47 protein-coding genes and 1 other annotated feature (2 of these 48 only partly in view) are annotated in these 57,671 nt (G+C 36.2%); of the genes, 9 read left to right on the forward strand and 38 right to left on the reverse strand.

Annotated elements, in window-relative coordinates; genetic code table 11:
- The 8 genes from JDW14_05255 to JDW14_05290 all read right to left on the reverse strand — a co-directional run.
- Window positions 1–678, reverse strand: partial view of a recombinase RecT gene (locus tag JDW14_05255; GenBank protein QQD64747.1) — the 5' portion only. 258 nt of this gene lie to the left of the window's left edge; the window shows 678 of its 936 coding nt (coding positions 1–678); the start codon lies at window positions 676–678; its stop codon lies off the left edge, out of view.
- Window positions 678–1,613, reverse strand: coding sequence for a YqaJ viral recombinase family protein (locus JDW14_05260; protein ID QQD64748.1), 936 nt, complete (start codon window positions 1,611–1,613; stop codon window positions 678–680). Before JDW14_05260 ends, JDW14_05255 begins: the two co-directional genes overlap by 1 nt.
- Entirely contained in the window at window positions 1,610–1,804 is a 195-nt protein-coding gene (locus JDW14_05265; protein ID QQD64749.1) for a hypothetical protein, read from the reverse strand. The genes JDW14_05260 and JDW14_05265 overlap by 4 nt, the downstream gene beginning before the upstream one ends.
- 413 nt (window positions 1,805–2,217) lie before the next feature.
- Window positions 2,218–2,481: a DNA-binding protein gene (locus tag JDW14_05270; GenBank protein QQD64750.1), complete on the reverse strand. Its 264-nt coding sequence runs from the start codon at window positions 2,479–2,481 to the stop codon at window positions 2,218–2,220.
- A 6-nt stretch (window positions 2,482–2,487) separates the two neighbouring features.
- Window positions 2,488–2,682 carry a helix-turn-helix transcriptional regulator gene (locus JDW14_05275; GenBank protein QQD64751.1) on the reverse strand — a complete coding sequence of 65 codons (195 nt, stop codon included), beginning with the start codon at window positions 2,680–2,682 and terminating at the stop codon, window positions 2,488–2,490.
- 372 nt (window positions 2,683–3,054) lie between these two features.
- Window positions 3,055–3,240 (reverse strand): hypothetical protein, encoded by a 186-nt coding sequence (locus tag JDW14_05280; GenBank protein ID QQD64752.1) that lies wholly within the window; start codon window positions 3,238–3,240, stop codon window positions 3,055–3,057.
- Between the two features lie 15 nt (window positions 3,241–3,255).
- Complete coding sequence (locus tag JDW14_05285; protein QQD64753.1) at window positions 3,256–3,393, reverse strand: hypothetical protein; 138 nt, start codon at window positions 3,391–3,393, stop codon at window positions 3,256–3,258.
- A gap of 132 nt (window positions 3,394–3,525) precedes the next feature.
- The gene (locus JDW14_05290; GenBank protein ID QQD64754.1) at window positions 3,526–3,750 is read right to left on the reverse strand and encodes a helix-turn-helix transcriptional regulator; all 225 of its coding nucleotides are present in this window, start codon (window positions 3,748–3,750) and stop codon (window positions 3,526–3,528) included.
- Window positions 3,751–4,339: 589 nt separating this feature from the next.
- Between JDW14_05290 and JDW14_05295 the strand changes: the two genes are divergently transcribed.
- The 4 genes from JDW14_05295 to JDW14_05310 all read left to right on the forward strand — a co-directional run bounded on the left by JDW14_05295 (window position 4,340) and on the right by JDW14_05310 (window position 7,920).
- Window positions 4,340–5,068, forward strand: coding sequence for a LexA family transcriptional regulator (locus tag JDW14_05295; GenBank protein QQD66507.1), 729 nt, complete (start codon window positions 4,340–4,342; stop codon window positions 5,066–5,068).
- A gap of 66 nt (window positions 5,069–5,134) precedes the next feature.
- Complete coding sequence (locus tag JDW14_05300) at window positions 5,135–5,485, forward strand: hypothetical protein (protein QQD64755.1); 351 nt, start codon at window positions 5,135–5,137, stop codon at window positions 5,483–5,485.
- 50 nt (window positions 5,486–5,535) lie between these two features.
- A complete protein-coding gene (locus JDW14_05305) occupies window positions 5,536–6,288 on the forward strand; it encodes a type II toxin-antitoxin system PemK/MazF family toxin (GenBank protein ID QQD64756.1) in 753 nt (250 codons plus the stop codon).
- Between the two features lie 498 nt (window positions 6,289–6,786).
- Entirely contained in the window at window positions 6,787–7,920 is a 1,134-nt protein-coding gene (locus tag JDW14_05310; protein ID QQD64757.1) for a site-specific integrase, read from the forward strand.
- Between the two features lie 87 nt (window positions 7,921–8,007).
- Here the strand turns inward: JDW14_05310 and rplS are convergent, their stop codons facing one another.
- Window positions 8,008–8,355 (reverse strand): 50S ribosomal protein L19, encoded by a 348-nt coding sequence (rplS, locus tag JDW14_05315; protein QQD64758.1) that lies wholly within the window; start codon window positions 8,353–8,355, stop codon window positions 8,008–8,010.
- Window positions 8,356–8,611: 256 nt separating this feature from the next.
- Here rplS and JDW14_05320 point away from each other — a divergent pair, with 256 nt between their 5' ends.
- Window positions 8,612–9,679: an undecaprenyldiphospho-muramoylpentapeptide beta-N-acetylglucosaminyltransferase gene (locus JDW14_05320; GenBank protein ID QQD64759.1), complete on the forward strand. Its 1,068-nt coding sequence runs from the start codon at window positions 8,612–8,614 to the stop codon at window positions 9,677–9,679.
- 65 nt (window positions 9,680–9,744) lie between these two features.
- Here the strand turns inward: JDW14_05320 and queA are convergent, their stop codons facing one another.
- The 7 genes from queA to JDW14_05355 all read right to left on the reverse strand — a co-directional run bounded on the left by queA (window position 9,745) and on the right by JDW14_05355 (window position 18,250).
- Window positions 9,745–10,779 (reverse strand): tRNA preQ1(34) S-adenosylmethionine ribosyltransferase-isomerase QueA, encoded by a 1,035-nt coding sequence (queA, locus tag JDW14_05325; protein ID QQD64760.1) that lies wholly within the window; start codon window positions 10,777–10,779, stop codon window positions 9,745–9,747.
- A gap of 1 nt (window position 10,780) precedes the next feature.
- Window positions 10,781–11,794, reverse strand: a complete 1,014-nt coding sequence (gene ruvB / locus JDW14_05330; protein QQD64761.1) for a Holliday junction branch migration DNA helicase RuvB — start codon at window positions 11,792–11,794, stop codon at window positions 10,781–10,783.
- Window positions 11,795–11,818: 24 nt separating this feature from the next.
- The gene (ruvA, locus tag JDW14_05335; GenBank protein ID QQD64762.1) at window positions 11,819–12,421 is read right to left on the reverse strand and encodes a Holliday junction branch migration protein RuvA; all 603 of its coding nucleotides are present in this window, start codon (window positions 12,419–12,421) and stop codon (window positions 11,819–11,821) included.
- A gap of 4 nt (window positions 12,422–12,425) precedes the next feature.
- Window positions 12,426–12,863: a peptide-methionine (R)-S-oxide reductase MsrB gene (gene msrB / locus JDW14_05340; protein QQD64763.1), complete on the reverse strand. Its 438-nt coding sequence runs from the start codon at window positions 12,861–12,863 to the stop codon at window positions 12,426–12,428.
- Between the two features lie 34 nt (window positions 12,864–12,897).
- Window positions 12,898–14,775, reverse strand: coding sequence for a DNA mismatch repair endonuclease MutL (gene mutL, locus JDW14_05345; GenBank protein ID QQD64764.1), 1,878 nt, complete (start codon window positions 14,773–14,775; stop codon window positions 12,898–12,900).
- Window positions 14,776–14,866: 91 nt separating this feature from the next.
- Entirely contained in the window at window positions 14,867–17,425 is a 2,559-nt protein-coding gene (gene mutS / locus JDW14_05350; protein QQD64765.1) for a DNA mismatch repair protein MutS, read from the reverse strand.
- Between the two features lie 15 nt (window positions 17,426–17,440).
- Window positions 17,441–18,250, reverse strand: a complete 810-nt coding sequence (locus JDW14_05355) for a TIGR00282 family metallophosphoesterase (protein QQD64766.1) — start codon at window positions 18,248–18,250, stop codon at window positions 17,441–17,443.
- Between the two features lie 190 nt (window positions 18,251–18,440).
- Between JDW14_05355 and JDW14_05360 the strand changes: the two genes are divergently transcribed.
- The gene (locus JDW14_05360; protein ID QQD64767.1) at window positions 18,441–19,418 is read left to right on the forward strand and encodes a Gfo/Idh/MocA family oxidoreductase; all 978 of its coding nucleotides are present in this window, start codon (window positions 18,441–18,443) and stop codon (window positions 19,416–19,418) included.
- A gap of 2 nt (window positions 19,419–19,420) precedes the next feature.
- Complete coding sequence (gene nth / locus JDW14_05365; protein QQD64768.1) at window positions 19,421–20,038, forward strand: endonuclease III; 618 nt, start codon at window positions 19,421–19,423, stop codon at window positions 20,036–20,038.
- Window positions 20,039–20,085: 47 nt separating this feature from the next.
- Here nth and JDW14_05370 read toward each other — a convergent pair whose 3' ends face one another.
- The 4 genes from JDW14_05370 to lspA are packed head-to-tail and all read right to left on the reverse strand — an operon-like array spanning window position 20,086 to window position 22,801.
- Window positions 20,086–20,691: a class I SAM-dependent methyltransferase gene (locus tag JDW14_05370; GenBank protein QQD64769.1), complete on the reverse strand. Its 606-nt coding sequence runs from the start codon at window positions 20,689–20,691 to the stop codon at window positions 20,086–20,088.
- The gene (locus JDW14_05375) at window positions 20,678–21,397 is read right to left on the reverse strand and encodes a DUF2786 domain-containing protein (GenBank protein ID QQD64770.1); all 720 of its coding nucleotides are present in this window, start codon (window positions 21,395–21,397) and stop codon (window positions 20,678–20,680) included. The genes JDW14_05370 and JDW14_05375 overlap by 14 nt, the downstream gene beginning before the upstream one ends.
- Before the next feature lie 11 nt (window positions 21,398–21,408).
- Window positions 21,409–22,353, reverse strand: coding sequence for an RluA family pseudouridine synthase (locus JDW14_05380; protein ID QQD64771.1), 945 nt, complete (start codon window positions 22,351–22,353; stop codon window positions 21,409–21,411).
- Window positions 22,340–22,801: a signal peptidase II gene (lspA, locus tag JDW14_05385; GenBank protein QQD64772.1), complete on the reverse strand. Its 462-nt coding sequence runs from the start codon at window positions 22,799–22,801 to the stop codon at window positions 22,340–22,342. Before lspA ends, JDW14_05380 begins: the two co-directional genes overlap by 14 nt.
- 148 nt (window positions 22,802–22,949) lie before the next feature.
- On the opposite strand from lspA, the gene JDW14_05390 reads away from it, so the two are divergent.
- A complete protein-coding gene (locus JDW14_05390; protein QQD64773.1) occupies window positions 22,950–23,591 on the forward strand; it encodes a YkyA family protein in 642 nt (213 codons plus the stop codon).
- Window positions 23,592–23,600: 9 nt separating this feature from the next.
- Complete coding sequence (locus JDW14_05395; GenBank protein QQD64774.1) at window positions 23,601–24,926, forward strand: putative glycoside hydrolase; 1,326 nt, start codon at window positions 23,601–23,603, stop codon at window positions 24,924–24,926.
- Between the two features lie 127 nt (window positions 24,927–25,053).
- Here the strand turns inward: JDW14_05395 and ftsY are convergent, their stop codons facing one another.
- From ftsY to accB, 18 genes are all read right to left on the reverse strand, one after another.
- Window positions 25,054–26,079: a signal recognition particle-docking protein FtsY gene (gene ftsY, locus JDW14_05400; GenBank protein ID QQD64775.1), complete on the reverse strand. Its 1,026-nt coding sequence runs from the start codon at window positions 26,077–26,079 to the stop codon at window positions 25,054–25,056.
- Window positions 26,080–26,330: 251 nt separating this feature from the next.
- A complete protein-coding gene (locus JDW14_05405) occupies window positions 26,331–27,140 on the reverse strand; it encodes an HAD family phosphatase (GenBank protein QQD64776.1) in 810 nt (269 codons plus the stop codon).
- Window positions 27,141–27,732: 592 nt separating this feature from the next.
- Window positions 27,733–28,230, reverse strand: coding sequence for a hypothetical protein (locus JDW14_05410; GenBank protein QQD64777.1), 498 nt, complete (start codon window positions 28,228–28,230; stop codon window positions 27,733–27,735).
- Window positions 28,231–28,432: 202 nt separating this feature from the next.
- On the reverse strand, window positions 28,433–28,723 hold the full coding sequence (gene rpmA, locus JDW14_05415; protein QQD64778.1) for a 50S ribosomal protein L27: 291 nt from the start codon (window positions 28,721–28,723) through the stop codon (window positions 28,433–28,435).
- Window positions 28,724–28,749: 26 nt separating this feature from the next.
- Window positions 28,750–29,085 (reverse strand): ribosomal-processing cysteine protease Prp, encoded by a 336-nt coding sequence (locus JDW14_05420; GenBank protein ID QQD64779.1) that lies wholly within the window; start codon window positions 29,083–29,085, stop codon window positions 28,750–28,752.
- Between the two features lie 2 nt (window positions 29,086–29,087).
- Window positions 29,088–29,396: a 50S ribosomal protein L21 gene (rplU, locus tag JDW14_05425; GenBank protein QQD64780.1), complete on the reverse strand. Its 309-nt coding sequence runs from the start codon at window positions 29,394–29,396 to the stop codon at window positions 29,088–29,090.
- A 35-nt stretch (window positions 29,397–29,431) separates the two neighbouring features.
- Window positions 29,432–29,502, reverse strand: a sequence feature (ribosomal protein L21 leader region).
- 140 nt (window positions 29,503–29,642) lie between these two features.
- Window positions 29,643–30,584: a mannose-6-phosphate isomerase, class I gene (gene manA / locus JDW14_05430; GenBank protein QQD64781.1), complete on the reverse strand. Its 942-nt coding sequence runs from the start codon at window positions 30,582–30,584 to the stop codon at window positions 29,643–29,645.
- 72 nt (window positions 30,585–30,656) lie between these two features.
- The gene (locus JDW14_05435; GenBank protein ID QQD64782.1) at window positions 30,657–31,721 is read right to left on the reverse strand and encodes a LysM peptidoglycan-binding domain-containing protein; all 1,065 of its coding nucleotides are present in this window, start codon (window positions 31,719–31,721) and stop codon (window positions 30,657–30,659) included.
- Window positions 31,722–31,860: 139 nt separating this feature from the next.
- Window positions 31,861–32,706: an HAD-IIB family hydrolase gene (locus JDW14_05440; protein ID QQD64783.1), complete on the reverse strand. Its 846-nt coding sequence runs from the start codon at window positions 32,704–32,706 to the stop codon at window positions 31,861–31,863.
- A 193-nt stretch (window positions 32,707–32,899) separates the two neighbouring features.
- Window positions 32,900–34,696 carry an ABC transporter ATP-binding protein gene (locus JDW14_05445; protein ID QQD64784.1) on the reverse strand — a complete coding sequence of 599 codons (1,797 nt, stop codon included), beginning with the start codon at window positions 34,694–34,696 and terminating at the stop codon, window positions 32,900–32,902.
- On the reverse strand, window positions 34,693–36,447 hold the full coding sequence (locus tag JDW14_05450) for an ATP-binding cassette domain-containing protein (protein ID QQD64785.1): 1,755 nt from the start codon (window positions 36,445–36,447) through the stop codon (window positions 34,693–34,695). Before JDW14_05450 ends, JDW14_05445 begins: the two co-directional genes overlap by 4 nt.
- A gap of 311 nt (window positions 36,448–36,758) precedes the next feature.
- Entirely contained in the window at window positions 36,759–45,893 is a 9,135-nt protein-coding gene (locus tag JDW14_05455; GenBank protein ID QQD64786.1) for a DUF4091 domain-containing protein, read from the reverse strand.
- A gap of 263 nt (window positions 45,894–46,156) precedes the next feature.
- Window positions 46,157–53,281: an Ig-like domain-containing protein gene (locus JDW14_05460; protein ID QQD64787.1), complete on the reverse strand. Its 7,125-nt coding sequence runs from the start codon at window positions 53,279–53,281 to the stop codon at window positions 46,157–46,159.
- 271 nt (window positions 53,282–53,552) lie between these two features.
- Window positions 53,553–54,335: an acetyl-CoA carboxylase carboxyl transferase subunit alpha gene (locus JDW14_05465; GenBank protein ID QQD64788.1), complete on the reverse strand. Its 783-nt coding sequence runs from the start codon at window positions 54,333–54,335 to the stop codon at window positions 53,553–53,555.
- A gap of 1 nt (window position 54,336) precedes the next feature.
- Window positions 54,337–55,134 carry an acetyl-CoA carboxylase carboxyl transferase subunit beta gene (locus JDW14_05470; GenBank protein QQD66508.1) on the reverse strand — a complete coding sequence of 266 codons (798 nt, stop codon included), beginning with the start codon at window positions 55,132–55,134 and terminating at the stop codon, window positions 54,337–54,339.
- A 66-nt stretch (window positions 55,135–55,200) separates the two neighbouring features.
- Entirely contained in the window at window positions 55,201–56,571 is a 1,371-nt protein-coding gene (gene accC / locus JDW14_05475) for an acetyl-CoA carboxylase biotin carboxylase subunit (GenBank protein QQD64789.1), read from the reverse strand.
- Window positions 56,572–56,639: 68 nt separating this feature from the next.
- Window positions 56,640–57,074: a 3-hydroxyacyl-ACP dehydratase FabZ gene (gene fabZ, locus JDW14_05480; protein ID QQD64790.1), complete on the reverse strand. Its 435-nt coding sequence runs from the start codon at window positions 57,072–57,074 to the stop codon at window positions 56,640–56,642.
- A 133-nt stretch (window positions 57,075–57,207) separates the two neighbouring features.
- Window positions 57,208–57,671, reverse strand: partial view of an acetyl-CoA carboxylase biotin carboxyl carrier protein gene (accB, locus tag JDW14_05485; protein QQD64791.1) — the 3' portion only. It continues 7 nt past the right edge of the window; the window shows 464 of its 471 coding nt (coding positions 8–471); its start codon lies off the right edge, out of view; the stop codon is at window positions 57,208–57,210.

Here is a 57,671-nt window from a genome sequence, read left to right on the forward strand (position 1 = left end):
CATATTTCTAAGCACCGTTTTTTGAGCCATAGCATCATAATCCGATGCCCACACATTTGTTAATTTCGCCTTATCTTTTGCTTTATTGTTGCGAATACGGTGCCGTTCCATTTGTTCTTTCGTCCAGTAAACAGATTTTTTGAACCCGTTTAACAGTTCAAAATACCCAAAGTACCCAATTGCAACTTCTGATTCTTGAGCTTCAAAATCAAGCACCAGTTCTTCTGTTAATGGATTCCAGGACTTTAATTGCCCTTCATACACCGTCCCCACATTAATATGCTTATATTGCCCACTACGTTGTGCCAATTGCACATAGCCTTTATACCCTAATACAAATTGCGCTTTTTTAACCCATTGCCCTGTAACTTTATCTTTTTCATTGAATGGCACTAAATAAGCAAAGCCAAATTGCTTTTCAAGTGGCAAATCTAACTGTGCCGCTTGCATCGCTCCAGCAATAATTGACATCGGCTGACTATCTGCTAAATAGGCATCATTATTCACTAACGTGAGTAACGAACTCGTAAATTGCGCCGATTTATCTTTTAGTATTTCCTTGAACTTATTTTGAATTACTGGATTGTCTAACAATCCTTTCACTGAGTTATTCTTTGCTGCTACCATGCCTGATTTCTTTTCTGCTAAGGCATTCTTAATCGAATCTGTTGTTGCCATTATTTAAGCTCCTTTACTGTAAATCTCTTGCTTGTTGATGTTTTACTATACTTATCATAGATTTCAGGCATTTCTTTTTTTAACGCCTTAGAATCAATGGATGTTCGATTATATTCTTTCCATGTGACGATAAATTTACTTGATTCTAGCCCTTCTGCTTCTTGTTCCACCATGTAGCCTTTAATCTTGTTTTCTAGCTCTGTCTGCAAGGTAGAAAGTTCTTCAATTTGCGATTTAATCACCGTTATTTGTTCCAACTGTTCTTCCTGTGCTTTAAACATAGGCAATGTATTAACTGGCTCATACTCCACAAGATTTAACGCACTCTTAGTAACCGACAAACCGTCAATCTCAGGCGCTGCATTTTTTAACACATGCTCATTCCAAAACGTTTCTGCCTCTTTGGTATACATATCAATTAGCTCTTGGTCTCGCTCGATTTCTTTCCAAATAAAGTCATGGTTACCAATGATAACCGCAATATAGGCTTTATCATAATCCAGAACATTCAAATAATGTTGCACCTGCATAATATAACTAGCGGGAATTTCATCATCTTCCCACTGCGCTTTATTAAAAGCCGATGTGGTTTTACATTCTAATAATGCTTTCTGACCGATAATTTTACGGTCAATGTTCGCTAACAAAAATGGATAATCTTTATGAAAATATGTTTTATTATCCTTTTGAACTTGTAACCCCGTCTCTTGCATAAAAAGCCTTGCGACAAGATTCTCTAATTCATTCCCAATTTGAACCGCAACATTACTGCCAATATCTGGTGCTTCTAATTGTCCTGTTTTCTCAAGCCACAGCTGATACTTAGACTTAAAAGGATTCAAACCTAATAATGTTCCAACGTCAGAACCACCAATACCCTTACTTCGGATAGTCAACCATTCAGCATGATTACTAGCTATTTGATAACTTTTCATACATAATCACCCGCTACATAAATTGACGAAAATATGTATTCTTTAGCGTAATATGCCATGTCATCTAACAAGATTTTTTCTCCGTCATATTCGACATACTCGTCGCCTTCATAAATAGGCTCGCCGCTGAAATCATAGTGTATAATTTTAGGTTCATCTGGAAAAAACTGCATTTCATTTTTGTCGTACATATGTTATACTCTCCTTGAAAGTGTTTTTTATAGTCCGCATTGCCGTGCGGACTTTTTCTTTTGCCCACTCTACTATTTCTATCATTACGGCATCTCGCCGTGTATATGCCAATATATTCCAACTGTCAACGATATGTTGAAAGTTGCCAGTTTTGTTATACAAGTCCATACACTTGTGTAATTCATGTTTCTGCCATTGTTTCATTCGCATTCCTCGTCACTGTATAATAGTTTGCACATTCGTATGTCCATTGTGTTTTTACGATATTCATGCCAAAATCGTTCCTGTTCTGCTTGTCTGTGGTTTTCGATGACCGCACCGATTGCGCACCCAAGCAATAACCCACAGATTATCGTTAGCACATATTTTAGTAATTCTTTCATCGTTATCATCCCTTCACGCTGGCAGGCGTTTATACTTTTATTAAATCGATAACTGCTTCAATATCTCTACGGTCATACATCCAACGAGTTCCATGACGGAACTTCTTCAATCCCGCTTCTTCCCAACGTTTAAGAAGTACACTACTGCATTCATATTCGTCATAAACTTCTTTCTGCATTAGATAGCGTTTCTCTTTTTGTTGCATCCGTTTTTCAACTTCTCGTTCAACCAAGTCAGCCAGTTTATCTACCAATTGTTGACTGGCTTCTTCGGATAGTAATGTTAGCTCCATTAGTTATCACTCCCTTTCTCTAAAAACATTCACATCTACTTCTAGTGCGTCTGCTAATTTAAATGCATTTTTTAAACTTAAATTCTCTGCCCTGCCATCTCGCAAAGCATAGATACCTTGCCGTCTTACTCCAGCTTTTTTCGCTAACTCATAGACCGTCATATTTTTTTCTTTCAAATACTTTTGAATAATATCCCACATGATAATTCACCTCTTCCTAAACACAATATATTGTTTTCCAACCATGCGTTATGCACTATATATAGTATTATTTATTGACTATATAAAAACTAATTGTTATAATTTTCTTTGAATAAGAACCCTCGACCTTTCTTATTCAGAACCTACACTGAAAGAAGGTGAAAAGTATGGACTTCGAAAATATTAAAGAGTATGAAGACCGCGTTGATAAAATTGTAAGTGACACTATTCATAATTTTTTGTCGCCAGACAAATTTGCAGCAGTTTTTGCATTAGTCGCCGAAGACTTAGATAAATATAATCCGCATAATATATCTCAACACGATTTTGAAAAAATCTGCACAGTCACATCAGGTTTGATTCAAGGTATGTCTAAGAATATTGTTTACGCAACTTTAGAATCGCTGTATCTGATAAATCAATTGACTTCAGCCGATTAATATCGATTAAGATTGGTTGGATACCATAGCTATATTTCTTCTTCCCCACTCGCTTTATCACTACACCGACTACCAATCCTGTAGTGACTAAGGCGAGTGCTTTTAATGTTTTATTCATTTTCGTCACTCCTTTCTACGATGTATGTTTTTGATTAAAATACTTACTGATAATCATTCTTACCAAGTCCGTTACCGATATTTTCAACTGTTCCGCTTCTTTTTTTAATTGGTCATGTTGTTCCTTATCAGTCCGAATGTGTAACATCTTCATGGCTTGCGCCTCCTTTCATTAGGTTACTTGTTGATGAATGTCAACAAGTATTGTATCTGTATGATACAATCGCAAATTTGCAGCTCATTTTCGGTAGGTTTGTTCTGTAATCTCAATTTGAGATATTTTGTTTTAAAAAAATAATTCTGTTTCTGACATACCAAATTCTTTAGCTAAAATCTGCATTTCATAATCGTGAAAAGGATATTCTCCAGCTTCTTTTTTCTCATACTGTCTTCTTTCTAAACCGATTAAATTAGCAACATAAGCTGTACTCAGCTCATTTTTTCTTCTTTCTGCTCTCAATCTACTTTTGGGTTTAAGTATTTTTTTTCTTAGCTTTTGCTTACTTGTCATTTATACTTTCACTCTCCTTAATCTCATAATGAGATATTTTATTTTTAAAGTTATGCTGCTGAAAAGCAGCATATAGACCTCTTAGAATATTCTTGTTATAAGCCAAACAATACCTACAACAAATGCTATCGGCAATAACCCGATGTAAATACTAACTTTGATTTTTTTATTATCATTATCATTGTTATTGAAATAATACCAATCTCCTAACAGAATCTTTTTCCAGTTCATTTTTTTCACCTCCCAATGCACGCTTGAAAGGAGTACTCTAAAATGGTAAAATTTGTATAAGGTTACACCCCCTTTCGGGGAGGGCTTTCGCCCTCGTGACCTTAGCGATTGAAACTAAATTCAATTTCAATTCCTATTCCAAGAACCTTGATTTTGAATTTAAAGGAGAAGCTTTTCAAAGGCTTCTTCTTTTTTTCGTTCGTTTTTACCATTTCATTTCCTCCTTTCTTAATTTCTATATTCATTATATCTCAATTTGAGATAAAAGTCAACACTTTTTATATCTCTTTTTGAGATATTTTTATTGTTTTTTATTTCCCTTTATTTTATACTTATACTATCAATAAGAAAGGAAACGATTATTATGAATATATTAGGTAGTGTAATTAGAGAAATAAGAAAATCTAAAAGAATGACACAAGCTGATTTAGCGAAAAAAACTGGATTTAAACAAAACACTATTTCAAATCACGAAAATGGTAATCGTTCATTAGATGAACTAGATATAGCAAAATATGCTGAGGCTTTAGATTTAACACCTCAAGCCTTATTTGATTATGGCACTAAATCCCCCACCTCCACCCTAACCCTCATCAACGACACCGCAAGCCAATTAAACGAAGATAGGCAAGTGAATGTTTTAGAGTATGCAGAAGACCAACTGGAAGAACAGAATAAAATAATTCATCTTGATGAGATAAGAGAACTTTACGCAGATTATCAAACACAGTATGAAGATGTAGATTTATACGGTGGAGCAAGTGCTGGTACAGGTGTCGAACTTTTCGATGAAGTCATTGAAACAATCAAATATCCTGCACCAGTACCAGTACACGATATTGCTTTGAAAGTATTAGGTGATAGTATGACACCATTATTCCAAGACGGCGAAGTGATTTTTATAAAAAAGAAACAAGACATCAACAACGGACAAATCGGTGTGTTCATCGTCAACGGACAAGGCTATGTCAAAAAGCTTTATAAAGGACCAAATGAAGTAAAATTAATATCACTCAATTCTCACTACAAAGACATTGTACTAACAGAACATGACGATATTCATATTGTTGGTTTAGTGGTTATGTAAAATAGTTTTACGCTGGTACATTAATTTAGTCATCAATACATTTATTTTAGAATGGAGAGAAAAAATATGAATACAGAAACAAATCAAATTTCAGTCCCTGAAGATGTACAAGGATTTAAAACAGGAAAATTTGCAAAAAGATTATTAAAAATTTATTGCGTACTTCACTTAATCGGAACAATCATTGGAGCATCAATACTTTCTTATGACCCCTCTAGATATAATTCATCTGAGATTAATTGGGCAATATGTATAACTTACATGTTCGTAGGAATTGGAACATTAGTCATTATCTATACGATTGCAAATTTATTAATTCAACAATACAACAACACAGTTGCTACTCGTGAAGCGTTATATTTCTATATCAATCATCAGTTGGAAAAAGAAAAACAAGATATAACAGAAAATAATTAATGAGTTTTATGCTGGTGGTGTAGCGGATTGAATAGAAAGGAGATGATGAGATGGAAGAAAAAAACAGATTAATAAATGAAGCATGTAAAATCTTTAAACAAGAAGCTCATTCGAATTTTAAAAAATTTAAGTTTTTAGCAGAATGGGTCAATTCCGAAGCGAAATATTTCAATGACGATAGAATTAACTTTAATAGAAATCATAAAGTATATCAACGGGGGGCTTTGGTAATGGTTGATTTTGGTGTAAATGTAGGAAATGAATTGAGTGGCAACCATTTCGCTGTTGTCTTAAATAAAAATGATTCACCTAAAAACGGTGTATTAACAGTAGCACCTATTACATCAAAAGGAAATAAATTTACAGTACAAATAGATGGATTAATATCTGATAAATCACACAAAATACTTGAATCCGAATTTCATGAATCTGCAGTAAATCATTATTTCATGCAAAAAAGAATTGTTAAAGACGGCTTAACTGATGAAGAAAAAGCATTCATTGAAGAGGAGTATAATACGGAAGGAAGATTGATAGCCCAATATTCAAAATATATTACACCTGAAGAATATATAATTTTTTATGAGAAAAACATCTTTAAACTAAAATGTTTGTTGGAATTATTGGAGCATTACATGAAATATAATAAGATTTCACACGCAAAAATACTTGATATTAAAACTATTAGCAAAAAAAGGATTAAGTTTCTAAATGAATATGACCCTTGTGGGAGAATTAAAGTTTCAAATGAAACATTGGATAAAATAGATGACGGTATCAAAAAGAATTTTCTTAACTCTTGACACTGAAATACTTATATGCAATAATATAGTTACTGAGGGATTTACTCCCACCCATAAAAACTGAGTGCATTACGCACACAAGTCCATGAAAAGTAGCTGTATCATTAAGATATGGCTACTTTTTTATTTATTAGCATTAAAAGTGATTATTTCCAAAATGGAAATAGTGCAAAGACCCAGTAAATTTTGTTAGTAACTTAAAAAAAGTATAAAAAAATAAGGTAACCCCAGGCACATGTGAATTCTCGTCCATTGACTTACTCCCATTCGAGAACACAGCGTTTATCCTTCTCAAGTTATCCTTACAACTACATTATAATAAATATATTTTCGAAAAACAAGAGCCAAATAAAAAATCCCACACCCTCCCCGACCAAAGCGAAGGTGTGAGATACATACACAAATAAGGTATATTTGCTATACCTAATTCTAGCACATCAAAGGAGATGATGCCACACCTTTTTACGCTGGCAGGCAAAACGGAAAGGAAGAATAAACATGATAAAAGAATATACGAAAAAAGACGGCTCTAAGGCTTATATGTTCGTTGCCTACTTAGGAGTCGACCCAATCACTGGAAAGCAAAAACGAACAACTAGACGTGGATTTAAAACGAAACGAGAAGCAAAGATTGCCGAAGCAAAGCTGCAAGCTGAGGTTGAAGAAAATGGATTCAACATTAAGGAGAAAGTTAAATTTCAAGAAGTATATGAATCGTGGTTAGTAGAACATAAAGCTACCGTCAAACCAGCATCATTTAGAGCAACTATGAACTACGCAAGGTTACACATATTGCCTATATTCGGTCACATACACATTGATAAAATCGATATATTTTTCTGCCAAAAAGTTGTACATAAATGGGCAGAAAAATATGAAAGTACCAGTCACATGAAAATTGTTGTTCAACAAGTCTTGGATTATGCGATTAAAATTCGACTAATAAAAGATAATCCGATGAGATTAGTCAAATTACCTAAGATTCATCGCAGAGAAAAGAACAACCGATTCTATACCAAGGAAGAATTAAAAACTTTTCTAGACTGTGCGAAAGTCTATAATGACGGTCAATACCTTCCCTTTTTCAGATTATTAAGTTTCACCGGTATGCGTAAAGGTGAAGCACTTGCTTTAACGTGGGATGATATAAACCTTAAAGAACAAACCATTTCTATCAACAAAGGTTTGTCTTTAGATGAAACAGGACGCCCTATGATATCCACTACCAAAACAAAAGCTTCAGTCAGAACAATAAGTATCGATACAGAAACATTAAAGATACTCAGCGAATGGAAAATCAAACAGCGAAAACAATTGCTATATTTAGGTTATAATGCTATGAGTAAAACACAACTCGTTTTTTCAAACAATAATAATCAACTTTACTATCCAATGGTTGCTAATGAATGGCTAAACAAGATTATTAAATGTTACAACTTAAAACGAATAACCGTGCACGGTTTTAGGCATACTCATTGTTCTCTTTTGTTTGATATTGATACCCCACTTCAAATTGTACAAGAACGACTGGGACATTCTGATATTAAAATAACCATGAATATTTACACGCACGTAACCGAACGCAAACGTGATGAATATGCAGATAAATTCGCAAGCTACATCAATTTTTAACAGAACGTATTCAAAACGTATTCAAATAAAAAAACACAAGCTACAAACCCTATTAAATCAAGGTTTGTAGCCTGTATAAGTAGCTGATTATCTACCACGTTCTTTGATACGTGCAGCTTTACCAGATAATTTACGGATATAGTAAAGTTTAGCACGACGTACACGACCTTTACGTACTACTTCTAATTTAGCAACACGTGGAGTATGTACTGGGAAAGTACGCTCTACACCAACACCGTTTGAAATTTTACGAACAGTGTAAGTCTCGCTGATGCCTGCACCACGACGTTTAATTACTAAACCTTCGAAAATTTGCACACGTTCACGTTCACCCTCAACGATTAAGGCATGAACACGCACTGTATCTCCAGGGCGGAACTCAGGAACATCGCTACGTAATTGTGATGAAGTAATTTTTTCGATTAATTTACTCATACTTTTTTCTCCTCTTCTGACAAACATTCTTAAATAAATTAACTTATTCAGCGGAATATCGTGATTTGGGGTCAATGACCACTTTTATTATTATACCGTAAAATCAACAGATGTAAAGTATCGATTGAAAAAAAGTTGAAAAATTCTACCGAAATGATGCCCCTTGCTTATGATACACAATTACACTTAACTAGACATCAGCAAAAATCATCGCTATAATTACTTATACACTATCCATTAGCAAGGAGAAACTTGAATGAAACGTATAGCATTTACTGGTGGTGGCTCAATCGGTCATGTTGCCGTCAATGTCGCACTAATTCCTTATTTTCAACAAAAAGGTTATGAAACTTTCTACATCGGTTCAAAAAATGGGATTGAAAAAGAAATGATTAGCGAACTCGATAATGTGCCCTACTATGCGATAAGTAGTGGTAAGCTGCGTCGTTATTTTGATTTAAAAAACTTTTCAGACCCTTTTAAAGTGATGAAAGGAATTGCTGACGCTGTTCACATCTTAAAGCGTGAGAAACCAGACTTTGTCTTTTCTAAAGGTGGTTTTGTCAGTGTACCGGTTGCTATCGCTGCAAAATTATTAAAAATCCCAATTGTGTTACACGAATCTGATGTCACACCTGGTTTGGCAAACAAAATTAGTATTCGTTTTGCAAATCATATTTTTACAACCTTTGAGCAAACGGCAGAGCATTTACCAGCTAATCAAGCAACACCGATTGGAGCAATTATTCGTGATAATTTATTTAGTGGTGATAAGGATAAAGGATTACAATGGAGTGGCTTTTCAACTGAAAAACCGATATTACTCGTAATGGGTGGCTCACTTGGTTCCAAAGCAATTAATGATGCGATTCGCTCTAATTTAGATGAATTGCTATTGAAATATCAAATTATTCATTTAACTGGCAAAGGATTACTGGATACTCACTATCAACGTGCTGGCTACCAACAATATGAATTTATCACTAATGAATTGAATGATATTTTAGCCATGACAGATTTTGTCGTATCACGAGCTGGTTCAAATTCAATTTTTGAATTTTTAGCCTTGAAAATTCCAATGTTATTAATTCCATTATCCAACCAAGCAAGTCGTGGTGACCAAATACTAAATGCTGCTTATTTTGAAAAACAAGGCTATGCACTGGTACTAAATGAAGAAGATGTTACATCTCAAACATTAATGGAACAATTATCAAACCTTGAACAACAAGCACCAACCATTAAAGAAACAATGGCTACCTATAAAATGCAAACATCATTGGAAGATTTTTATCAACTTATTTTACAACATACAAATAACTAAAAAAATCCGAGAGTTAGTAGGAATGCTAACTCTCGGTTATTTATTATTTTATGGCACCACTATCTTTACTTTATTAACATAGCATCGCCAAAGCTAAAGAATCGGTATTCTTCTTTAACGGCATGTTCATAAGCTGCTAAAATATGTTCACGGTCATAAAAAGCACTGACTAACATCACTAATGTTGATTGTGGCAAATGGAAATTAGTAATCAACTGGTCGACAACTTTAAATTCAAATCCCGGTGAAATAAAAATATCTGTCCAACCAGATGAAGCAACAACTTTTCCGTCATTATCTCGGGCAATGGTTTCCAATGTCCGAACACTCGTTGTACCCACTGCCGTTATTTTACCACCTTTTGCTTTTACTACATTAATGCGTTCAGCAGATTCTTCAGACAAATGATAATATTCTGCATGCATTTCATGGTCTTCTAAACGCTCAACCGATACTGGTCGAAATGTCCCTAATCCGACATGGAGTGTCAGTGGAATAATGTCAATTCCCTTTGCTTTAGCTGCCTCAAGTAAGGCTGGTGTAAAATGAAGCCCAGCCGTTGGAGCTGCTGCTGAGCCATTTTCTTTGGCATAGACCGTTTGATAACGTTCAGCATCTTCCAATCGTTCCTTAATATACGGTGGCAATGGCATTTGTCCTAATGATTCTAAAATTTCTAAAAAGACACCGTCATAATGAAACTCAATAATCCGTCCACCATGGTTTAATTCTTCTTTGACAACTGCTTTTAAACGAGCATCTTCACCAAAATGAATTTCAGTTCCTACTTTTGCACGACGAGCTGGTTTAATTAAGCATTCCCACTCATTATCATGGGTATTCGTCAATAACAAGACTTCTAAATGCCCACCTGTATCTGGTTTCACACCAAAAATTCTAGCTGGAATCACTCGTGTTTCATTGACAACTATGGCATCACCAGCATTCAATTCATCTAAGATTGTATGAAAATGTGTATCCGTTAGTTGATGTGTTTGTCGGTCTACGACTAATAATTTTGATGCACTACGATCCTTTAATGGTGTCTGTGCAATCAAGTTTTCTGGTAAATGGTAATCAAAATCTTTTGTCGTTAACATTTTATTCCTCAATTTCTGATTGTATATAGGGGTAGCCTAAATGTAAATAGGCAAGTTCGGTCGCAACACGTCCTCTCGGTGTCCGTCTGATAAAACCATTTTGCAATAGAAAAGGTTCATACATATCTTCTACTGTATCACTATCTTCACTAATATTAATGGCTAAAGTTCCAATACCAACAGGGCCACCATTGTATTCTTCAATTAATGTTCGCAATAATTTACGGTCAATCGCATCTAAACCACGTTCATCAATCGCAAGCACCTTTAAGGCTCGTTGAGTTAGGCTACGAGTAATGTGACCATTGCCCTCAACTTGAGCAAAATCTCGTACACGTTTTAAAATACGGTTCGCAATACGTGGCGTGCCTCGACTTCTTAGTGCAATTTCTAATGAGCCGTCCGATTCAATGCCAGTTTGAAATAACTCGGCATTGCGTCGCACAATTAAATCTAATTCTTCGGTTTCATAATACTTCATATGTGAAATAATACCAAAACGGTCACGCAATGGTTGTGTCAGCATTCCGGCACGAGTTGTCGCACCAATTAATGTAAATGGTGGTAATTCAAAATGAACTGGATGTGCAGTTGTTCCTTGCCCAATTATTATATCAACATAGTAATCTTCCATAGCAGAATATAAAACTTCTTCGACTAGACGTGGCATACGATGAATTTCATCAATAAAAAGGACATCACCAGGGCTTAATTCATTTAACAATGCCAACAAATCACCGGGACGTTCAATTGCTGGGCCACTTGTCGTTTTTATGCCAACATTTAACTCATTTGCGATAACCATTGCCATAGTCGTTTTACCTAACCCTGGTGGTCCATACAATAACACATGGTCCAAGGCTTCTTGACGTTGTTTAGCCGCTTGAATATAGATTGATAATTCTTCCTTTAAAGCTGATTGTCCGATATATTCACGTAAATACTGTGGTCGCAAACTAAGATTACTTACATCTTCTTCTAATTCTTCACTTGAAATAAATCGTTTATCTGTCATCATCTGCTCCTTTCAGTACTCATGTTATTTATTCAATAATAATTTAAAGGCTAAACTCAACGCATCTTGAGTCGAAGTAAGTTGTGCATCTTTCAAAGGTTTTTCGATACGTTTAATCTCTCTAGCAGAATAGCCTAATCCCATTAATGCCTCAAATACCTCTGGTAATAAATCCATTTTCGCAGTATTAGCAGTTGAAACGGCAGTAGTTTCAGTTCCCATAAAATCACCTAACTCGCCTTTTAAGTCTAAAACCATTTGTTGAGCCGTTTTTTTACCGACACCAGGAAACTTAGTCAAATATTGACTATCACCTGATTCAATCGCTTGAACGAGCCCTTCATGGTCATCAGCTGCCAAAATCGACAAAGCACTCTTAGGACCAATGCCAGATACTTTATTTAAGGTTAAAAATAAGCCTTTTTCTTCTAATGTTTTAAATCCATACAAAGTTTGACTATCTTCACGTACCACTTGCTCGACATATAATTTTATCGCAGTTTGGTGCATTAATTCTTGAAAACGAAATGGATTCGGCACTAATACACGATAACCAATTTGATTGACTTCTATGACTAAATAAGTCGGTGCAATATGCGTGACTTGTCCAATTAAATATTCAAACATTTAACTACTCCACGTATTGAATGTAATCTTCATAGCCAAGAGCAGCCATTTCTTCTAATGGAATGAATTTTAATGCTGCTGAGTTAATGCAGTAACGCAATCCACCTAATTCAGCCGGACCGTCTTCAAATACGTGACCTAAATGTGAATCAGCTTGACTACTTCTTACTTCCGTACGAGTTCGTGCCAATGAATTATCAACATGCTCTGTAATGGTTTCTGCTTGAATTGGTTTAGAAAACGCAGGCCAGCCACATCCAGCATCGTATTTTGCAGCACTTGAAAATAATGGTTCGCCACTCACGATGTCTACATAAATTCCTTTTTCATAGAAATCATCATATTCCCCTGTAAATGGACGTTCCGTCGCATTTTCTTGTGTTACTTTGTATTGTAATTCTGTTAATTCAGATAAACGTTCATTAAATTGTTCTTTTGCCATAATAGTATTCTCCTTTTTCTAGCTCAGATTAGCTTTATACTTGATGCCCACCTTGGTGAGAATCTTGAATTCGTTTAAATAATTTTTCCAATGTTTTTTGATTAAACTCCACAAACACAGGTCGTCCGTGTGGGCAATGATACGGGTCGTCCAAAAGTGCCATATCTTGTATGAGTGCCTTAGCTTGTACATCACTCAAATAGTGATTGGCTTTTATCGCTCCACGACAACTTTGCATAATAATCGACTTTTCTCGTAATTCATTGACCGTTAAATTCGGATTGTCCTGTAATAATTCTAACAAGTCATAGACTGTTTTTTCAACCTCATTGCTCTCTAACCAATTTGGATAACTATCCATTTGATAGGTGCAAGGTCCGAAACTACTTAACTCTAATCCTAATTGATGAAATTTCGGCATTAATTCTTCCATTTGTGCTGCATCACTCGCTGAAAAGGTAAAGACAAATGGCATTAACACATGTTGTTGGTCATAAGTCATTACTTCAGCTTTCATTAAATTTTCATAACGAATACGTTCTTGTGCTGCATGCTGGTCAATTAAATAAAATCCTTGTTCACTTTCAGCAATCAAATACGTTCCATGAATTTGTCCGACATAACGTAAATCATAAAATGGCACTTTGTTTTCATCAATGTGAATCACTTGAGCACGCGTTTGATTTGGCGGTGTTTCGACCAAAGTTTCTTCGTTTTGCTCGAACACCATTTCCGTCTCATCATCTAATGGTTCGTGCTCAATTGGCACTACTACTTCTTGAATAACAGGTATCTCTTTTGGCGGTTCAACAAATCGCTCCTGTTTCGGTGCAGCCGATAAATCGAGTGGAATCGGCTCACTAACTACTGGTTCATTAGAAAATGAAAGACCTAAATCACTCGGCTCGAAACTCGGAACAGGATTAACCACTCCTAATGCTTGTTGAACAGCCTCAAATAATAATGTATTTAATTCTGTTTCTTTACTCAACCTTACTGTCTGCTTAGTTGGGTGCACATTCACATCTACTAATTGTGGGTCTAATGTAATATCAATAATCGCAATCGGATAGCGTCCAATCATCAATTGCCGTCCATACGCTTTTAAAAGCATTTGTGTTAACACAAAACTTTGTACAACTCGTCCATTGATTAACCAATGAATATAGTGCTTAGACGTTCGTGTCAATTGTGGTGGCGAAATAAAGCCTTTCAATTGGAAATCATTATCGCTCGCCTCAATTGCAATCAACTGTCTTGCTAATCCTGCTTGATATACATTCGCAATTGTTTGTCTCAAGTCTCCTGTTCCATAAGACGAAAATAGCATGGACTGGTCATTAACTAATGTAAAGCGAATATGGGGATAAGCGAGTGCAATTTGCTGCACAAAATTCAAACTATGTCGCAATTCCGTTTTAATACTGCTCAAATGTTTTAGACGAGCCGGCGTATTATAGAAAAGACTCTCGACTGTCATCACCGTTCCTGGCTTGGGTGGTGTCACGCCTTTTTCAATAATTTGTGAGCCGGCGACTTTTATAAAATTACCTTGTGTCGCATCATTGACAGTCGATTCAATCGTCATTTTGGAAACAGACGCAATACTCGCTAATGCCTCACCACGAAAACCAAGGGATTGAATACGAAATAAATCATGAATATCATAAATTTTACTGGTTGCATGTGGCAAAATAGCCATTGATAAATCGGTTTCGTCCATACCACTGCCGTCATCAGAGATACGAATTGATTGGATACCGGCCTCAACTAATTCAATCCGAATATTAGTGCTGCCAGCATCGATCGCATTTTCAACCAATTCTTTGACAACTGATGCTGGACGTTCAACTACTTCACCAGCAGCAATTTGATTGGCTAAATGCTCTGACATTTGCTTTATTTTTCCCATTGGTCTTCCTCCTCGTGATAAATAGTATAATAAATTAAAATGATGTCTACTTCAAAATATTATTTAAGCCCATACACTCTATATTTGTCGCTTAAAGTTGTGACTGCATCTGCATTAATACTTGTAGTGCTTCAATTGGGGTAGTTTGATTCAAATCAACAGAACGTAATTTTTGAATAATCGCATCATACTGATTCACTCTATCCATTTTATCTAGTTGAGTAGTATCAAATAAAGTAACTTCTTGCTCCCCATTACGAACGGGCGATTGACGTTCCAGTTCCTCTAATACATGTTGGCTTTGAATAATCAAAGATTTAGGCAGACCTGCTAATTCAGCCACATGGATTCCGTAACTCTTATCTGCTGGGCCATCTAATATTTTATGTAAGAACACAACTTTACCGTTCTGTTCACTCGCTCCAACATGAATATTTTTCAACATTGGCAATCGTTCAACCAAAGTCGTCAATTCGTGATAATGCGTTGAAAAAATCGTTGTCGCTTTTACTTCATGTGCAATGTAATCAATAATCGCCTCAGCCAGTGCCATTCCGTCATAAGTAGCTGTTCCACGTCCTAATTCATCAAATAACAGTAAACTGCGTGGTGTTGCTTGTCGTATCGCTGTATTAGTTTCCATCATTTCGACCATAAAGGTACTTTGACCACTTGAAATATCGTCAGCACTTCCAATACGTGTAAATATTTTATCGACTAATGGTAGGCGAGCAAATTTTGCTGGAACAAAACAACCAATTTGGTTTAAAATCACACAATATGCTACTTGACGCATATAGGTACTCTTACCGGACATATTTGGCCCGGTTAATAGCAACATAAACTGCTCTGGCACAATTGTTAAGTCATTCGCAACAAAATTTGTTGCTCCAATTAAACGCTCCACCACTGGATGACGACTTTGACTTAATTCAAAGTCCCCTACTTGTTCACTAATAATTGCTCTCGTGTACGCTTCTTGCTCACTAATCGTCGCAAAATTAGCTAGTACATCTAGTGCTGCGACTTGATGTGCTAATGCTTGTAAGGCTGGAATAAATGGTAAGATTTCTTGCCTTAATTGTGTGAATATCTGATATTCTAATGATTCTGATTTTTCTTGAGCCGATAAAATCGTCCGTTCTAGTTCTTTTAACTCTTCAGTTATAAATCGTTCGTTATTTGCTAATGTTTGTTTACGTTCATAACGAGAATCATTTAATTGAGCTGCTTGCATTCGGCTAATTTCAATATAGTAGCCAAACACTTTATTGTACCCAACTTTTAAACTTTTTAGCCCTGTCTTTTCACGTTCTTTCTGCTGCAATTCTGCTAACCATTGATGACCATTCGTTAACGCATCTCGGTAATGGTCTAACGTTTCATTGACACCGTGACGAATAATGTTCCCCTCTGTTATCGAAAGGGGTGGTTCGTCCACTAATAAATGGTCAATCTGTTCATATAAATCATCAAAACATGGCAGCAACTCAAAAATTGGAGTAACTTGTTGTTGCTGCATCGTTTCCAGCACTTGATTAATTGGATTAATTTGACTTAGTGAATAGCGTAATTGATCAATATCACGAGCATTCGCATGCCCCAAACTAATCTTCGTTACTAAACGTTCTAAATCATAGATATTCGTTAAATAATTCAACAATTCCACACGTTCAAAATACGCATCTTTTAATAATTGAACTTTTTGATGTCGTTTTTCCAGTGCATTTTTGCTAAGGAGTGGTTTATCGAGCCAACGTTGTAGCATTCGTCCCCCCATAGCCGTTTTCGTTTGGTCTAATAACCATAATAAACTACCCTTTTTGCGATGTGTCCGCAATGATGTTGTTAACTCTAATTGCGATTTCGTATAGTGATTCATCTGTAAAAAGTCGCTAATTTCATACCGGTCGACCGGCTGGACATAATCATTTTCTGTTTTTTGAACGCTACGTAAATAACTGAATAAATAATCTAATACCTGTATCTCGGCAGTACTGATTTCATCTAATTGCCAACGTGGTGACGATTGAACAGAATCATCTGATTCAAATATTGAATAATAACTCGGAACGCTCTCTTTTAGTTTGGCTAAATAAATCGCTGCTAAAGCTGGTGTTAATACTGTTTCTCGAGCTTGAATAGCCCGTAATTCATTAAAGAACAGAGTGTCGTCCGAAGTAGAAGTCAAACGAATTTCACCGGTTGTGACATCGACATAAGCTAAATAGTACACACCATTCAAATAAGAAAATGTCGCTAAATAATGATTTTCTTTCCCAGTCAATGCACTTTCTTCCATAATCGTACCTGGTGTGACAACACGCACCACATCACGACGCACCATGCCTTTGGTTACTTTTGGGTCATCTAATTGCTCGCAAATCGCCACTTTATGACCCGCTTCAACGAGCCTACGAATATAGTCATTCGCAGAATGATGTGGTACTCCACACATCGGTGTTGGATTATCCGCATTTTTATTGCGAGATGTTAAAGTAATTTCAAGAATTTTGGCTGCTTCTAAGGCATCTTCATTGAATAATTCGTAAAAATCACCCAATCTAAAGAAAAGAAAAGCATCGGGATATTGTGCTTTTAACTGCATATATTGTTGCATCATCGGTGTTTGTTTGGCTGAATGTGTCATTTTTTCCTCCTTACATTAAACATGACGATAACGTTTAGTTTTCGTTGCATTCGTTAAATAAATGGGTTCAATTGATAGGCAACGTCCAGTTTTAGGGTCTAGCTCTATAAAACACCCACTAATAACCATTGAGTCACTCATTGATTGCTCTAAGCGTGTCGGTAAATGTGTTTTAAATTTATTGACTACTTGTTGGGGATTAAACCCAATCACGCTTTCCATTGCTCCTGTCATGCCAACATCAGTCATAAAACCTGTGCCTTGAGGCAAAATGCGTGCATCATTCGTTTGAACATGCGTATGTGTTCCGACAACGGCAGACACTTCTCCGTCTAGGAAATATCCTAATGCTTGTTTTTCACTCGTTGCTTCAGCATGGAAATCAACAAAAATGAATGGTGTACGCTGCCGAATTTCAGAAATTTTTTCTTGAAAATAATTAAAGGGTTCGATACAAGAACCCATAAATACACTCCCCAATGCATTTATTACTGCTAATTCATATTGATTCACTTTGATAAAATGAACCCCTTTTCCAGGAGTTCCCTCTGGTAAATTAATCGGACGTACTAATGATTTTGCTGATTCAATAAAATCATAAATCTCTCGATTATCCCACGCGTGATTACCAAGAGTGACCACATCTGCTCCAGTAGATAATAACCACTTATACCATTTTTCAGAAATACCTTTCCCATTATCAATATTTTCTCCATTAACAATTGTCACTTGCGGTCGATAGTTTTGTTTTAATTGCGGTAAGTATTGGCTCAATGCCTCTTGACCTTTTTTACCTACTACATCACCGATAAACAGTAATCTCATTATTTTCCTCTTTCTAATCCATGCCAATACAATAAATTTTGTCTCTTTATTTTATCAGTCTTTTCATAAAAAATAAAGAAAACCAATTAGATAGCTATTATTTTCTCGCCTTATCAGCAATCTACTCGAAATTTTAGTTAAAACGCTTTATAATAGAGTTATCGTATTCAATGAGAGAGAAGGAAAAAAGATGATTAATGTTGGAATTATTGGTGCTGGAAAAATTGCTGCTAAAATGGCAAAAACGATACACGGTGTAGATAAAGCAAATGCGTATGCAATCGCCTCACGTGATGCTGAACGTGCCCTTTCATTTGCTGAGACTCATGGATTTAAAAAAGCTTATCATTCCTATGAAGCCTTAGTTCGTGATGAAAATGTCGATTTAGTATATGTTGCGACACCACATAATTTTCATTTCAAGCACGCAAAATTAGCGTTGGAAAATGGCAAGCATGTGCTATGCGAAAAAGCGATTACGCTTAATGCAAAAGAATTAACTGAATTGATTGCGATTGCTACTGAGCGTCAATTAACATTTGTTGAAGCCATTTGGTCACGCTTTATGCCATTACATCTTCAGCTTAAATCTCTACTAGACACTGGTGCAATCGGTGAACCACAAATACTCTATGGTAATTTAAGTTATTATTTAGAGCACGTGGAACGCATGTATAATCCTCATTTAGCTGGGGGTGCTTTATTAGACTTAGGTGTTTATCCTGTTCATTATGCCCTATCTTTATTTGGTAATGACTATCAAAGTATTCAATCAACTATGATGAAAACCGAACTTGGAGTTGACCGTCACACTGCAATTACTTTACAATATGCTGACGGTAAAATTGCTCAATTAATGTGCTCGATGAATGCCTTTGAACAATCGAGTAAAATTTATGGAACGAATGGTCGTATCGAAACGACGGGTATTCATCATATCGAAGAAATTAGAGTGTACGATAAGGAAAATAATTGTACGCAAGTAATAAAACGTCCAAATGATATTGGTGGCTTTGAATTTGAATTAGCCGAAACCATTAAGATGATTGAAGAACACAAAATTGAAAGTGACATTGTAACTCATGCAGATTCCCTTGCTGTTATGCAAGTACTGGATACTGTCCGTCAACAAAATGATTTTATTTATCCAAATGAAAAGGTAGGCTAAAAATGCTTTCTAAAAAAAGAGCGAGAAAAGTAATCGAAGAAATTATTGCACTCTATCCTGATGTGCCACCCAGCTTGAATTTTACTAATACATTTGAGTTGGTAATAGCTGTCACATTGAGTGCTCAAACAACCGATGTCGCCGTTAACAAGGTAACCCCTGCTTTATTCAAACGATTTCCAACACCGTATGAACTAGCAGCAGCAACACCAAGTGACATTGAACCATATATTGCGACACTCGGGCTTTATCGTAATAAGGCGAAATTTTTGCAAAAATGTGCCCAACAATTAGTAGAAGAATTTGGTGGTATTGTGCCACAAACACGAAAAGAACTGATGTCCTTAGCGGGAGTAGGTCGTAAAACTGCCAATGTTGTTCTCAGTGTGGGATTCGGTATTCCAGCCTTTGCAGTGGATACTCATGTAACACGCATTTGTAAACATCATAATATCGTCAAACAATCAGCCGATGCACTTGAAATTGAAGAACGTGTTTGTGCCGTCTTGCCACCGGAATTATGGCTCAAAGCACATCAAGCGATGATTTATTTTGGTAGAGAAATCTGTCACCCAAAAGACCCACAATGTCACCTATATCCACAATTATATGAACAATAATAAAACTGGACAGCTAGTTTAAAACTTTTGACTTTCTGTCCAGTTTTTTATTTTAATTCATAAATAATAATTCTCTCTCGGGAGTCCTTTTGATAGCCATCTAACATAATTTCTTGCTGTAGCTCAAATTGCGTTTGCTGCATAAACAATTCGACTTCTGCATCTGGATAGTAAAAAATACATTGAATCCGACGTGGGCATTGTTCATATGAATCCATAACATTAAAAATGAACGGTCGCACTAATATAATCGTAAACGGATTAAAAAAGTAGAAAATACTATCTTCCGCCATAATCGGATACGATTCAATTTTTTCCTGCCTAATTTGAATCGGTGTATCCACGGAATGTTTCTTCATAAACTTTGCAATATTATCCTTAGCAATATTCACTACTTCTTGCGAAAATTCAATCCCTTTTACAGCAATTTCTAGCCGTAAAGCTGAATAACAAAGTACTCTGCCTGTTCCAGCCCCCACGTCAACTAGCACATCATCAGCATTCCAGTTCAAATGGTCAAACAAATTATCTAATACCTTATAATCAGTCGATTCTGTCCGATTGTAATACCATTTACCTTGTTTTAAATGCGACTCGATGACATGATGCGTGTCAATCCCTAACCAATCGTCCATTCGCTTATTTGTTTCCATTATCCAAAAAATTCCTTGTTAAGCTCATCTGAGTTCCTTTTTGATATCCCTCTAAATATGTCGCATCTTCTTTTGTAAATTGTGGAGAACGATACGTCAGTTTACGTCTGCCACTCACTTGCTGGTCAAATGCTGCTTTCACTTCATTGGGTACTTGTACCATAATTTCATAAGCGACATTTTCTGATTGCATTTCACGACGCTGTTGCTCGAATTTTTCGCTTAGTCCGTCAATAAATCCCTTATAATAGGCTTTACGCAAATCTGCCAATGAAAAAGACTGATTTTCTTCTTGCAATGACTTTAAATGATAACTAGCATGATACTTCATACTTTCAGCAGCTAAATGAAATACTTCATAAGCCAACTCTGTATCTTCTGGATACCCCATATAGACAATTTTTCGCATGGTAGATGTTTGATACGGCATACGATTACTTTGGACATATAACATTACTCGAAAATTAGTCGCAATAATCGTAGCCAATGATTTTTCCCACCAAAATAAACGTTTATAAACCGATAATGATTTTAAGACAATTTCATTTTGTCCTGTTTCATTCAACTCATTTTGTGAGATTTTATGTTTTAACATCAATTTTTGAGCCATTAATAGAGCCGTTTGACTTTCTTCATCATTCGCTCCGTCTTCTGCCAACTTTAATAAATTTCGAATTTTATCGAGTATTTTATCATTGACACTCATCGACTCCCTCCTTACGATTCAATTGAAGTTAATGTTTTTAAGACATCGGTAAAATGTTCTGGTAACGGTACTTCAAACTGCAATAATTTATCAGTAATCGGGTGCTTAAATTGAATTGCTCGTGCATGCAGTAACTGTCCCTCGCTCATACGAGTCAAAGGCCCTTTTAATTGCCCCACACCTACTCTGTACACTGGGTCACCTACTAGTGGATGCCCAATGTATTCCATATGAACCCGAATTTGATGTGTACGTCCTGTTTCTAATTTTAATTCTACTAAAGTGCTGTCTGAAAAACGTTCTAACACCTTAAAATGCGTAAGTGCATATTTGCCGTCTTGATGTGCTGACCAACGTAAACGATTATGTTGATCACGACGAATTGGCACTTCAATCGTTCCCTCTGGTTCTTTAATAATTCCATGAACTAAGGCAACATAAGTACGTCCCATAGAATGATTTTCTAATTGCTCACTCAATAATTGATGTGCAAAATTGTTTTTAGCCACTACCAGTAAACCAGATGTATCTTTATCAATACGATGTACCAATCCCGGTCTGACACTGTCATCAGGAAAGGCTAAATTTTGATGCCCTAAATGATACAATAATCCATGAACCAATGTTCCTGAATAATGTCCTTTTGACGGGTGGACTACCATTCCAGCTGGTTTATTGATGACAATCACATCATCATCTTCATATACAATATCTAACGGAATATTTTCTGCCACTAATGCTGGTATTTCTTCAGTGACTTCTGCTTGATTCGCTTGTTGAACTTCAATCACTTCATCGCCAACTAATTGAAAATTAGCTTTTTCAGCTCGGCCATTCACCGACACAAGCCCTTGCTTAATTAATTTTTGTATGGTTGAGCGACTTTCTCCTGGCATTAATTCTACTAATAATTTATCTAAACGTCCCGCTTGTCCCTCTAACTTAAATTCTGCCATTCACTTGCTCCTTATCTAAAATTAACATCAAAATCAACATCAGTACCCCAATTGTTAAGGCAATATCTGCCACATTAAAAATAGGGAAATTAATAAACAATAGACGAAACATATCAATTACATAACCATTAAGTAAACGGTCAATAAAATTACCGATAGCTCCACCAATTAACAAACCATAAGCAATACGACTCATTCTTTGATTAGGTGCCGTTTTATAAAGTAAATAAAGTAAATATCCAACAATTAAAATCGTAACGATATAGAACAATTGAAATTGTCCTGAAAAAATTCCCCAACTAGCCCCAGTATTTTGAATATAGAAAAAATCAAATACTTTCGGTATTCCAGGTAGAGATTGGTGCAATCCAATATGGTTAATCGTCCAAAATTTGACGAGTTGATCAATCAAAATGATAAAAAATGCCACACATAAACCGATAATCATAGCTTCCTCCTTGTGAAACTGCTTTAAAATTTGGTATAATGAACATGTATAATGTTTATTATACTGAAATTTTATGGAAAAGTCATATTATCTATACTTTAATTATTGAATAAAATGATAACTCAATCATTTTAAAAAAGGAGATTTCATGAAAAAATTTAAACACATCATACTATGTTTGGCGATTCCATTGTTTATCGCAGCCTGTGATAACTCAATTGAACGTGCCAATAATGCGATCGGATTAATTCAAGATCAAATGACAAAACTGGTCAATGAATTATATGAAATGCAAAATTTAGAAAATCAACTTCAAGCTAATTTTGAAGACGATTTAAAAAACTCGAATGATAATTTAGGCTACTTTAATCAAGAAAATCTATTAGTCATTCAAAATTCAGCTTTGCGTTTAGAGCATTTAACTAACATGGAAAAAGCAATCACTGAAATAGAACGTTTAATGCCTGAATTAATCAATGGCAGAAAAAATAATGCCTTGCCAATGAATGATTTTGAGTCATTAGATAAAATGATTCAATCAATGAAAGGTGATTTATCAACCTATATTACAGATTATCGCCAAAATATTTCATTAGAAACGCAGACATTCCATTCAATTGGTAATCCAGATATTGATTATAGTAACTTTTTCAAAGTTTTTGATAATATCAATCAATTATCCGAAACGAATCTCTATAATTTAGACCGATTACTCGTACATTTTGAACCGATTAATCAATTGATTGTCGATACAAAAGTTAAAGTAGTCACGCTATTAGAAAGTAAGTAGGTGCATAAAATGAAAAAACAAGCTATTTCACTCTCATTGGTCACACTACTCTTATCTGCTTGTACCTTTACACAAAAACCAACGGAAGAAAAACCAACCTATACCAACATTCCGAAAGTTGAAAGTAAATACGACCAAGATGCATTAAATGAGTTTGACAGTCGCCGTAAGAAAGGCAAAGCTAATCGTTATGAGGGCTTAACTATTTTAAAAGGAAATCTACTCAATCGTCCTGATAATCTACCCAATTCACTCTTTTATGATAGTGGAATTCACATTGAATATCCTAAAGACGGTGTAAAAGGTATCTATCTAAATTCTGATAGTGTCGCTGATCCCGAAACATTTAATCGCTTGCTACAAAAAATAGATGATACAGCGTTAAATACCATGGTATTGGACTTCAAAGACGATTACGGTAATGTTATCCCACTCGTTAATACTGATAATGAACTGGTGCAAAAAGCATCACTTGGGTGGATTGATTATCCGGCTATTTTAAAAACGCTAGCTGAACATAATGTCTATCCAATCGCTCGTATCGTAACATTCAAAGATACCGTATTAGCGACGAATCACCCTGACTACGCATTCAAGACCAAAGACGGTGAAGTGTGGTCACCAGACGGTGAATCATTTGTCAATCCATTTTTAAAAGAAGTATGGGATTATAATATTGACATTGCGATTGCAGCAGCAAAAATGGGCTTTAAAGAAATTCAATTTGACTACATTCGTTTCTCAGATGCGTTCGTAGTAAATGAAGATGACTTAGTTTATTCTAAAGGAACATTTGAAAATTATGTATCAGAAAATCCAGATGATGCTGGGGAAGAACGTGTGGCTGCCATTACGCAATTTTTAACCTATGCAAAAGAACGTTTAGCCCCTTACGGTGTCAATGTAAGTGCCGATATTTTCGGTTATACGGCAGTCGCTAATAATAGTCCTGATGTTCGTGGTATTGGACAACATTTTGCTAGTATGGCTGAAAATGTGGATGTTATTTCATCAATGATTTATCCGTCTCACTGGGGTTCATCATTCTTCGGCATAGACTATCCAAATACACAACCATATAAAGTTGTAGATGAATATATGTACTCTGAAAAACAAGTACTATCAAATGTATCGAATTCTGTTACCTCAAGACCTTGGTTACAAGATTTTACAGATAGCGTAGCAGCAGGACCATATTATGAATACACCGCAGAAGATGTGCAAGCTCAAATCAATGCCCTTGCTAGTCATGGTATTCATGAATTCTTATTATGGAATGCAGCTGGTGAATATTCAGACGGTGTCGATTACGCACCAAAACCAGCAGCACAATAGTATCAATGTAAGACAAAAGGATTGAAAATCACGTTCGTTGATGAACATGGATTTCCAATCCTTTTTGATTTATAGCCGTAAAAATATCCACCTAAACTTTACCTTTTTAAGTGTCTATTTATCCTATTTATGCTTGTGCTGACAAAACATCTTTAATCAGACTATACATATATTGTTCTGCATCAAATTTCTGTAAATCAGTGGCTTTTTCACCTAAACCGATATATTTTACAGGAATATCTAATTCGTGACGAATTGATAGAACAACCCCACCCTTAGCTGTACCGTCTAATTTGGTTAAGACCAATCCAGTAATTTCAGTCGCCTCATTGAATTGTTTCGCTTGAATTAACGCATTTTGACCAGTTGTTGCATCTAATGCTAAAAAGACTTCTTGTACCCCATTTGGATTTTCACGCTCGATAATACGTTTAATTTTAGCTAATTCTTGCATTAAATTCGCTTTTGTTTGCAGACGACCAGCAGTATCAACTAATAAATAATCATATTGTTCAGCATTCGCACGTTTTACTGCATCGAACACAACGGATGCTGGGTCACTCTGTGCTTTACCGGTTACCACTGGAATATTTAAACGTTCGCCCCACACATTCAATTGCTCAATCGCACCTGCTCTAAATGTATCGGCAGCAGCAAGTAACACTTTGTGCCCCTCTTGAGCTAATTGATAGCCTATTTTACCTACTGATGTCGTTTTCCCAACGCCATTGACCCCAACAAATAAAATCACCGTTGGGCCGTCAGGATTTAAGTGAATATGTTCCTTTTGTTCGCCGTCTTTTTCATAGATTTGAACCATTTTTTCAAGCATTACTTGCTTGACATCTTCTGCTTTCGTAACACCACGTGTTTCCAATTCATCACGAATCGCATCTGTTAATGCCATTGTCATTTGAAAACCAACATCAGCTCCGATAAAAGCCTCTTCTAAATCTTCATAAAATTCTTCGTCTAATTCACGAAAACTGCTAAATAATTCATTAATACGTTGTGAAAAGCTCTTACGAGTCTTTTCAAGTCCCTTATCATATGTATCAAAAACAATCTGCTCTTCCGATTGCTGTTTTTCAATTTCTTCGACAACTTTGTCTTCGCCTGTAAACGCACGACGAATACGATCAAATAATCCCATATTTCTCTCTCCTTGTATTTTGGTTCGTTCGGCTTGCCGTCCACTTCAAAAACTTCCTTTGTGCGATTCTCGCACTCCGTCAGTTTTCTCCAGTGGTTCAAGCCAAAGCAGCCTCACTCACACTATGTTATATTTTGGTTTGTTCGGCTCGGCTTGCCGTCCACTTCAAAACTTTCTCTTTGCGATGCTCGCACTCCGTCAGTTTTCTCCAGTGGTTCAAGCAAGAGCAGCCTCACTCACACTATGTTATATTAGTTAATATAATGGTAAATAGCTTGAGCCACACCATTTTCATCATTGGTTGCTGTAATATATTGTGCAGCCTGTTTGACCGAATCAACTGCATTTCCCATTGCGACACCAACACCAGCAACCTCAATCATCGTCAAATCATTTTCTTGGTCGCCAATTGCCATTAATTCGTCAGCAGCAATCTCTAAATGTTTTGCCAATTCCAATAAAATATTTCCTTTAGTCACCGATTTTTCAACAATTTCTAATAAATTCGTCCGAGATTTAAAGACAGAATAATCTTCAAAAAACTCTTTTGGAATCAATTGAATTTGTTGGTCTAAATAATTCGGTTCGCAGCACACGACAAATTTATTAAATTCATGCTCAGAATCAAACGCATCATAATCCATAAAGCATGTCGCAAGATTTTTACGTTCATCTAAGTAAATTGACGGGTGATTTTCGGGATATTGATGTGGCTCATAAACAAATGCTTGGTCAATTAAATTGAGTGGTAACGCCAATTGTTGTGTTAGACTATCCCAACGCTTTAAATCACGTGGCGTTAACACATATTGCTTAATAATTTCGCCATTTGCTGCCTTTTGAACTAAACCACCATTAAAAGTAATAATATAATCATCGTCCGAATTTAATCCAATTTCAGATACGAAATCTTTCATCGCAAAATAAGGTCGCCCAGTACATAAAACAATTTTTACACCCTGTTGGTGTGCAAAATACAATGCGTCAATATTTTCTTTTGTTATCATTCCTTGACTATTTAACAAAGTGCCGTCTAAATCGATAGCTATTAGTTTTATCATTTATTTTGTCCTTTCTACGCATTAGAGTCATTACTGCTCGTTAAATAGGCTGTCTATTCCGTTTGCTGCCCCTAATATCCTACTAGTCTGATTATAACAAAAAAATACCACCACTTCCATTACGGAAATAGTGATAGTATGCTCTGCCCCTTATTTTCTGAAAAATGACAGTATGTGATACAAGAAACAGGCTAATAGTAATACAGTAACACCTAAACTGACGAAATATATGTATGCCTCGTTTGTATTCGACTTTATCCCCTCAAAGAACATCATCAGCATAAAATGCTTGGATTTTTTGACTACTATAATAGGAAAAGCCATTTATGGCATTTTGTAATTCATATTCTTTGCCGTTAAATAATACCTTTACTTTATATTCAAGATGTTCTCCTATTCCTTTTGGATAGATTGTTTCTACACTTTATACCATTGCCTCTACAGGTGCATATTCAAGTGCTACCTTTTGGGCTTTTGTTCATAAAGAAATCGAAATGACGATACCTAGTAATAAAAGAATGCCACTAAGATAGACTGATGAAAAATGTTTTCTATTTCTGATGTCAGTACTACTCATTCGATACTCTTCTCCTTATTTTAGACGCTCCATTTGCACTTGAACATGAACATCTAATTCTGCATTAAGCCCTATAATCGATACAAGAAATGCTTCTGCCCTTTCCGTTTCCCCAGTGTCAATTAAAACAGTCGCAAAATTTAATTTCCACACTGCCCATGCTTTATTTCCAGGTTTCAGATAGCTTAGAGAAAGTAGACCCTCCATCAATTGTTGTGCGTCATGATTTTGTTGATACGTATGAACAAAATCATTCATCGGTTGAAGAAATTGTTTTATCATTTGACGATGTTGATTAAGAGTATCTATCAACATAATGGCTATATCAGATACAACAACTAACAACGCATAGATGACAGTACTTTGAATAAATTTATCGGGAAAATGAACAAGAATGAATCCTAATATAACCGTTAAAAATACACTCCAAATAATGATAATCAGCACAACTTTTCTATAATGATGACTATCATTACCGTCTTTATCAATTAATTGTTTGTCATTATTTAACATATCGCAAATTCTCCTGTTCTGTGCACTAACTGAATACCTGCCTTTAAAGATTCAAAATCATGTTCTAAATCTTTCGTTTAGATTCAGAATAATTCGTTCAAATCACTTTTGATTGCCAAAATACTCTAACTTGCCCCTTTTCTGCCCCTTATAGACAAAAAACAACATCTGAACCGAAGTCCAAATGCTGTTATCATCATAATTACGCTTCAGCTGCTACTGGATAAACTGAAACTTGTTTTTTGTTACGGCCTTTACGTTCGAAACGAACAACACCTTCAACTAATGCGAATAATGTGTCATCTCCACCACGACCTACATTGTTACCTGGGTGAATTTTTGTACCGCGTTGACGGTAAAGAATTGCGCCACCAGTAACTGTTTCACCGTCAGCCGCTTTAGCACCTAAACGTTTTGCGATTGAATCACGACCGTTTTGAGTAGAACCCCCACCCTTTTTAGTTGCGAATAATTGTAAATTTAATTTTAACATGAGACAGCACCTCCTGTGGTATAGAATTATTTATATTGAATTTTTACAAATTCAGAGTAAGAATCAGCAATCACTTCTAATGCAAAAGCCAAATGCTCTAGCAAAAGTTGTGTCTGTTCTTGTTTATGTTGGTGTTTAATTGCTTGCACCGTTACTTTAAGGTACCCACCATCAACATCGTTAACGACTGTTTCAACAGGCACATCAATAAGTTTGTGCAAAGAATTTTCGACTGAAATTACTTGCGTCGATACAGCTGCACATACAATATCATAACCATTATCAGCATAACCAGCATGACCAGTTAGCTCATAGGCATATAATTGTTCAGCTTTATCACGAAAGAATGTTACCTTAATCATAATTAAGCGTTGATAGCATCAATTGTTAATTTTGTATAAGGTTGACGATGACCTTGTTTACGATGAGTATCTTTACGACGTTTGTATTTGAAAGTTACAACTTTTTTCTCACGACCTTGTTTTTCAACAGTCGCTTCAACAGTTGCTCCTTCAACTAATGGTGTACCAACTTTAGTTGTTTCTCCACCTACTAAAATTACCTCATCAAAAGTTACTTTGTCGCCTGCTTCTACGTCTAATTTCTCAACGAAAATTGATTGACCAACTTCAACACGTAATTGTTTTCCGCCAGTTTTGATAATTGCGTACATTCAAGCACCTCCTATAAAATATTTTTTCGGGTTTCCCCTACACTTAGACTCGCCATGTTAAGTGTCGATTGAACTTAAAACTTAACTTGTGCGGTTGCAGTTGTGGTGCTACACAAATACAACAATACCATATTAACATCCTTTATCTAATTTGTCAAAGAGAACTTGCGAATTAATTCAAATTAATTCAAATTAATTTGAATTTAAAATTCGGGGTTCGGGGTCGGGATAAGTATCTAGCTCTTACTACACATGGTTAACAATCATTTCTATATTTCCATCAATACTCCACGAAAGTACATTATTCGGAATAATAAAATGCTGACCTTTAAATAATGAATAACAACAATCTCTTGTCAATAAACTTCCATTTCCAGAAATAACTGAAACAAGTAAATACGGTGCAAATTGATTAAATGCCACTCTGCCTTGTACTTTCCACTTGTACACTGTAAAAAATTCATTTGATACCAACAAAGTCTGCTCTAAACCATTGTGACAAATCGTATCATGCAACGTATTTTGTGGTGTGCCAATTTTTAATACTTCCAATGCTTGTTGAATATGTAACTCACGTTGAGTACCTTTGTCATTAATACGTTCAAAATCATAAATTCGATACGTAATATCACTCGATTGCTGTATTTCCAAAATCATAATTCCTGGACCAATCGCATGCATAGTACCACTCGGCACATAGAAAAAATCCCCTGCATTCACTTTAACACGTCGAAATAATTTATTCCATGCTTTATCTTCAATCAACTGACACAATTCTTCTTTACTTTTCGCATGATGACCATAAATAATTTCAGCATTTTCATCGGTAGATAAAATATACCAACACTCCGTTTTTCCAAATTCATTTTCATTGTTTAGTGCGAAAGCATCATCTGGGTGAACTTGAACACTTAACCAGTTATTGGCATCAATTATTTTGATTAAAAGTGGAAATTCATCATACTGATTTTCACCAAATAATTCTTTATGACCAGCATACAATTCGTCCAATTTATACCCTTTAAACGTTCCATTAGCAATTATCGAAACACCTTTTTCATGTGCCGAAATCGCCCAATATTCACCTGTTTTATCACTCGGAATATCATATCCAAATTCAGACTTTAGACGACTACCACCCCATATTTTTTCGTGCATAGTTGAAGTCAAAAATAATATTTCTTCCATATAAAGCACCACATTTCAGATAAGATGTAAAAACTCAAAAAGAGCTTATCAAAATGACAAGCTCTAATTATTTTATGGGTAGAATGATACGTGAACATGGTCATAGTGGTTAGCCGTAATACTTCCACGGTCTTCCATCATTGTCCAAGCTAAATTCCAATCTCCATAGATTTGTTGTTTCCAAATAACATAAGATACTTTTCCAGTCCCAATTTGACTAATCGCATATTGAGCCACAGCATCTCCTAGTTCAGAACTAACTGGCACCATAAAGTCAACAGCTAAACCTTTTCCATGGTCACCAGGGTCACCAGGACGAAACGTACTGAATGATGTAATACCAAATGCAGCTGCTACTTCTTCTTTAAATGCAGCAACATGTGCTTGTAATCCAGCATTTTCAGGATTTGCATATAAATCAGTAGTATTAGCACTTGGCACTTCTTCTACTGGGGCTTCCGTCACAACTGGCTCTTCAACAACTGTTTCAGACTCAGTTGATACTGTTGTTTCTTCTGTTACAACAGGTTCTGCAACTACAGATTCTTCTTGAGTTGTTTCTTCAACAGTCGGTGCTACAACTTCTGAAGTTGTTGTTTCCACTGCATTTGGAGTAGCCTGAACTGTACTGACAGCAGTAGTTTCAGTCGTTACCCACTCTTGAACTGGCTCAACTGGTGCAGTAGCAGTAGTTGAATTGTTAACTTCTTCTAATTCAACTGTTTTATCTTCTAATTTAACTTCGTTCTTTTCAAAATCTACTTCTGCTACTTTTGTCGGCTCTTCTCCTTTTTCTTCAGCTGGAGTTTCCACAACTAATTTCGCAACTTTATTTGCTTTATTATATGTAGCCGTTAAAACAGTGTCTGGGAAGATTAAATCTAAGTCAATAATATCATTGATTTGACCTAAAACTTTTACGTCCATATCCAATGCTTCAGCAATTACACTTAAAGTATCTCCATACTTAATTGTGTACTTCACTTCATTATGTTCATCTTTTTCTAAATCAGCCTTTACTTGTTCAACCGTTCTCGGCTTCCATTCAAGTTGTTGTGCTTCTACAAAATTGGTAGATAATGGTAAAACCAATAAAGCTACCGATGAAGCTAAAATTAATTTATTTTTTAAATTCATATCTTTATCACCTAATATTTTTCTTGATACTATTTATTCTAACACAAAATTTCATAAGAAAAAGTCAGTACAATCATTTGTATAAATAGTGTAATATTGCTGTAACAAAAAAGTTCTGTCATAGTGCCTAATAATCATTCTAATACCTATCTTGTTCACGAACGGTTTTCAATATATGCTCTATTACGGCATGTTGATTCGCTTCTCCAATAATGACTTTCGCATTATTTAATGCAATGTCTTTGGCACTACTCGGTGCTACTGAATGTTTAAAGTATGCCAACATTTCTTCATCATTAGAGTCATTGCCGTACACTATTACTTGGTCTGGGTGAAGTGATAAATGCTTGATTAATTGCAGTGCACCTTTTCGTTTATTCACACCTTTACCAGTAATTTCAAAATGCACTTCGTCATTATACGCATAAGAAAACTCATTGGAATGTGCATCTAAAAACTCAATAAGACGTTGTTTACTTTCTTCCGTATTTGTAATGCACTCTATTTTCAAAATTGAATGAGCTACTAACTCATCAATATTCATTTCATACTGATATTGTCCAAATAGCATATTAAGGAATGCTCGTAATATATTTTTGACACTCCATTGTTGCTTAAAGCCATGTACAAAATGCTGCCAACGCTTCGTCATAACATACGTCGTTTGCTCACTAAAATATTCAAAACTCAATTCTGGAAAGGCTGTGGTAAGCTCTCTCACTGCACTGGAGCTAATACTTGTCTTCGCTAGCACCTTTCCACTATTATCAGTCACTAATGCACCATTCATCGTAATAAAATACGCTGTATCTTGCAGAAAAGCCAGTCCAAATCGCTGATGATGTCGCAAATGTCGTCCAGTTATCACTGCCAAATGATAGCCACGTTGTTTCACTTCTTTTACGCCTTGGTTAATCACCTTATCCGCTATATGCCATTTATTTAATAATGTTCCGTCCAAATCAGTTAAAAATAATTTAATCATTTGATATGAAATCCTTTCTATCCTAAAGGCAACCACAATTCTACTATCTACCATTTGCCTTTACTACCTACACCTAAAATCATATCATATTTATTATCAAATGCGTATGATAAAGTAGAAATTCAATCTAAAAAAATACATCTCACAAGCTAGCACATTGTCCAACTTATGAGATGATAATTGATAAACCTTTTTAATCTACATGTCCCATCGATTGCAATTGATACATTTGGTAATAAGTTCCACCCAATGCAATCAATTCATCATGTGTCCCACGCTCAATGATACGACCTTTATCTAATACTAAAATTAAATTTGCATCTTTAATCGTACTTAAACGGTGTGCAATCGCAATAGTAGTACGACCTTTACGCATTTTCTGTAAACTATTTTGAATATGCATTTCAGTTTCAGTATCAATATTAGCCGTTGCCTCGTCCAAAATCAGTAATTTAGGATTACGTGCCATTGTTCGAGCAAAAGAAATTAATTGACGTTGACCACTCGAGTAACTTGCACCACGTTCAATCACTTTCTTTTGATACCCTTGCGGTTGACTCTCGATAAATGTATCAGCATTAACAAAACGTGCTGCTTCTTTGACTTGACGGTCACTAATCGACTGGTCTAATAAACGGATGTTTCGAGCAACATCACCATAAAATAAAAATGAATCTTGTAATACTAATCCTATTTGTTCACGCAGACGATCATAACTAAAATGTCGTAAACTATGTCCGTCTATTAGGACATCACCAGAGTGATATTCATAAAAACGCATTAGCACATTAATAATCGAGCTTTTCCCACTACCAGTATGCCCTACTAATGCTACCGTTTCTCCTGGATTTACGGTAAAAGAAATATCTTTCAATACATCATGTTTGCCGTCGTATGAAAATGATACATTTTTAAATTCAACTTTGGCATCTGAAATCATCGCTTGGTCATCTACATCTTGCTCTGGAATAATCTCTTGATGATTCATTACACGTAAAATACGTGAACTCGATACCACACCGTCTTGTAGCTGACTTAAACTTTCCATCATCATTCCCATTGGTCTAAAGAATGTTGTACTATATTGCGTAAAAGCGTACACCATACCCACTTCCAACAAACCGTCAAAAAATTGATTTCCTAACACATAAAACACCAGTGCTAGTGAAATATTTTCCAGTAAATTAATAAAAGGATTCAACATCAAGGCATGCATATGAATCATTGTCCGTCTACCACGATACTGTTCTTCATTATCAACATCAAATTCAGCAATCATACGCTCTTCTTGTCGGAAATGTTGTACTACTGACATACCTGTAATGTTTTCATTTAATTTTGTATTTAACTTACTTAAATTTTCACGCATTGTCCGATAAACTCGTGAACTATATAATTGATAATACCAAATAATCCCAAACATGATTGGAATAAATATTAAGAATAACAATGCCATTTTAGCATTTAACACATACATTCCAATAAATACCGAAACAGAAGTCACTATCCCCTCAAACAATGAGAAAAACACATTCCAAAAATCTTTTAATGTTTCCGTATCATTGGTGATACGAGATACAATCGAACCAGCTGGTGTTTGGTCAAAGTAACGCATTCCCAGTCCATTCACCTTAGTATAAATTTGGTTACGGATTGACTCCACTGTTTTTTCAGATGCCATACGGAATAAATAGTTTGAAAAATAATTACTCACAGCTTGTAGTAAAATTAACACTAAGTAAATTCCAGCAAAGAGCAAGGCAATTTGAATGGTAGCTGACGCATTACCTAAGTATTGGTCAATATATGTTTGTATAATACGAGGCATAATAACCGTGATAAATGACGATACGGCACTAAATAGCATCGAAACAATAAATAGCCACTTAAATGGTAAGGTATAGCGAGTAATTTTCGTTGTCACTTCAACTTGTTCTTTAATCGGCATTTTTTCAGCCCATTCTGATTTCGTCACTGGTTGTGAACTCATTTCGCTACCTCCTCTTCTAATTCAGCTTCTAATTGTTGTTTGTCAAACATTTCTTTGTACCAACCATTTTGAGCAATTAATTCATCATGTGTCCCACGCTCAGCAATCGTACCATTATCAAGTACAATTATTTCATCAGCATGCATAATACTACTCAATCGGTGTGCCGAAATAATTGTCGATTTATTCGCACGATATGATTTTACTGCATTTAAAATTGCTTCTTCCGTACGTGCATCCACTGCAGAAAGTGAATCATCTAAAATCAATAATTCTGGGTTCAAAATCATCGCTCTCGCAATTGAAATACGCTGCTTTTGTCCACCAGAAAGTGCTACCCCACGCTCCCCAACTAAAGTATCGTATCCATAACTAAATCCTTGAATATCATCATGGACACTTGTTAAACGAGCAGCTGCCTCAACATCTTCTTGCGTCGCACTTGGTACGGCAAAACGAATATTATCACGCACCGTTGTCGAAAATAGAAAATTATCTTGCGGCACGTAACCGATATTACTTAATAAAGCATTTAAACTATATTTTTCAATCTGATGATGATTAAACTGAATACTACCACGATAATCATCATAATCACGTAATAATAGTTTGAACAAAGTTGACTTTCCAGCACCTGTTTTCCCTACAACACCTAAGGTTTGCCCTTGTTTAAGCTTAAAGTGAACATTTGTCAAAGTAGGCTGCTCGTCTTTCGGATAAGTAAACGAATCAATATTAAATTCAATATCCCCAGCAATACTATCGTGTAAAGCATTTTTGTCTTCCACGATATGACTGGTCGTTTTCAATAATGATTCAATACGGTCATAACTAACAGAACCACGCTCTAAAATATTAAATAAATGTCCAATCGCAATCATTGGCCATCCCATACGTGTAACATAATTTAAAAAGGCTACTAAAAGCCCTACTGTTATTTCACCCTGAGAAACTAAATAACCACCATAAAACAATGAAATTACAGATGATAGCCCCATAACCGTTTGAATACTCGGCCTGAAAAAGGAATCAAAACGGTAGGCTAATTTATTTTTCTTCACGACATTTTCAGTCATCTTTTTAAAGTCTTCAATATCACGTTCTTCTTCACCGAACGTTTTAATGACTTTCATACCACTCATACTTTCTTGCACTTTATCATTCATTGATGAAAAGGCTTCTTGAGCAAAGCGGAAATAATAATGGACACGTTTTCCATTAAAACGGATAATAATAGCTAACAAAGGTAAAGGTACAACCGCTGCTAAGGCAAGTCGCCAATCGACTGCCACAAACATCATAAAAATCGTCATCAACCCTTGTGATAATGCATCAACCAAGGTTAGAATACCCCCACCAGCAACCATACGAACAGTCGTCACATCATTAGTTGCATGTGCCATTAAATCACCTGTTCGATTTTCTTGAAAGAATATAGCGTCCATTTTCGTAAAATGAACGAATAAACGGCGACGTAATATCATCTCTAATTTAGCTGAAGTCCCAAAAATACTCATACGCCAATAATAACGCATAATATATTGTGCAATTCCAATCAATAATATGACAATAATCCATTGCCACATCGCTTGACGTGTTAATGTCCCATTAGTCATACCGTCAATAATTGTTCCAATAATCATCGGTACAATCGCTGCTAATAAACTGACAATGAACAATAGCGAAACACCAATAAAATAGGCTTTCTTCTCTTGCCTAAAAAACCAACCTAATTTTGAAAAAATATCCAAAATTTAAACACTCCCCTCATATTAATCTTAGATAACAAAACTTACTATCATCAATTGATAATTATTCATTAGTTTAACAGAGAATAGTTTACCATTCTATTATAATAAGTCAAATATTTAACCTTGTTAATGGTAATAGGAAAATGAATTGTCCAAATGAAAGTATGGCTGGGAATTCGGTGATTCAAAACGAAGTAAGTGCCTACCTCTAAAATTGATTCTTTCGATGACATTATCATTGGCAAAAACCACACGAGTTTCAATTAGAAACTCATGTGGTAATGACATGAATAATTTGTGGCTAGCAATGATTAATTTTCTTTTCGACGTGTTGAAACTAAACCAACGCCTGCAATTATAGACAATGCTGCTGCGCTAAAGATTAAATAAGCATCATTTTCACCAGTCTCTGGAAGACGTTCTGATGACATTTCCATTTTGTTCATTGTTGAAGTTGTCATACTTGGTTGTTGTTCTTCACGACTAGTATTTACTTTATTATCTTCTGATTTTTCTGTATTCATTGCACTTGATGAATTAGGCATTTCTGGTTTCATTGTGCTATTTTCTGTACTCATTGTATTTGATGAATCAGTATTGTTTGGTTTAATTACGTTTGTTGAACTTGGATCCCCTGTATTCATTACATTAGATGAACCTGTACTGTCTGCGTTCATTGTGTTTGATGTATCAGAATTTTCTATGTTCGATGTACTTATTGAACCAGTAGTTACTGTATTTGTTGCACTTGTTGAACCAGTAGTTACTGTGTTTGTTGCACTTGTTGAACTAGCAGTTCCTGTGTTTGTTGCACTTGTTGAACTAGCAGTTCCTGTAGTCGTTGTACCTGACTGTGTTCCATTTTGCTCAGTTTGAGCACCATATACTACAGCATAGTAACTGAAATGAGTTACTTTAAATCGAACAGCATTATCAAGCAAGTCATACGGTAAACTTTCTGCCATACCAGTGGTTGCAACATAGTATACTCCAGAAACTTCTTTAGCTACATCTCTTGGAAGAGTGACCACAGCTTCAGATTTAATTTGTGTCACTTCACCCTGAGCATTTTCAAAATGAATATCGTACAAATCAAATTCTTTACCTTTTAAGTGTTCATCCAACGAATTACCTAATGGATTATTTTGTAAACGCCCCACAACTAGGTGTAATCCTCGACCAACATCTTCACCTGTTAATTCAACACTGATATTTGTGGCAGCATCAACATGTAGTTCCGTCTTATTTGTTTGACTTTCGCCACTTTCCATGTGATTTACAAGTTTGTCCAACTTATCTTTATTTAGTAAGTCTTTGTTGATGATTGGTGTTTCTTCTTCACCTGGTTTTACTAAAGTTGTATCTTCACCTTTGTCTGTTTTATTGAATTTATCTAATTTGTCTGAATTCAATAAATCTTTATTAATAATCGGTGTTCCGTCTTCTTCACTTGGTTTTACTAGTGTTTCGTCTTCACCTTTGTCGGGTTTATTAAATCCTTCTAATTTATCTGAATTCAATAAATCCTTATTGATAATCGGTGCTTCTACTCCTTCACTTGGTTTTACTGAAGTTGTATCTTCACCTTTGTCTGTTTTATTAAATCCTTCTAATTTGTCTGAATTCAATAAGTCTTTATTGATAATCGGTGTTCCGTCTTCTTCACTTGGTTTTACTGAAGTTGTATCTTCACCTTTGTCTGTTTTATTAAATTCTTCTAATTTATCTGAATTCAATAAGTCTTCATTGATAATCGGTGTTCCGTCTTCTTCACTTGGTTTTACTGAAGTGGTATCTTCATCTTTGTCTGCTTTATTAAATCCATCTAATTTGTCTGAATTCAATAAATCTTTATTGATAATCGGTGCTTCTACCTCTCCACTCGGTTGCGTTGGGGTTTCTACTCCTTCACTTGGTTGTGTTGGTGGTTCTACCTCTTCACTCGGTTGCGTTGGTTTTTCCACCTCTTCGCTTGGTTGTGTTGGGGTTTCCACCTCTTCACTCGGTGGTGTTGGTGGTTCTACTCCTTCACTTGGTTGTGTTGGGGCTTCTACTCCTTCACTTGGTTGTGTTGGGGCTTCTACTCCTTCACTTGGTTGTGTTGGGGTTTCTACTCCTTCACTCGGTTGTGTTGGAGTTTCCACCTCTTCACTCGGTGGTGTTGGGATTTCCACTTCTTCACTTGGTTGTGTTGGTGGTTCTACTCCTTCACTTGGTTGTGTTGGGGTTTCTACTCCTTCACTTGGTTGTGTTGGTGGTTCTACTTCTTCACTCGGTGGTGTTGGGATTTCCACTTCTTCACTTGGTTGTGTTGGTGGTTCTACTCCTTCACTTGGTTGTGTTGGGGTTTCTACTCCTTCACTTGGTTGTGTTGGTGGTTCTACTTCTTCACTCGGTTGTGTTGGGGCTTCTACTTCTTCGCTCGGTTGTGTTGGGGTTTCTACTCCTTCACTTGGTTGTGTTGGTGGTTCTACTCCTTCACTTGGTTGTGTTGGGGTTTCTACTCCTTCACTTGGTTGTGTTGGAGTTTCCACCTCTTCACTCGGTGGTGTTGGGATTTCCACTTCTTCACTTGGTTGTGTTGGAGTTTCTACTCCTTCACTTGGTTGTGTTGGGGTTTCTACTTCTTCACTCGGTTGTGTTGGGGCTTCTACTCCTTCACTTGGTTGTGTTGGGGTTTCTACTCCTTCACTCGGTTGTGTTGGAGTTTCCACCTCTTCACTCGGTTGTGTTGGAGTTTCTACTCCTTCACTTGGTTGTGTTGGAGTTTCTACTTCTTCACTTGGTTGTGTTGGGGTTTCTACTTCTTCACTCGGTTGTACTGGTTTTTCTACTTCTTCACTCGGTTGTGTTGGGGTTTCTACTTCTTCACTCGGTTGTGCTGGTGTTTCCACTTCTTCACTCGGTTGTGTTGGTGTTTCCACTTCATCGCTTGGTTGCGTTGGCGTTTCTACCTCTTCTTCAATACGATATGAACTAGTTTTTAAGACATTGATAATCGGTCTATCTGTTCGTTGAACACTAACTGACACATCATAATTTTTACCTTTATCTAGACTGTCAAGGCTAAGTGTTCCAGTATCGCCTGTTACTGTAAATGTTTTGCCACTTTCTTTATCTATTGCTGTCATCGTTACTTTCTTAAATGGAGAAGTTAAATCCTGCTTCAAGGTATCTATTGAAAGAGAAATTGCTCCATTTTCTGCAGTAACACTTGGTACGACGTCGCTATCTTGTTTTTCGATTGGCATCTTATAATACAAGTTAGTAATTGGGCTATCATCTGTCCAAATTCCTAAACCTTTGATAAATTCTCTTGCCATAAGAACATGACCATTTGCTCCAGGATGAAGTGGGAAATTATCAGTAATGATTGAATAAGCTGGTTTCCATAGATATGGATAGCTTGTCAATAAATCATTAAATGGTGTGTACTGATCAATCAGAATAATTTCTGGATTTTCTGCTGCCACTTCTTTCATTTTTTCCACAAAACGTGGAATTTTCGGACCATGACTTGCCAAAGTTGTTGGTGTCGGTGTACGTAAAATAATTGGAACATTTTTAGCTTTCGCAAGATTTACCAAATTTGTAAGTTGTGCTTTATATTCTTCTGCTGTAACAGTACCAGCATCGTTAGTTCCTAACATAATAGATATAACGTCTGGATTATAATGATTTAGACGATGTGCAATTTCAGTTAAAGTGTCTTGAACTGTTGCACCAGATACAGCTGTGTTTATTACAGTATCTCCCTTTCTACCAAGGGTAGTATATAGATATTTTTCAAATAATTGAGTGATACCATCATATCCCTTAGTCCAAAGAGCGCCGTGAGTAATAGAATCACCCATAAATAACCAAGTAAGTGGTTGCTTATCTTCTACAAGTTGACGAATTCTTTCTTGTTTTTCTGACAGTGTTTGGTCTTTTAGAGAACTTTCGTTTGCTTCTACAGTTTGCCCTACAACTGTACGTAACTGAACCGTTCCGTCTGCACTACGTAGAGTTAGCGTATAAGCTTGATTATCTGGTAATCCTGTAATTGTAAAGTTATTAGACGTTTCATTACCAGCAATAACTTTGTTGCCTACGGCTACTTCATAATGCCAATTAGTGAGCGTTGGACCTTCTTTTGACAGTTTCACTTCTGGAATTACTACTGCTAGGCCTGCTGTGCTGTATGTTGCAGTTGGTTCTTCTGTTGCAAAATATTGAACTTTTGATTCATTTTCAAGATTTAGCCTTACGTCTGTTCCTGGGAACTTATCAGTAGTTTTAATTGTCGCAGCAGCGAGTTGTTTTCCAATTTCTAAATGCCCCTTAGCATTGAGTGCCACATCATAAACTAAGCCATGTTCTAAAAACTCTGTTTTATTAGTTTGTGCGTAATGGTCAACAAAAACAATATTATTCCACGCGTCTGTGCCTGCGTATGTTTGAGCCACTTGCTTCATAGCATCAATATAAGCTTCAATCTTAGCGTTGACAGCATTATCTGCTGTTGCAGAAGATGTTTGTAAAACTACTTTACCATGATTATTATTAAGGGCAAGTGAGCTATCTATAAATGATTTCAAGCTAGTTTTAAAGGCTTCTATACCGTCATTACCTGCTTCGCAATCTTCTAATCCTAACATATAAGCTGCAGCTTTTGGTGCGAATCTACCAACGTATGTATCAAAGTTTTCAGCAATAGTGTTAATTGTTGTTCCAGCTTTTGCAGTATTAATTACATAACGCTGAAGTCCTGCATTGGTATTTCCTGATTTTGTCCAACGGATATATTCTTCAAATTGACCAACATAGTTACGAATACCCTCTGTAAAGGCTGAACCACCTTGAACATTTAGACCACCAGTAAATACCCATGTATTGTCGTGGTCAGTGTTAAACATTTCAGAAATGTTAGCTCCTGCTGTACTTAAATCTGCACTAGGGTGTTCTAGATTTTCATCTGTAACACTCGGCGACTCGTTCTCATTTTTAAAGCGTTCTGGATAAGCAACTCGATCTAAATCTTCTAAGGTAAATCTTGCTCCTAAAATGGACGCAGTCCAAGTAATACTAGGCTGAACATTAGTAGGACGAGTGCGAGCGTCTTCTGGATAAAAGACTCCGTATGAGTCGGTTACAATTGTTCCGTCATTTAAAGCTACAACACCAGCATAACCAGTATCACCAGACTTAGCATTTGGCGTAAAATCCTCACCTAAACGAACTCGATACTCACCGTCATTCCCTTTTTCCAAATCTTCAAACGTTCCAACCCAACCAATCCAGTCTCCTGCCATCCAATCATTATTCTCTAAGCGACCATTATTGTTAAAATCTTGAATAATTTCTCGGAAAGTAATGAATAATCTTCCGGAAACTGGGTCATAAGTATATTTATGTCTTTCACCTAATAGTGACGCAGGCATAAAGCGTGGTTTCGTCCATGTATTTCCTTCATCTTCTGAGAATGAAATCATTGATAAACCTTTATGAGCCTGAGTACGACCTAAAGCTGCAATTTTTGTTTTATCAGGTGATCGAATCAGCGACACTTCACAAATTTGATTCTCTAATTCAACTTGTCGATGTGCATTTAAATATGGTTCTGGTGCAGACCATTGTTGATGACCTTCAGAATCAAAGGTCAAGTAAGTTTTGTAATTGACATAATTCCAATCATGGAAAACACCCATCCATTTATCAATCGGTTTACCATTTTCATAGACTTGAATCAATGAAGCCAAACCTACCAAGACTGCTTGATCTTTATAAAATTCTTGCAATCCACTCCATGTTTTACCTTTATCTTTGGAAATAGACGTTGTAAAGCCTCCAGTTCCGTCACCCCAACCTGCTGCTTTAGGTCCACCATAAATCATCATGACTTCTTGTCTACCGTCGGTAAAATCAAGTGTATACAATGTAGGAGTTTCTTTTGAACCTTTCCATGACTCATCTGGTAGAATACGATCTGACCATGTTTTACCACCGTCCTCAGAAATTCGCATTACAATTTCACCATGACCATGACCTTTAGGATAAACCGTAATCAATGTCTTATCATCATTTAATTTCACCATATCCGGTTGTCCTAAATATTCGGCATGTTTACGATCCATTACAAATGTTTTCTCTTTAGGTATATCAAATTGAGGTAGTTGATTTCTGAGCGCATGTATTTTATCTACTGTCACTTGAATATTTTTCGTAAATTTACCATCTGCTGTTGAAACCGTTACATTAGTTGTTCCAAATTTCAATCCTGTTGCAACACCATTCTCATCAATGGATAAGATTTCTGGGTGCTCAATTTCATAAGTCAATGGACTAATCGTACCAATAACTTGAATTGGTAACGCATCTGGTTTATCAATATTGACCATTAACTCAGATTGGGCATTAATACCTGGCACAAAACTTAATTGCTTGATTTCTTGATTGGTTAATACACGGTCAACGACAAGTATTTCATCCAATTCACCTTCAAAATTACGACCACCAATATGTTCAAATGGAATTTTAACATCACGTCCCCAAGCAATATTACCGATTTCTTCACCATTGACATAAAGTACGATACCTTGCTGTGATTTAGTAAATGCATAATGATTCCAACCTTCCAATACATTTTTGTATTTAAAGGTCAAATAACCTTCTGGTACATGCCAGCCCATATTTGGTGAAGCGTCTCCTTGACCAATTGTTGAATCAATAGAAGTACTATTTTTCGCACCAGCTAATGCTTTACCATTCCAAAAGATTGAACGAACTTCATTACCATTATTCGTTGGCACTTGTTTCATCCAAAATGCCAGTGAATAATTATTGGTTAAATCAAGACCTTGAGTTTGCAATGAGCTAGCTTTTGGAATTCGAACCGCTTTACCATCGATACCCTCTACGTATTCAAATTCTGTACCATTCAAGGTTAACCCATTTTTTTCATCATTAAGATTATCTTCAAATTTAAGATGAGTCACAATATGTTCACCGAGTTCTTTCAAAATATCAACTGGCTGAACTCTAACAATAACTTCTTTCTTAATTTCTGGATTTGCTTTAGAAGAAACAATAATTTTTGTTACACCATTACCTGTAGCTTGAATTCGACCTGATGAATCAACAGTTGCTAAAAATCGGTTAGTAGTTTCATAATTAATACGATTATCAATCACTTTACCTTGAATTAACGCATCAATTTGTGCAGACTCGCCGACAACTAATTCAATCTCCTCATGGCCGATTTCAATATCCGTCACTTCATTGGTAGCATTTGCTTTGTAATCAATATATTTATCCGTTAATTCACTTAATGCTCGTTTAAATGTAGATAAATCTGTACCAATCAATTGACGCATTTCTGCATTTGGCTCACGAGAAATTTGTCTACCACCAGCACGACTAGCCGTAACCTTACTTTCATAATCATCTTTTAGCGTATCCAATAATGCTTGCACATCTTTTGCTAAGCTCGGCACTTCATCTCGAATTTGGTACAATTTATTAATATCTCTTACAGCTTCCGCCATTTTTTCTAAACGAACACTAGCTTGACTTCTTGGCGTAACAGCATTTTTATCATCTGGATAAATTAATTGCGTGTCGCCTGATTCAAATGCCCAATGTGATAAATCATTTAATGGATCTTTAACCCAAGCATCATACGCCCAACGAAGAAATCCATCTGTGTTAAACTTAGCACCATACATAACAGAGAAATAACTTTCTCCAGGCAAACTGAATAATAAACTATTCGGATATTCTTCCGTTGCTGTATAAAGAGTTGTTTTTAACCCCTTCGCTTTCCGTTCTTCTACAAATTGTTTAAACGCCTCTGTTTGCCCTCGCATATGAGGTGTTCCAATACTCAAATGATCAACACGATTAGCAGTAGATTTAAATGCACCTGAAAAATGATTTGCTGCTGCTGCTTTTTTCAATGACTTACCATTTTTATTTTTCACACTGTCAATAACATCAAATGCTCGATCCATATTTGGACGCTCATCAATGCCGACATAAAAACTATCAAACCATTCTTTTTCATCTAAATGTGCTACCAATTTTTTCAAGAATGGTGTCCAATATTGTGCGTATCGACTATCTGTCACTGGTATCGTTACATATTCGACATTACCTGTTGCACGATTGGTATAAGTAATACGATTACCCCATGGAATCATCGAATAACCAACAATTTTATCACCTAAACCTAATTCTTGGTTAAAGGATACCCATTTATCGAAATCAGTAAAATCATAGGTAAATGTTCCGTCAGCTTCTTTAAACCACTTAATCATTGACGGCACACGTACATTACCCTCAGCATAAGTTTGACCACCCCACGCTTCTTCTACGATAGAAGTAGTAATACCATTACCACCGATTGCTTTATATTTTTCAAGATGTGGTCGTAAAATAGCTAAATGTTTTTCAGAAAAAGGCTCTACTCCATAGTATTCAGCACTTCGATAAGGATATTGCCATAATTCAATATCAAACTTCGATTTATTTTGAAGCGTTACATCTTGAACTGTTACATTCACTTGAAATTCTAAAGGTTGCTCTAATTCATCACTCAACACTTTAACTGTAGTAACATACTCACCTGATTCAACATTTTCAGGGATTTTAGCATTTAACCAAATATTTTTTAATTTGCCTTCCTCGATATTAACTGTTTCAGCATTACTTAATAAATCTGGTCGGTGGATGCTCGGTTCAGTTCGAATAGTCAATTTATCACTACTATGATAACCTGCATTATAGCGGAATCCTGAAAGTTCATTGATAAAATTACTAGATAAATGCTCTTTGCTAATAATACTTCCAGTTTTCTTATTCACTAAATCTGATAATTCAACACGGACATTGGTTAAATTGCCTTCTTTTGCAACAACAGCAATTTGAGTATTTACTTCATCATTTTTCCAAGCACTAATTGATTGTTCATGATTATTGGCAGCTAAAACTTCGTCCACTTCATCATTTGTATAATGCAAATTATTATCTACGAATGTACTGTGAGCTACTTCTTCTTTTTCAGACTCAACTTCTGTTTCTTCATGAGTACTCTCTGTGGGTTCATTAGTTGCATTATCAGATTCACCATTAGGGTTAACGCTTTCATTTCCGGATGCAGCAGTGTCCCCCAAATTATTTTCTTCACCATTATTTACAGTGGCGTCCATTTCACTGGTATTAGTGTTGATTACTTCTACTCCATTTTCCTCATCTACAGGATTATTATTTTCATTAACTGGAGTGGGCTGTGCGTCACTTTCTTCAGCAGCAATAATTGGTGGTGTTAATTCTTCTGCATTGACAGCAGTTGTTTGGTTCATAACACCAAAACCTACTAAGGCAGAAACAACACCCGTACTTAATTTTAATATTTTATATCTGCAACGTGTTTCCATGCAACGAAAAGCTCGACTTTTATATTTCATATTACATTTCCTTTCTCTCTCCATTATTAAATGAATAAATGCAACACTTATTTTAATAATTTGTTAATATTGTGCTTTTTTACATTCCACTGGGGAATCCCCCTACTTTTAGTATCTATCACTACATTCTGTGCTTTTCTTTTCAAAAATATTACTTAAATAATTTTTATCATTGCACACTCCTTCAAATAATTTTTCCACTATCTATCAATCCTTTAAATTGGATAGGCGATTCCCTCGCCTATCCAACTTAAAATTAATTCTTAGGCATCTTCTCGTTTACCGGTAACTAATCCTAATCCAACTAAAATTGATAATGCTGCTGTACCAAAAATTAAGTAAGCATCACTTTCACCAGTCTCTGGTAGATGTTCTGATGACATTTCCATTTTGTTCATTGTTGAAGTTGTCATATTTTGTTGTTGTTCTTCACGACTAGTATTTACTTTAGTATCTTCTGCTTTTTCTGTATCCATTGCACTTGATGAGTCAGACATTTCTGGTGTCATTGTGCTATTTTCTGTACTCATTGTATTTGATGAATCAGTATTGTTTGGTTTAATTACGTTTGTTGAACTTGGAACCCCTGTATTCATCACATCAGATGAACCTGTATTGTCTGAGTTCATTGTGTTTGATGTGTCAGAGTTTTCTGTGTTCGTTGTACTTATTAAACCAGTAGCTCCTGTATTTGTTGTACTTGTTGAACCAGTAGTTACTGTGTTTGTTGCACTTGTTGAACTAGCAGTTCCTGTAGTCGTTGTACCTGACTGTGTTCCATTTTGCTCAGTTTGAGCACCATATACTACAGCATAGTAACTGAAATGACTTACTTTAAAACGAACTGTATTATCAAGTAATTTATACGGTAAACTCTCTGCCATACCAGTGGTTGCGACATAGTATACTCCAGAAACTTCTTTAGCTACATCTCTTGGAAGAGTGACCACAGCTTCAGATTTAATTTGTGTCACTTCACCCTGAGCATTTTCAAAGTGAATATCGTACAAATCAAATTCTTTGCCTTTTAATTGTGAATCCAGCGAATCACCTAATGGATTATTTTGTAAACGTCCAACAACTAGGTGCATTCCTCGACCAACATCTTCACCTGTTAATTCAACACTGATATTTGTGGCAGCGTCAACATGTAGTTCTGTCTTATTCGTTTGACTTTCGCCACTTTCAATGTGATTTACAAGTTTGTCTAACTTATCTTTATTAATTACCGATGTTTCTACTTCATCTACTTTATTTAATTTATCTAGTTTATCTGAATTTAATAAGTCTTTGTTGATGATTGGTGTTCCATCTTCTTCACCTGGTTTGACTAAAGTTGTATCTTCACCTTTGTCTGTTTTATTAAATCCTTCTAATTTATCTGAATTCAATAAGTCTTTATTGATAATCGGTGCTTCTTCTTCACTTGGTTTTACTGAAGTTGTATCTTCACCTTTGTCTGTTTTATTGAATTTATCTAATTTGTCTGAATTCAATAAATCTTTATTGATAATCGGTGCTTCTACTCCTTCACTTGGTTTTACTGAAGTTGTATCTTCACCTTTGTCTATTTTATTAAATCCTTCTAATTTATCTGAATTCAATAGGTCTTCATTGATAATCGGTGTTTCTTCTTCACTTGGTTTTACTGAAGTTGTATCTTCACCTTTGTCTGTTTTATTAAATCCTTCTAATTTGTCTGAATTCAATAAATCTTTATTGATAATCGGTGTTCCGTCTTCTTCACTTGGTTTTACTGAAGTTGTATCTTCACCTTTGTCTGTTTTATTAAATCCTTCTAATTTATCTGAATTCAATAAGTCTTTATTGATAATCGGTGCTTCCACTTCTTCACTCGGTTGCGTTGGAGTTTCCACCTCTTCACTTGGTTGTGTTGGGGTTTCTACTCCTTCACTTGGTTGTGTTGGAGTTTCTACTCCTTCACTCGGTTGTGTTGGAGTTTCCACTTCTTCGCTCGGTTGTGCTGGTTTTTCCACTTCTTCGCTTGGTTGTGTTGGAGTTTCTACTTCTTCACTCGGTTGTGTTGGAGTTTCCACCTCTTCGCTTGGTTGTGCTGGTTTTTCCACTTCTTCGCTTGGTTGTGTTGGAGTTTCTACTTCTTCACTTGGTTGTGTTGGAGTTTCCACCTCTTCGCTCGGTTGCGTTGGGGTTTCTACTCCTTCACTCGGTTGTGTTGGAGTTTCCACCTCTTCACTCGGTTGTGTTGGGATTTCCACTTCTTCACTTGGTTGTGTTGGAGTTTCCACCTCTTCGCTCGGTTGCGTTGGAGTTTCTACTTCTTCACTCGGTTGTGTTGGGATTTCCACCTCTTCGCTTGGTTGTGTTGGAGTTTCCACCTCTTCACTCGGTTGTGTTGGTTTTTCCACTTCTTCGCTTGGTTGTGTTGGAGTTTCTACTTCTTCACTTGGTTGTGTTGGGGTTTCTACTCCTTCACTTGGTTGTGTTGAGGTTTCTACTCCTTCACTCGGTTGTGTTGGGGTTTCTACTCCTTCACTCGGTTGTGTTGGAGTTTCCACCTCTTCACTCGGTTGTGTTGGGGTTTCCACTTCTTCGCTTGGTTGTGTTGGAGGTTCTACTTCTTCACTTGGTTGTGTTGGAGGTTCCACCTCTTCACTCGGTTGTGTTGGTATTTCCACTTCTTCGCTTGGTTGCGTTGGGGTTTCTACTCCTTCACTCGGTTGTGTTGGCGTTGTTTCTCCTCCTTGATGCTCCTCCGTTGTATCTGCCCCGTCTGTGGTTTCAGCTCCATTTTCATCTGGATTATTTGACTCTACTTCTTTTTCTGCATAAACATAGATAACATGTGTTGTTCCCTCTAACACTGCTCCCTCATCTAATGGTGAGAAGTAGACTTTTTCTTCATTTCCTGTCGTTACGATTGTATTTTCGCCAACTATTTCTGATGTTGAAACAACTTTAAATACATACGTTTTATCATTATATGTAAGCTCGGTTGGTTTTGTTTCTTCTGTTGCTTCAACAGTGAAACGAGTTCCTGGTGCAGCATCTGTTAATGCTGTGTACGCTGGTTTAATTTCTACACCTGCTTCATTGACATAATGGACAATGACTGAACCTTTTGGTTCTTCCTCAACTTCTCTTACTAATCGATAAACAGTTGATTGACTACCATCTTCAGATTTGACAAGAATTTTATATTCTTTATCAGAAACCGGAACTAAAGTAGCTGAACCATTTTCTTTTACTTTCAAATCAAGTTTTAAATCATGATCTGTTGTGTATGTAAAAGTTTTGCTTTCATCAAAATCAATGACTTCATCTTCTAATTTTGCTGATGCTAATTCAGCAACACTATTTTTAACTCTTTCTTCCACATGACTTAGCACTTCTATTTCAGTCAATCCAACAGATTTTCCTGGAGCTGATTGTTTCATCCAAATACGTAATTTATTAGTCGTCACTGGAGAAAGCAAACCATAAGGTGTTTCTCCTTGTAGGTAACTTACTTGCGTAATATTCGAAGCTTCTTGCTCTTTCCAAGTAGAAGTTGCTTCATCCCAATATTCAAAGCGAACATTACGGTCTCCTGGAACACGACTAAACTGATTATCAGTAAAATGCCATAAATTAATATTTGCAAATGTATGGCTATTTTGCCAATCCACTTCTACGTAGAATTCTTCTATATCACTTTGATTACGCAATCTCCAATTTGTCCAACGTTCTGCTTCAATAGTTCCATTCGTTTTAACTCCGTTATTTAAGCGACCTAAACTATCACTTATTGATGCAGGAAGCTCGGTGATAGTATCACCAATGCGATAACCATTTTTAAATGTTGGCATATCAGCAGCTAAACGTGCTAAATTCTCTGATTGTTTCGTTTCACCATTGACAGTAATAATCGCTTGAACTTTCACTTCTTTACCGAATAATGTTGTTTTACCTTCTACAACAACATCGCCGTCATGACTTAGGTCTAGTGACTCTGTATTCCACGTAATCGGTACATCCATGACTTTTTCAACATTACTATCATAAGCAGGTAAAACATCTGGTAATTTTGGCACGACACCACGAGTAGTTGTAACAGCGTAATTTTCAACTGCTACAATTGGATTAATAATTGTTACTTTCACAACAATTGGTGTTGTTTGACCCTCAATAGTACCTGAAACTTCATAAGTACCTGGCTTATTTAATTGCTCTTCAGAAAGTGATGTCCATGTAATTGGAGTTGTTTGTTTCTCACCATTATTCATTGTGAGCGTCACTTCACTCGGTAAATCTAAGGCTTGTCCACGTGTTAACGTATAATTTTTAACAATATTAACGCTTTCAGCGAATGATGTTTGATCTGATGCAACACGTGTTACAGCAATTTCTTGTGTTGCAGCGGTTAATCCCTCAGCAGTTGCTGTTACAGAGATTGTACCTGGTTCACGATCTGCTTGAACAATGACTAATGCTTTACCATGGAAAGCATTACGATTATCGGCTTTATATGAACTGTAATCAGCCGGGTTTCCATTATCTACCCCAACAATTCTACCAGGGCCACTAATATCAAATTTAATATTCTTATCACTACCTGTGACAATGTTACCATTTTGGTCAACAACATCAACTTCAATATATGATAAAGAAGTACCGTCTGCTTTAATTTCACTATGTTTAGTCGTTGTTCTTAAAGCAACAGCTTCATGTGAAGTAGAGACAGATTTTCTACCTTTAGCCTCAGCAGTAATTTCATGACCATCTTCATCAAATCCACGGACACTCAAGGTGCCTTCTTGCCAGTCTACCATAAAGGTTGGGTATGGTTTACCTGATGCAAAACGATTATAAACATGCCCAGCAGGTGTCGCACGTTTCGTAGCAGTCGCATCACCTATTTTTTGATCATTCAAATAAAGCTCTACACGATGTGCATTAGTAAATACATCAACTTGAACTTTACCATTTTGTTTAGCAATTTCATCATTATTCCACGTGGACATTAAGCTTAAAGTATAGTCATCTTCTTTCCACATGCTTCGATATAACCAATAAGTATCTTTCGGGAAACCAGCAGTATCGATAATACCAAAATAACTTGAATTTGGTGCAACGCCTTGGTCAGATGCAGCACCTGGACTTACTTTATTCCATGGTGTTGGCTCACCGATATAATCAAAACCAGTCCAAACGAATATACCACCATTCCAATCGTTCTCTACGACCCATTTCCACGCTTGACTAGCTGATGCTCCCCATCCAACTTTGGCATAATTATTATCATATTCTGATAATTGTAATGTTGAATGATTACGATTTATTGTGCCATACTCTCCACGACTGTGAATAGCACTCGTTGTTTCAGATGAATAAACTTTCCAATCTTGGTGCCGAATCAATTGATTTCTTATTGTACTTGCATCTTTATAGTTAAATCCAACAACCCCACCTGCATCAATGATTGCTTGATTGACCGCATCCAATTCTCCAATTCGATTATTACCGATAGTCACTAATCTTGTAGAATCTGTTTCTTTTACCCATTGAATTAATTGTTTGGCTAATTGTCCAAAGTGAGAAGCATTTCCAGATGCTCCCTCTGTTATTTCATTACCTAATGACCACATGATAATGGACGGGTCATTTTTACCACGATTAATCATCGATTTTAGTGAATATTCTGCCCATGTCATATCAGCTGTTGCATTCGCTAATGTTTTAGCATTTTGTTCACCTAGTCTTGTATTAAAGAATCTAGCAAAATCTTTTGTATTTCCATTTTTATATAAATCCCAACCGTCAAATGCTTCTTCCATAATTAAAAATCCTTGACGATTCGCTTCATCTAATAAAGCTCGTGACGTTGGATTATGTGACGTACGAATAGCATTAGCTCCCATTTCTTTTAAGATTTCTAATTGCCGTTTAATCGCATCTTTATTAGCAACTGCCCCTAACGCCCCATTATCATGATGCTGATTGACACCTTTTAATTTAATATTTTTCCCGTTTAATGAGAAACCATGACTACGGTCATAATCAAAGTAACGGAAACCATAAGTTGACTCATACGTGTCTTTTACTTCGTCACCTACAGAAATAAGCGTTTTCACTTTGTACAAATATGGATTCTCAATAGACCATAAAGTAGGGGTATGAACCATTAAATCGCTCATCACATCTTGCTTTGTTTTCGCTGCTAATGTCACGATTTTAGCCGTACTTGTTGCGACTGTTTCCCCGGACGCATTAATTAATTCATTGACAACTGATACCAATTGGTCGCTATCCGTATTATTGGACACATTCGTTTTAACATTGACCGTTACATCAGATGTTGCTTGTTCTTTCAAATCTGGTGATGTAATCGTTACACCATTGTGTGAAACGTGGACTTTATCCGTCACCACTAAATTAACATCACGGAAAATCCCACTACCAGAATACCAACGACTACTTGGTATTTCATTCGTAACTTTAATAGCGATTTTATTTTCAGTCTTACCGTCTTTGTGCAAGTATTCTGTTAAATTCATATTAAATGGCGAATAACCATTTTTATGGTCACCAATTTTTTGTCCATTGACATACACTTCAGTTACCATATAAGAGCCGTCAAATGAAAGTGATAACTCTTTATCTAAATACTCATCTGTCAAGACAAAGTTTTTACGATACCACTGTACTCCTCCAGGATAAAATCCACTTTCAGCTTCATAACGTGTAGACGGTTCTTTTTCAATTGAAAAATCATTTGGTAAATCAATTAATCGCCAACTACTAACATCTAAATCAACATCTTCACCACCAGTAACATCACCACTTGAAATACGCCAGTTACGATTAAAGCTTGTCTCACGTTGCCCTTTAGCGATTAAGTTTAATTGAACATCTTCTGCCTCTGTATTGGTAACGCCTTCAAATTTTGGCACTTCAACAGCAACTGTATCTTTAAAGCTTTCTGTCGGAATCGCATCATGTTCTTCTGCTGTACGTTTTGGTTGACTTCCCTCAGACAGATGCACTTCACCATCAGTATGAGCCTCATCAGCTATAGTAGTGTTGTGCTCCGTTTCAGCTATCTCAGCGTTATCATCGTCATCTTCAATACCAACTTCTTCTGCACCACTAGCCGGCTGTACATTGTCACTTGGCTGTACTACTCCTGCATTGAAGTTATCATTATCCATTACCGAACTATTATCGCTATCTTCAATGTCAACTTCGTCTGTATCATCAGCTGGTTGTTCAGCTCCAATTTCTGAACCAATTGGTGCTGCCTCTTCCGCATGAACATTTCCTGCTCCTAATAAAAACGAACCGATAACTACCGAACAAGTCCCAATAGTCAATTTTCGAATGGAAAAATGATTGCGTTTATCAAAAAAACTTTTACTTGATTTTCTCATTTTGTACCTCCAAATATTACTCTAAAAATGTTAACGCTTCCGATACTATTTTACCTGTAATATTCCCGTAAAAAAATACACATTCTTGCGAATATATTACATAATGTTGTTAATATCTTTACAAGAACATATCTATGCCACTGCTAGATAAAAAAAACAACACTCAACTATTGTTGTTCACATAATCACTATAAAATAAATGCATCTAAAAAAGATAAAACAAAAATTCAAAAACACCACGACATATCCAATAATACATCGCAGTGTTTCATTAAAATTGTCTAAAACGTTGATACTTCTTCTTCATTCGTTCTTCTTTTGAAAGTGCCGAACAATCAGTAAAATATTGTTTGATTTCGGCTACTAATTCTAACAATAATACTTCTTGTTCAATTGGTAACCCGGCATCATCAACTTCATTTATTATTTTATCAATAACATTTAATTCAAGTAAATCCTTAGCCGTCATCTTCATCACTTCAGCAGCTTGTGGAGCTAATTTAGCGTCTTTCCATAAAATAGATGCAAATCCCTCAGGCGAAAGTATTGAATAAATACTATGCTCTAACATCCATACTTCATCTGTCAAAGCTAATGCAATAGCACCCCCACTACCACCCTCACCTAAAATAATCGCTAATGTAGGAACGCTCAAACGGCTCATCATTCGTAAGGTTTGTGCAATTGCTTCGCCAATACCATTTTCTTCCGATTCCGGAGCACAAAATGCCCCCGCCGTATTAATGAGTGTGAGCACTGGTCGATTAAACTTTTCTGCCTGTTCCATTAATCGTTGTGCTTTACGATAACCCGATGGGCCAGCTGAACCAAAATTCCGGCGAATATTGGATTTCACATTCCTTCCTTTTTGCAAACCGATAATGGTTATCGGATTTCCGTCCATTAGCCCAACACCACCGATAATCGCACGATCGTCTTTCATCAAACGGTCACCATGACATTCAATGAACTCTGTACAAAGAGCTCCAATAATTTCTCGTGTTGAAATTCTCGAAGTTAACCTTGCTTTTTGAACAATTTGATAGGCGTCCATGCTATTCACCTACCTTTTGATGAATTTTTAATAATAAAGTTAACACTTGCTTTTGTAGCGGGCGTTCCACAATACTATCAATAAATCCATATTCTAATACTTTTTCGGCCGATTGAAAATCTTCAGGCAAACTCGCCTTAATCGTTTGTTCAATAACACGCTTGCCAGCAAATCCCACAGTTGCGTATGGCTCTGACAAAATCATATCTCCTTGCATAGCAAAACTTGCTGTCACCCCACCAGTTGTCGGATTAGTTAAAACGACAGTATAAAACAATCCCATTTGATGATGTTGTTCCACTGCTTGCGAAATTTTAGCCATTTGCATCAAAGACAAAATCCCCTCTTGCATTCGAGCGCCACCAGACGCTGTAAATAAGATAATTGGCAATTGATTGGCTGTCGCATACTCAAATAAATGCGTAATCTTCTCACCCACAATCGTTCCCATACTCGCCATCATAAAACGACTATCCATGACACCAATCGCAAATGGAATCTGATTTAAGGTTGCTTTTCCAATAATGACCGCCTCATTTAAACCACTAGCCTGTTGAGCAATATGAAGTTTATCCTCATAATTCGGAAAATCCAAAGGATTACCTGTTACTAATTCAGCAAGAAATTCTTCAAAGCTGTCTTCATCTACAAACCATTCAATTCGTTTTCTTGCCGGAAATTGAAGTGGCTTTTTACAATGATAGCACTGATAATCAGCTGGTATTTGCGACTGAACTAAACCTCTATTGCAATGTGGACATTTTGTTAAAAAATCATCCGGCACTTGATTTTTTTTCATTTCGACAAGCGACTGCGGCCGAGCATTCAAAGGAATAGTTTTCTTATTTTTAAATAATCGCAACCCCTACACCTCCTCTGTACGTGCTCTAAAATTCTGTAAAAATTCTTCTTCTAACCATTTCGTATGAAATTGGTTTGCACGAACATTTTCATCATCAATTAATGCTTGTAACAAATCAATATTAGTCGTCAAGCCCTCTACAACAACTTCAACTAAAGCTCTATCCATAATTTTAAATGCTTCTTCAACCTGTTGATGATGTACAATCACTTTAGCAATCATCGAATCATAAAAAGGTGGCAATAAATAATGTGGATACACACCTGATTCAATGCGAACATTATTGCCTGCTGGTAAAATCATACGCTCAATATAGCCACTAGACGGTCTAAAGTTTGCTCTTACATCTTCAGCATTCAAACGACATTCAATGGCTAATCCGTTCAATGAAATATCGGATTGTTGATATTGAAGTGGCAAGCCCATAGCAATCCGAATTTGTTCTTTCACAATATCGACACCTGTGACCATTTCAGTAATAGGATGCTCCACTTGTAATCGAGTATTCATTTCCATGAAATAAAAATTTTGTGCCTCATCGACTAAAAATTCAATCGTCCCAGCATTAGTATAGCCAATCGCTTGCGCTGCTTTAACGGCTGTTTGGCATAATGCCTCTCGCACTTCCGGAGAAAGTGATAAGGCTGGTGCTATTTCAATTACTTTTTGATTATTCCGTTGCAATGAACAATCACGTTCACCTAAGTGAATGATATTACCATGTGAATCGCCCAATAACTGCACTTCAATATGGCGTGCCGGATAAATGATTTTTTCAATATATAAATCTTGATTGCCATAAACATTTAGTGTTTCAATCTGTGCTTGCTCGAATAACATTTCAAATTGGTCAGCTGATTCTACACGCCGCATTCCTTTACCACCACCACCGTCAGCAGCTTTAATCATTAAAGGAAAACCAATCCGTTCAGCAATAAGTTTCGCCTCATCTAACGAATGCACTAAGCCCGCACTACCTGGAGTAATCGGTACACCAGCATCACGCATCGTATCTCGTGCATTTTGCTTATTCCCCATGGATTCGATAATATCACTATTCGGCCCAATAAATGTCATTCCCACTTCTTCGCACATTGCCACAAAATCACTACGTTCAGATAAAAAGCCATATCCTGGGTGAATGGCATCGCAACCAGTAACGATTGCAGCCGATAATACAGCCATTGGATTTTGATAGCTATCTAACCCTTTTGCTGGTCCAATACAAATCGCTTCATCTGCTAATTGTGTATGCATTGCCTGCTCATCAGCAGTACTATAAATTGCGACCGACAAAATCCCCATTTCTCTTAATGCTCGAATAATCCGAATCGCAATTTCGCCACGATTGGCGACTAATACTTTTGTAAACATTCAAAAGACCCCTCTTTAATCTAATAGAGCCTACTTTTACTGCTCTATCGTCTTCTCATTTGATAAAATTATTTTGCTCCGATAATAAAAGTCATCTCTGCCTCAGCCACTTTTTTATCTCCTACAAAGGCTTGACCAAAACCAATACCTGCATTTTTCTTTAATTTAACGATGTCTACTTGTAAACGTAAAACATCACCTGGCACGACTTTTTGACGGAATTTCACTTTGTTTAATCCACCTAAATAGGCTGTTTTTCCCTCAAAATCCGGTAATTGTAATAATGGAATTGACCCAGCTTGTGCTAAGGCTTCACAGATGAGAACACCAGGCATAACAGGTTCACCTGGAAAATGCCCTTGGAAAAACTGTTCATTAATCGTCACATTTTTACGGCAAACTATTTTCTCACCTGGGATTAATTCATCTACACCGTCAATAAAGAAAATTGGGTAACGATTCGGAATAATGTCCATTACTTGTTGTGCAGTTAATAAAGTCATTTTGATACACTCCTATTCTGGCTCGTTCGGCTTGGCTTGACCTCCACTTCAGAAATCTCTTATGTGCGATACTCGCACTCCAGTGATTTCTTCCAGTGTTTCAAGCCAGAGCACCCTCACTCGCACTATATTTCTATTTCGTATTTATTTTGAATAATGGTTGATTAAATTCTACAACCGTTTCATTTTCGATTAATATTTCAGATACGATACCGTCAAATGGTGATACAATATCATTCATTAATTTCATCGCTTCTACAATACATAACACTTGTCCTTTTTTCACAGTGTCACCTATTTTGACAAATGTTTCAGCATCTGGTTTTGGTTGTAAATAAGCAATCCCTACTAAAGGAGATAAAACAGCTTCTCCAACATCTACTGATTCAACAGGACTACTTATTTCTTGATTCATCGGCTGATTGCTTGGTGTTACTACATTCGATGTTGTAGACTTCGGTTTATTCACAACGTCTTCTCGTGTCACTTGATTCGGATTCTCTTTAGCAAGGACAACCCGATTTTCACCTTGATTAAATTCAACATAAGCCACTGTCGATTTGTCTAATTTGTCAATCAAATTAAGTAATTCTTGAT

The organism is Aerococcaceae bacterium zg-252 (assembly GCA_016237705.1).
Taxonomy (GTDB): Bacteria; Bacillota; Bacilli; order Lactobacillales; family Aerococcaceae; genus Globicatella; species Globicatella yangjingiae.

Coding starts and splice junctions, on each gene's coding strand:
- lspA (QQD64772.1), bottom strand. CDS start 22,801: ATGATTATCGGTTTATGTGTGGCATTTTTTATCATTTTGATTGATCAA.
- JDW14_05375 (QQD64770.1), bottom strand. CDS start 21,397: ATGAGTGTCAATGATAAAATACTCGATAAAATTCGAAATTTATTAAAG.
- JDW14_05360 (QQD64767.1), top strand. CDS start 18,441: ATGATTAATGTTGGAATTATTGGTGCTGGAAAAATTGCTGCTAAAATG.
- JDW14_05405 (QQD64776.1), bottom strand. CDS start 27,140: ATGATAAAACTAATAGCTATCGATTTAGACGGCACTTTGTTAAATAGT.
- mutS (QQD64765.1), bottom strand. CDS start 17,425: ATGACACATTCAGCCAAACAAACACCGATGATGCAACAATATATGCAG.
- JDW14_05420 (QQD64779.1), bottom strand. CDS start 29,085: ATGATTAAGGTAACATTCTTTCGTGATAAAGCTGAACAATTATATGCC.
- JDW14_05320 (QQD64759.1), top strand. CDS start 8,612: ATGAAACGTATAGCATTTACTGGTGGTGGCTCAATCGGTCATGTTGCC.
- JDW14_05305 (QQD64756.1), top strand. CDS start 5,536: ATGGAAGAAAAAAACAGATTAATAAATGAAGCATGTAAAATCTTTAAA.
- ruvA (QQD64762.1), bottom strand. CDS start 12,421: ATGTTTGAATATTTAATTGGACAAGTCACGCATATTGCACCGACTTAT.
- JDW14_05280 (QQD64752.1), bottom strand. CDS start 3,240: ATGAATAAAACATTAAAAGCACTCGCCTTAGTCACTACAGGATTGGTA.
- JDW14_05290 (QQD64754.1), bottom strand. CDS start 3,750: ATGACAAGTAAGCAAAAGCTAAGAAAAAAAATACTTAAACCCAAAAGT.
- JDW14_05285 (QQD64753.1), bottom strand. CDS start 3,393: ATGAAGATGTTACACATTCGGACTGATAAGGAACAACATGACCAATTA.
- msrB (QQD64763.1), bottom strand. CDS start 12,863: ATGGCAAAAGAACAATTTAATGAACGTTTATCTGAATTAACAGAATTA.
- rplS (QQD64758.1), bottom strand. CDS start 8,355: ATGAGTAAATTAATCGAAAAAATTACTTCATCACAATTACGTAGCGAT.
- rplU (QQD64780.1), bottom strand. CDS start 29,396: ATGTACGCAATTATCAAAACTGGCGGAAAACAATTACGTGTTGAAGTT.
- queA (QQD64760.1), bottom strand. CDS start 10,779: ATGTTAACGACAAAAGATTTTGATTACCATTTACCAGAAAACTTGATT.
- rpmA (QQD64778.1), bottom strand. CDS start 28,723: ATGTTAAAATTAAATTTACAATTATTCGCAACTAAAAAGGGTGGGGGT.
- JDW14_05260 (QQD64748.1), bottom strand. CDS start 1,613: ATGAAAAGTTATCAAATAGCTAGTAATCATGCTGAATGGTTGACTATC.
- JDW14_05470 (QQD66508.1), bottom strand. CDS start 55,134: ATGAAAAAAAATCAAGTGCCGGATGATTTTTTAACAAAATGTCCACAT.
- ftsY (QQD64775.1), bottom strand. CDS start 26,079: ATGGGATTATTTGATCGTATTCGTCGTGCGTTTACAGGCGAAGACAAA.
- JDW14_05380 (QQD64771.1), bottom strand. CDS start 22,353: ATGGCAGAATTTAAGTTAGAGGGACAAGCGGGACGTTTAGATAAATTA.
- JDW14_05460 (QQD64787.1), bottom strand. CDS start 53,281: ATGAGAAAATCAAGTAAAAGTTTTTTTGATAAACGCAATCATTTTTCC.
- JDW14_05270 (QQD64750.1), bottom strand. CDS start 2,481: ATGGAGCTAACATTACTATCCGAAGAAGCCAGTCAACAATTGGTAGAT.
- JDW14_05300 (QQD64755.1), top strand. CDS start 5,135: ATGAATACAGAAACAAATCAAATTTCAGTCCCTGAAGATGTACAAGGA.
- JDW14_05310 (QQD64757.1), top strand. CDS start 6,787: ATGATAAAAGAATATACGAAAAAAGACGGCTCTAAGGCTTATATGTTC.
- JDW14_05435 (QQD64782.1), bottom strand. CDS start 31,721: ATGAATTTAAAAAATAAATTAATTTTAGCTTCATCGGTAGCTTTATTG.
- JDW14_05465 (QQD64788.1), bottom strand. CDS start 54,335: ATGGACGCCTATCAAATTGTTCAAAAAGCAAGGTTAACTTCGAGAATT.
- JDW14_05265 (QQD64749.1), bottom strand. CDS start 1,804: ATGTACGACAAAAATGAAATGCAGTTTTTTCCAGATGAACCTAAAATT.
- ruvB (QQD64761.1), bottom strand. CDS start 11,794: ATGACAGATAAACGATTTATTTCAAGTGAAGAATTAGAAGAAGATGTA.
- JDW14_05395 (QQD64774.1), top strand. CDS start 23,601: ATGAAAAAACAAGCTATTTCACTCTCATTGGTCACACTACTCTTATCT.
- mutL (QQD64764.1), bottom strand. CDS start 14,775: ATGGGAAAAATAAAGCAAATGTCAGAGCATTTAGCCAATCAAATTGCT.
- JDW14_05355 (QQD64766.1), bottom strand. CDS start 18,250: ATGAGATTACTGTTTATCGGTGATGTAGTAGGTAAAAAAGGTCAAGAG.
- JDW14_05275 (QQD64751.1), bottom strand. CDS start 2,682: ATGTGGGATATTATTCAAAAGTATTTGAAAGAAAAAAATATGACGGTC.
- JDW14_05390 (QQD64773.1), top strand. CDS start 22,950: ATGAAAAAATTTAAACACATCATACTATGTTTGGCGATTCCATTGTTT.
- nth (QQD64768.1), top strand. CDS start 19,421: ATGCTTTCTAAAAAAAGAGCGAGAAAAGTAATCGAAGAAATTATTGCA.
- JDW14_05455 (QQD64786.1), bottom strand. CDS start 45,893: ATGAAATATAAAAGTCGAGCTTTTCGTTGCATGGAAACACGTTGCAGA.
- JDW14_05410 (QQD64777.1), bottom strand. CDS start 28,230: ATGTTAAATAATGACAAACAATTAATTGATAAAGACGGTAATGATAGT.
- JDW14_05440 (QQD64783.1), bottom strand. CDS start 32,706: ATGATTAAATTATTTTTAACTGATTTGGACGGAACATTATTAAATAAA.
- JDW14_05370 (QQD64769.1), bottom strand. CDS start 20,691: ATGGAAACAAATAAGCGAATGGACGATTGGTTAGGGATTGACACGCAT.
- manA (QQD64781.1), bottom strand. CDS start 30,584: ATGGAAGAAATATTATTTTTGACTTCAACTATGCACGAAAAAATATGG.
- accC (QQD64789.1), bottom strand. CDS start 56,571: ATGTTTACAAAAGTATTAGTCGCCAATCGTGGCGAAATTGCGATTCGG.
- JDW14_05445 (QQD64784.1), bottom strand. CDS start 34,696: ATGAGTTCACAACCAGTGACGAAATCAGAATGGGCTGAAAAAATGCCG.
- fabZ (QQD64790.1), bottom strand. CDS start 57,074: ATGACTTTATTAACTGCACAACAAGTAATGGACATTATTCCGAATCGT.